Here is a 55,765-nt window from a genome sequence, read left to right as displayed (position 1 = left end):
TTCGGGTCCGGGTCCGGCATGTCCGGGTAGCCGTTCTTGCGCGCGCAGGCCACCCACTTGCGCCCCATCTCGACGAACTTGGCCTTGCTCGCCTGCTGCACCTGGTGGATGCCGGGCACCTTCTCGTCGCAGATCCGCGTGGCGTTCTCGTAGCCGGGCGGCAGGCCGGAGTCGGTGCGGGCGGCGGGGAAGCCGATGTTCCCGTCCTTGTCCTGCTCCACTCCGGTCTGTCCCTGCTTGTGCATGCAGTCCACCCAGGCGCGGCGCACCTGGTCGTCGTCCTGCGGCTTCGCCCGCCCCGAGCCGCCGGCCCCGGCGACCTCGGGCGCCGCGCTCCCGGACGAGCACCCGGCCGTCAGCAGCAGCGCCGCGGCGGCGGCGGCGATCCACCGCGCGCCCGTCCTCGAAGGGCTGTCCATGTCCACTCTCCCTGGCAGTACTCACGGATGACGTCCACCAGGTCTACGGAGTCCGCGGTGAGCCCCCCGTGACTGCGCGCCTAACCGGCGGCTAACGCCCCGCCCGGCAGGCTGGGGCAGGGAAGCCGGAAGCGGCAGGGCGAACGGAGCGGAGCGGGTCATGCGGGTGCTGATCGTCGAGGACGAGCGGGAGCTGGCCGCGATGCTCGCCGAGGGGCTGCGCGGCGAGGGCATGCTCTGCGACGTCGCCCACGACGGCCTGGAGGCGTTGCGGCGGACCGGCGAGGCCGACTACGACGTGGTGATCCTCGACCGGGACCTGCCCGTGCTGGGCGGCGACGCCGTCTGCCGGGCGCTGGCCGCCGCCGGGCACCCGGCCAGGATCCTGATGCTGACCGCCGCCGGCTCCCTCTCCGACCTGGTCGAGGGCCTGGGCCACGGCGCGGACGACTACATGGCCAAACCCTTCTCCTACCTCGAACTGGTCGCCCGGCTGCGCGCCCTGGGCCGCCGCACCGCCGGGAACCGCGCCCCGGTGGTGCTCAGCCGGCGCGGCGTCAGCCTCGACACCGTGCGCCGGGTCGCCGAACGCGACGGCCGCCCGCTCCAGCTGACGCCCCGTGAGCTGGGCGTACTGGAGGAGCTGCTGGCCGCCGACGGCGCCCCGGTCGCCACCGAGGAGCTGCGGGCCCGGCTCTGGGACACCGCCGTCGACCCGGCCACCACGGCCGTGCGGGTGACGGTGCACGCGCTGCGCCGCAAGCTCGGCGAGCCGCCGCTGATCGTCCACGACCCCGGCTTCGGGTACCGGCTGTGAAGCGCGCCGACCGCCCTTCCCGCGCCGGCCGCCTCCCGCTGCGCGGACGGCTGGCCCTGGTCACCACCGGGGTGTTCGCGGTGCTCGGCTGCGGGATGCTCGCGCTCAACTGGCTGAGCGCCCGTCAGCTCATCCAGGCCAACCGGGACCTGCTGCGGCCCCTGCCGGATCCCGTGCTCCCCGAGCCCCTCCCGTCGGGCGGCATCCCGGCCGCCGAGACCACCCCCGCCCAGGGCTTCGAGGACTTCCGCAGCACCATCCTCTCCGACCTGCTGAGCCGCTCCCTGCTCCTGCTCGCCGTCTTCACCGTGCTCGCCGCCCTGCTCGCCTGGTGGGCCGGGCGCCGCTCGCTGGCCCGGCTGCACCAGGTCACCGCGACCGCCCGCCGGATCAGCGCCGACCGCAGCCTGGACGAACGGCTCGCCCTGGACGGGCCGTACGACGAGATCCGGGAGCTCGGCGACACCTTCGACGCCATGCTCGACCGGCTGGGCCGGAGCTTCACCGCGCAGCGCCGGTTCACCGCCCACGCCTCGCACGAGCTGCGCACCCCGCTGACCGTGCAGCGCACCGCGCTGGAGATCCCGCTCGCCCAGGGCCGGGTGCCGGCCGACCTGCGGCCGGCCGTGGAGCGCGCGCTGGCCGCCAACGCCCGGACCGAGAGCCTCATCTCGTCCCTGCTGACGCTGGCCCGGGGCGAGAGCGGCACCCTCCGCCCGCGCCGCACCGATCTGGCGGAGGCCGCCTCGGCGGCGGTGCGCGAGCTGGCCGGGGAGGCCCGGGACGGCAGTGTCGCCCTCACCGTCTCCGCGGGGCCCGCGCCGCTGGACGGCGACCCCGAGCTGCTCCGGCAGCTGGCGCTCAACCTGCTGGCCAACGCCGTCCGCCACAACCACCGCGGCGGCACGGTGGAGCTCACCACCGGCTCCGCCGACGGCGCCGCCCTCCTGACGGTCACCAACACGGGCCCGGTGCTCGAACCGGAGGAGGTCCCGGCCCTGTTCACCGCGTTCCACCGGGGTCGCGGCCGGGCCGGCGGCGCGGCCGGCTCCGGGCTCGGCCTCGCCGTGGTCGAGGCCGTCGCCACCGCGCACGGGGGCACCGTGACCGCCTCCGCCCGGCCCGGCGGCGGCCTCACCGTCCGGGTCCGACTGCCCTCCTGACACGGCGACGGCCCTTGGGGGACCGCCGCCGGATCAGGGTCAGCGCCGGATCAGGGCCGGCGCCGGATCAGAACTGCTGGACGTAGTACGGCTCGACGGTCATCCAGCCGTTGCCCCGGGCACCATTGAGGCGGCCCGAGCTGCTCCGGGCCAGGGTGTACCAGGACTCCACGTAGTCCGGGTCGTCCACCCACCAGGAGGCGGGCATGGCGCCCAGCACCGCGTTCACCAGCGGGATGTACGCGCCCTGGTCGGCGATGGTGAGCAGCACGGCGGCGATCGCCTGGGCGAGGGCCAGGTAGTTGGTGTCGCCGTCGTCCTCCATCAGGACCACGTCGGCCAGGTTGTACTTGTAGTTCGACCAGTTCACCAGGATCTGGTTCGGGTAGTAGGTGGAGCCGTCGTACTGGAGGTACGGCATCGCCACCGAGTCGACCCGGACCTTGCCGTCCAGCCCGAAGCCGCTCACCAGCGCGAACATCTCGGCCGCGCCCTTGAACCAGGGCTCCTCGTCGTCCGACACCCGCACCGACGTGATCTTCGTGCCCCACCAGCCGGAGGCCAGGGACTGCGCGGTCTCCGCCGGGGCGATGCCGCGGCTGCCCAACTCCCGCTGCAGCACGGCGATCCCGGCCGTCAGGGTCTTGGCCGAGTCCAGGTCGACCAGGTACACCGGGCGGGTGGGCAGCCGGTCGGTGGCGAGCTCGTGGGCCCTCCCGGCGCTGTCGTAGGCGCGCACGGTGCGGGCGTGGTCGTCGGTGACGGCGGTCGCCACCAGCGGCGCGGTGCCGGCGGCCAGGGCCGGCCGCATCGAGGGGTCGGCCAGCTGGACCCGCAGCAGCGGGCCGAGGTCGGCGCCCAGGCCCTTGGCCGAGGCGATGCCCCGGTCCGCCGTGGCGGTGGCCTCGGCCAGTCCGCGGGCGGCCGGGCCGTCCGCGGCGGCCGCGAGCGGGGCCAGCGCGGCGGGGGTGTCGGTGGCGGCGGTCGCGGCGCGCAGCCGCTCCCGGACCGCCGGGTCGGCGAGGGCGGCGGCCAGGGTGCGGGCGACCCCGTCCTCGATCGCCGCGACCCGGGAGGCGGCGGCCTGGCCCGCCGGGGCGTGGGCGGGGAGCGGTGCGGGGGCGGCGAGCGCCTGGCCCGCGCCGAGGGCGAGCAGGGGCAGGGCCGCGAGGGTGGCGGCGGCGCGGCGCAGGCGGGTGTGACTGCGGGGCATGCGGGATCTCCAGACTCGTCGGGTGAGGGCGTCGGAGCGGAGGAGCAGCGCCGGGGATCAAGAACGTCGGCGACATGACAAGTGAAGGGCCAACCCCGCCCGGGTTCAAGCCCCAGGACGGCGAACGCCCGTTCCGTAACACGTGAACGCGCATAGACGCGCAGTCGACCGGGCGCCCGTCCGGGCCGGCCGGACAACCCTCCCGTTGTCCGGCGCGGAGCCCCCGCGACCGCCCAGAGCCTGTCTGACAATTCGCGTCGGATCAGGCCGGGTCGTCCGGTGCGTGCGATCGGCGTGCGGCCGGGACGCCCTCGTAGCGGAGCTACTTGGGCGTCCCGGCCGTGCGGCGAGCGTGCGTGCCGGACGGGCCGGACCCGGCGGGAATTGTCAGACAGGCTCTAGCATCCCCGCCATGAGCATCAACGGGTACTACGCGCGCCTGTCCCCCACCGACCTCGGCCGGGCCCTCGCCGACCCGGACGCGGCACGGGAGTTGACCGAACCGCAGGACTCGGCGCCCGACCGCCGGCACGGCGTCGGCCCGTACTGGGACGCCATCGCCTTCCTGCTCCGCCGCCGCGGCTTCCCGGTGGACCTGGTCCGCGGCGGCACCGAACTCCCCGGCGCCCCGGACCTCGGCTACGGCCCGCCCCGCTACCTGACGCCCGACCAGGTCCGCTGCATGGTCGAGGCCCTGGAGGCCGTCACCCCCGACACCCTCGCCACGGACGTCACCGCCGCCGACCTCACCGCCGCCGGCGTCCACCCCCTCGGCCACTGGTCCCGCGACGGCTCCCTGGACTCCGCCGCGGCCGCCTACCAGGACCTCCTCGCCTTCCTCCGCACCACCGCCCGCTACCGCCAGGCCGTACTCTTCTGGACGTCCTGACCACCCGTCACCCCGTCCCGGGAGGCTCCGTGGAAGACCCCGAGTTCACCGTCACGGTGGACCGCGCACCGCCCTCGGGCACCGCGCCGCTCCTGGCCGTCCGGGAGATCACCGACCTGTGCCTCTGGCAGGGCCGGCAACTCCTGGACGGCCCGCTGCCCGCTCCCCTGCTGCCCCCGGTCCCGCTGGACACCGCCCTCGACGCCGCCCGCCGCCTGCGCGCCACCGGCGTGGAGGTCTCCGTCGACTGCACCGCCTGCCACCGCACCGTCCCCGCCGACGGCGCCCTGCTCGACCCGGGCCCCTGCGCCGAGCAGCCGTGGCTCATCACCGCCCACTGCCGCGCCAACTCCCTGACCTCCTGCGACTGTTCGTTCTGCGCCGACTACGGCCCGCTGAGCGGCTACACCGCCTGACGCCCGCCCGGGCAGGCCCGCCGGGGCCGGAACCCTCCGCCGCCCTGGCGGGATCCGGAGGCCTGCTGGCGTCCACGGCCCTGGCCCGGTACGGCGGTGGCCCGCCATGATCGGTCCACCGCCACCCGCCAGGAGCCACCAGATGCCCGCCACCGCCGTCCCCCACGTCCGCCGCGCCCGCCCGGAGGACCTGCCCCGGATCGCCGAACTGGCCGCCGAGCACGCCGCCTACGAACGGGCCGCCCCGCCCCCGGCCGACCTCCCCGGCCGCCTCGCCCGCCTGCTCTTCGACGGCCCGTCACCCCGCCTGCGCTGCTTCGTCGCCGACCCGGGCGACGGCGACGCCCCGATCGGCTACGCCACCTGCGCGCCCGAGCTCTCCACCTGGGGCGGCACCGAGTACCTCCACCTCGACTGCCTCTTCCTCCGCGACGGCCACCGCGGCCACGGCCTCGGCGCCCGCCTGATGGAGGCCGTCCTCGCCGAGGCCCGCGCCCTCGGCCTCGCCCAGGTCCAGTGGCAGACCCCGCCCTGGAACACCGACGCCATCCGGTTCTACGACCGCCTCGGCGGCCGCGCCACCACCAAGCAGCGCTACGCCCTGCCGGTCACCTGACCCGGCGTCAGTCCGTCCGTCCACGGAACGCCGCAGGTCACCCCCCTCACGACCCCCGGAGGGCGGCCAGCTACCCTCTCCGCGTGACCGCACTGACGACCCTCTCCCGGGGCTACCTCCCGCCCGTCTCCTTCGACCGCGCCTTCGGCCGGGACGCCCTGCACGAGGCCGCCACCGCGCTGGCCGAGCGCGGCGACTGGCAGCCGGCCCGGGCCCTGCTGCGGGCCTCCGAGGGCGACTGGGCCCTGAAGGACCATCAGGTCCAGTACCTGGGCGACCGGACCGACGGCGCCGCCGCCCTGGAGGCCTGGGCCACGGCCGAGCCCGGCGACCCGGACCCGCTGAGCGTCCTGGCCCTGGTCGAGGTCGTCCGGGCCTGGGAGGTGCGGGGCAACGGCAGTGCGCAGCACGTCGAGCAGGACGCCTGGCCGGTCTTCCACGCACACCTCGGCCAGGCCGACCGCCTCACCGCGAAGGCCTCCGCGCTCGCGCCGCACGACCCCACCCCGCTGGCCGTGGCGATCCGCACGGCCCGCGGCCTCCAGGTCTCCCGCGGTGAGTTCGACCACCGGTGGGCCGCCCTGACCGCGGTCGACCCGCTCCACCTCTCCGGCCACCGGGACGCGCTGCAGTACCTGTGCGCCAAGTGGTACGGCTCCCAGGAGGAGATGTTCGCCTTCGCCCGCGACGCCGCCGACCGCGCGCCCGCCGGCCACAGCCTGGTCCTACTGCCGCTGCTCGCCCACCAGGAGCAGCTGCTGGAGGACCACACCTGGATCGAGTCCCCGCAGATCGGCATCGACATGGCCGCCGTCCGCAAGCGCTGGCGCGAGACCACCCCGCTCGCCCACTCCCGCCTGTCCGACGATCACTCCCTGCTCGCGGCGTTCCTGGGCATGACCCACCGTCATGCCCAGGCCGCCGTCCACTTCCGGGCCATGGGCCGGCACGCCTCCACCCTCGGGTGGAAGTACTCGCTGACCCCGCGGTTCTCCTTCCTGCGCGCCCGCGCCAAGGCCCTGCGGGCCTCCTGAGCGGTCACCCCGCAGGGCGCTCCAGGCGGCAGCTGCCACCGTCGCACTGCCGCTCCAGCCTGCCCCGCGAGACGGTCTGCACCAGGCCGAGCACCCAGCAGGCCGGGCACCCCCGGAGTGCCAGCAGCCCGGCCGGGAGGAGCAGCAGGGCGACCCATCCCACCACCGGCAGCAGCGCGAACGCCGCCGCCAACGCCCCGAACCCGACCGCCCCGCGGAGGAGGTGCGCCGGCACGGACCGGCTGGCGTACTCGGCTCCCGGACTTCCCTTCACCCGCACGTCGCCTCCTCCGGTGCCTGCTCCAGGCTCTCCCGCTCCAGGCTCTCCCGCACTGCGGCCCGGGCCCGGTGCAACCGGGACTTCATGGCCGCCGTGCTCAGGCCGAGCGCGTCGGCCACCGTCCGGCCCGGCAGGCCCTGCACGTCCCGCATGATCAGCACCCGGCGCTGGTCGTCCGGCAGCGCCGCGACCGCGGCGGCCACCCGCTCGACCTCCAGGCCCGCCAGCGCGTCCTCCTCCGCCGAGGGCACGAACGCCTCCGGCGCCGCGTCCGCGCTGTGGACCAGGTGGCGGGCCCGCCGCAGGCACTCGTTGCGCACGATCCGGAACATCCAGGAGGCCAGCGCCGCACTGGCCCGCAGCGTGCCCACCTTCCGGAAGAGCACGATCATCGCGTCCTGCGCCGCGTCCTCCGCGTCCTGGCTGCTGGCGCAGAGCGAGAAGGCGAACCGCCGCACGTGCGGGTAGGCCCCGGAGACCAGCACCGCGATCGACGCCTCGTCACCCTCCTGCGCCGCCACCACCAGCCGCTCCTCCGGCCACGCCCCGGCCCCGGCCCTAACCACGCCGCTTCCTCCGTGCCCGCAGCACCACCGTGCACGTGCACATCAGCACCGCCAGCACCGCCACACCCACCACGACTCCGGTCATCGGACCTCCCGCGTTCCGGCGGTCCCGGTCGGACCGCTCGACCATAAGAGGCCCACCGCGCGAAAAGGATTCGGGCCCACGACGACCGGTTTCACCGGCCGGGCCCCGTCAGTAGTAACCCTTCATCAGTTCCGTGGCCCAGCCGGGCTGCCGGGCCTGCTCCCCGCGCGGCCCGAACTCCGCCATCCAGGGCTTGATGTCCAGCACCGGCGTGCCGTCGACCGCGTCGAGCCCGGCGACGTGCACGTCCAGGCCGTCCACCCGCAGCAGCGTGCAGCGCGAGACCCCCAGCCGGTTGGGCCGGTTCTTGCCGCGCTGGGCGAAGATGCCCACCAGGGGCCAGTCCTGGTTGCCGCGCGGGTGCCGGGCCCCGGTCTCCACCCGCTCCGGCGGGACCCGGTCGAAGTGGAAGACCACCTCCAGGTGGGAGAAGCCGTCGAGCCCGTACAGCGCCTCGGGCCCGAACCGCTCGGCGTCCAGCCGGATCACCGCCTCCACCCCCGCCCAGTCGTCGTCCTCCACCGGCACCCGGCCCCCGACCACGTACCCGACCGGCTCGACTCCGATCACAGCCGCCTCCCCCGCTCTTCCCGAACACGATCACGATCACTTCCTGCGCCCCGCACCCTACGACGCACGGGCCCGGACCGCAGCCCCCGGCCGGAGCAGGCGGCCGGCGTCCAGCTCCAGCCGCTCCCCGCCGAAGCGCTCGCGGAAGCCCCGGTCGTGGGAGACGGCCACCACCGCTCCCGGGTAGGCGGCAAGGGCGGCCTGGAGGTCCTCGACCAGGTCGAGGGCGATGTGGTTGGTCGGCTCGTCGAGGACCAGGAGGTCGGCCGGGCTGGTCGCCAGGACGGCGATCTGCAGGCGCCGCTGCTGTCCGGCCGAGAGGGCGGACACCGGCACGTACAGGTCCTCCTCCCGGAACAGGCCCAGGGAGAGCAGCAGGTGGGCGTGCTCCTCCGGCAGGCCGGGCCGGCCGGCGGCGAAGGCGGCCAGCAGCGGGCGGCGGGTGAGGCGCACTGGCAGCTCCTGCGCGAGGTACCCGATCCGGGCCGGGCGGCGGACGGTGCCCCCGTCCGGCTCCAGGTCACCGGCCAGGACGCGCAGCAGGGTGCTCTTGCCCGCCCCGTTCTCACCGGTGACCAGCAGCCGGCCGCCCTGCGGGACGGTCAACTCGCCTTCCAGGTGGAGCCGTTGGCCGACCCGGACCTCGGCGAGCCCGACGACCGGACCCTCCCCTCCGGCCGTGCCCGCCTCCGGCCCCGGCCCCGACACCGGCACCGCCGCGAACCGCAGCGGCACCGGCGGCTCCGCCACCGGATGGCGCCGCAGCCAGGCCAGCCGCTCCCGCGCCGACCGCACCTGCCCGCCGAGCTTCGCCTCACTGGAGCGCCGGTGCTTGCCGAACCCCTGCTTGGGGTCCGGCGCCGTGGTGGCGAGCCGCCGGGCCGCCGCCGCCAACAGCTCTTCCGTGCAGGCGAGTTCCTCCACCCACTCCGCGTACCGCTGCTCGGCCCCACGCCGGGCGGCGGCCTTCGCGGCGCGGTAGCCGGCCCAGCCGTCGCCGTAGCGCCGCACGGTGCGCTCGTCGCGGTCGACCTCCAGGATCGTGGTGGCGATGCGCTCCAGGAAGCCCCGGTCGTGGGTGACCGCGACCACGGTGCCCCGGTGGGCCCGCAGGTGCTCCTCCAACCAGTGCACGGCCGCGGCGTCGAGGTGGTTGGTCGGCTCGTCCAGCAGCAGCAGTTCGGGGGCGGCGGCCAGCACGCAGGCCAGCGCGAGCCGGGACTGCTCCCCGCCGGAGAGCGAGCCGAGCCGCCGCTCCCGGGTGATCCGGGCCAGGCCGAGCCCGTGCAGCGCGGCCTCCACCCGGGCGTCGGCCGCGTACCCGCCGCACTCCTCGAAGGCGGTCAACAGCTCCCCGTACGCGGCGAGTTCGTCCTCGGAGGCGTCGGCGAGGTCCTCCTCCGCCGCGCGCAGCCGCCGCTCCATGGCGCGCAGCTCGGCCAGCGCGTGGTCGACGGCGTCCTGCACGGTGCAGGACGGATCGAGCGTGAGGGTCTGGGCGAGGTGGCCGGTGCCGCCGGGAAAGGCGACGGTCACCTCGCCGTCGTCCGGCGCCTCCGCCCCGGCGAGCAGCCGCAGCAGGGTGGACTTGCCGGAGCCGTTCTCCCCGACCACGGCCGCCTTCTCGCCCGGACGGACGCTGAAGGAGACCTGGTCGAGGACGGTACGGGCGCCGTAGGACTTGGTGACGTCCCGGACGGACAGCTGCGCGACGGCAGCGGACACGGGCGCGGTGGGCACGGCGGAACGGGCGCGAGGGCGCATGGGTGCTTTCCTCTGGGTCTGCGGAGGTACGACGGGCTGCGGAAGCGGCGGGATCGCCGTGCCCGGACTCAGACGAAGAAGAGGAAAGCCATGGCCTCACCGTAACAGGACGGACCGTCCCGCCTCGATCCGTTTTTTCCCGCCCGTTCCTCCCGTCGGCCCCTCAGGCCCGCAGCTCGTACCAGGGGCGGGTGTCGTGCTCGGCCGGGGTGCCGTCCAGCACGTGGGCGGTCCGTGCGGCCGGATCGAGCAGGACGGTGGCCAGGCTGGCCCAGCGGTGGCCGAGCGGACTGCCGGGGGCGGGCAGGCAGGTGACGGGCGGTTCGCCGGGGCCGGTGACCAGCAGGCGCAGCAGGTCCTGGCCGGTGGTGGCGGCTGCCTCGCGGGCGAGGCGTTCGCGCAGGAAGGCGTGCCGCTCCCCGGAGTCGGGCTGGTAGAGGTGGGTCTTCTCCTCGGCGGCGGGAGCGGGGGTGAGGAAGTGGTTGGTCCGCAGCCAGGTGCCGTCCGTGAGCGCCGGGGCCTCGAAGACGCCGACCGGGCTGAGGTCGAGCAGGACGGCCCGCTCGCGGTCGAAGAGCATGAACGAACCGGAGGAGGTGACCGGCGCCGCGCGCAGCAGCTCGACGGCGTGGCCGACGCTCTCGGCCTCCTCCAGCACCAGCGCGGCCAGCACGTGGACGGGGACGCCGCCGAGGCGGTCGGCGCGGTGGCCGAGGATGTTGAAGTGCAGGGCGAGACCGGCGCTGTTGACCCCGATCTTGGCGAGGATGCCGTGCTCGGTGAGCCCGGCGTAGTCGTGGGCGGCACCGGCGGAGTTGACGGTGTGCCAGTACGGGCTGAGCTCCACGTGCCAGTCCCAGGTCTGCACGCCGAGGTGGGTGCGGCCGGTGCCGCCCGGGCCTGCCGCCCGCCGGACCACGGTGGAGCACTCGCCCGGCGGGACGGTCCGCGAGCGGGCCAGGATCTCGGTGCGGGCGTTGAGCGCGCCGACCTGCCAGTCCGCCATCCCGGCGCCCTCCGCCACGCCCTCGATCTGCTCGCGCAGGCCGGGCCGGTGGGCGCCGACGGCGTCCAGGGCGCGCAGGCCGTCCTCGCGGATCTCGGCGGGCGTGATGCCGGAGGCGGCGAACAGGCGCCCGTACGCCTCGAAGGCGCCGGGGAGGGTGGTGGCGAGCCGACCTCCCCGGGCACGGCCGCGCTCGCGCGGGTCGGTGCCGGTGGCGGCGACGTGGGGACGGTGGTCGGGGCGGGCGAAGGGCTCGGTCATGCGGTCACTCCCGGGGTGGGGCGGAGGGTGTCGTGGTGCGGCGGGCCGCCGTGCGTCGGCGCGAGGCCGGCCGGCGGCACGGGGTCCGTGGGCAGCGCGAGGCCGACCGGCGGCACGGGGTCCGTGGGCAGCGCGAGGCCGGCCGGCGGCGCGGGGTCTGTGGACGGCACGGGGTCCGTGGACGGCACGGCGTGGAGCTCACCGTCCGCCACCGGCGCCGCGTGGAGCTGCGGGCGGCCGTCGACCAGGGTGGCGAGGACGGGGTTGACGGCCTGCTGAGCGGGCGTCAGGTCGAGCGGGTCGGCGGCGAGGACGGTGAGGTCGGCCAGGTACCCGGGGGCGATCCGGCCGAGGCGGTCCCCGGCTCCGGCCGCCAGTGCGGGGGCGCTGGTCATCCCGGCGTAGGCCTCGCGGGCGGTGACGGCCTGGCCGGGCTGGACGGGGGCGGTGTCCGGGCTGTCGACCGGGCGGCGCAGCTGGGCGTCGGCGAGGGCGGCCCGGGGGTCGCCCTCGCCGATCGGCCAGTCGGAGCCGAGGGCGACGACGGCGCCGTGGTCGAGCAGGTCGCGGGTGCGCCAGCCGCGGGCGGCGCGTTCGGCGCCGAGCCGGGTGGACCAGCCGTCGCTCCGGTCGGCCTTGGTCATCCGGGTGCCGTGGACGGGCTGGAGGCCGGCCACCACGCCGAGCTCGGCGAACCGGCCGAGCAGGTCGTCGGGGACGGACTCCAGGTGCTCGATCCGGTGCGGGCCGCCCTCGGCCGGGCCGGCCGCCTCGATGGCGTCGAGGGCGTAGCGGACGGCCCGGTCGCCGATCGCGTGGGTGGCGGTGGGGATGCCGAGGGAGGTGAAGTACGCGACGGCGCGGCGGTAGGCGGCGGGGTCCTTCCAGAGCGGGGCGTGGTTCTGGCCGTGCACGTCGGGGTGCTCGAACCAGGCGGAGCCGTTGTCCGCGGTGCCGTCGAGCATGAACTTCACGCCCTCCACCCGCCAGCGGCGCCCGCCCCGCCCGTGCAGGGCGGCCGTCCCGCGCCACACCTCGGGGGTGGAGTCGGCGGGGACCAGCGGGGAGCAGCGGATGCGCAGCGGCAGGTCGCCGGTGCGCTCGATCTCCCGGAAGACGGCCTCGGAGGGGTCGGCGAAGTCGAGGGCGTGCAGGCCGGTGAGGCCGTGGGCGGCCATCCGGTGCAGCTGCTCGGCGACGTACCGGGCGGCCTGTGCCGGGGCCACCTCGGGGTAGTGGGCGAAGACCAGGTCCATGGCCTGGAGTTCGACCACGTAGCCGGTGGGGCGTCCGTCCGGGCCGACGGCGATCCGGGAGGCGTCGTCGAAGGTCTCGGCGCCGGTGAGCCCGGCCCGCTCCACCGCGGCGGGGCTGATCACCAGGGCGTGGGCGTCACGGGTCATCAGGGAGACGGGCACGCCCGGGAACCGACGTCCCAGCACCGCGCCGTCCGGCTCGCCGTCGAAGACGTCGGGGTCGAGGTCGTAGCCGGTGACCCAGCTGCCGCCGGTCGTGACGGTGGCGATCCGTTCGGCGAGGGCGGCCAGCACCTGGTCCAGGGTGGTGAGGCCGGCCAGGCCGAGTCCGTTGCCGGTCTCGACGGCCCCCCAGACGGGGTGGGCGTGGGCGTCGGTGAGACCGGGGGTGACGGTGGCGCCGGGGAAGTCTAACAGCTCCGTGGCGGCGCCCAGGTGACGGGCCGACACCTCCTCGCCGCCGACGGCCAGGATGCGGCCGTCCCGGACGGCGACGACGTGGGCCCGGTCGGTGCCGGTGTCGAAGTTCTGGACCCGCCCGACCCGGAGGATCAGGTCGGCTTCGGTTTCGGGTTCCGTGTGCATGGGGGCCTTTCGGTGGTGGTGCGGTTCGGGCGACAGAGCAGTTCGGTGTGCGAATCGATTCACCGGGCAGAACGGTTCACCGTGCGGCGGCGGGCAGTGTCCCGAAGGCACGGGCCAGCAGCGCGTACGCGGCCGCGCCGCCCAGCACCCCCACCGGCACGGCGAGGTTGACCCCGCCGAGGGCCTCCGCCACCGGGCCGGACCACGTGCTGGCCCCGGCGCAGAGCACCGCCGCCCCGATCCCGGCCACCGTGGCGAGCACCCCGGCCGGGTTGATCCCGGCGCGGTACCAGTAGGGGCTTCCGGGCCGCTCGTCCAGCAGCGCCCGGCCGTCGTACCGGCCCCGCCGCAGCAGCACGTCGGCCGCGAAGACACCCATGCACGGCCCGGTGACCACGACCACCAGCTCCATCATGGTGTTGACGGCGGTCAGGAAGTCGAAGACCAGCACCGCGAAGAGGGTCAGACCCGCCCCGACCGCACCGACCACCAGCACCGCCGCCGCCCGGGGCAGCCGGATGCCGATGGACTGCACGGACAGGCCCGCGCTGTAGGCGGTCATCGCGTTGTTGGCCACCATGTTGCCGACCACCCCGAGCGCGAACACCGGCACGAACCACCCGGGCATCACGCCCTCCAGCGCCCGCTGAGGGTCCGTCATGTCGAGGCTGGTCGCGGCCAGCACCCCGACCACGGTGAACACCACACTGGGCAGGTACGCCCCGGCCGCCGTCCAGAGCGCCACCGCCCGGGGGCTGCTCTCCCGCGGCAGGTAACGCGCCAGATCGGGGCTGTTGGCGTAGGAGAGCGGCGCGGAGGCCACCAGCGTGAACCCGGCGGCGAGCGCCGCCAGGTGCGCCGTACCGCCGAGCGGCTCGGCGGGCGCGTACGACCAGTCTGCCCGCAGCACCACCAGCACCGAGACCACCACGAACACCAGCGTCAGCAGCACGGTGAGCGCCGGGTAGAGCCGGACGATGGTGGCGTGCCCGAACAGCGCGACCAGCACGGTGACCCCGGCGATCCCGCAGACCACCACCGCCTCCACGGCCGCCGAAGCGGGCAGCCCGACGAGTCCGGGCAGGCCGAGGGCGGCGACCGAGGCGGCCGACCAGTTGAGCGCCAGGTAGAGCGAGGAGATCAGCCACCCGGTGAGCGCGACCACCGCTCGGTTGGCCCGGATCCCGTACATGGCACGGGAGATCACCGACCCGGCCGTCCCGGCGGACGGTCCGCTGACGGCCACGTACCCGGTGAGCAGCCAGAGCAGGTTCCCGGCCAGCACGACGGCGACGGCCTCTCCGAGCGGCAGCCCGAGCAGCACCAGGGCCGCGCCGACCACGAAGCTCAGGTAGCTGACGTTGGGCGCGGCCCAGACGGCGAAGAGTTCGGACGGGCGGCCGTGCCGCTCGCCGTCCGGCACCTGGTCGATGCCGCGGGTCTCGACCCGGCCCGCGCGGTCACGGCCGGCGCTTGGCGCGGGGCCGGGGCCCGCTTCACGGGTGGCAGGGGTGTGCGCCATGGGGGTGGCTTCCTTCACTGGGAGGGGAAGACGGCGGTGTCTCCGGTGCCGCCGCGCCGCGCTGGGGGTGCGGCACGACGGCAGGGCCAGGCTTATTGGTCACAGCACCAATAGCCTGTTGGTGCGTCATCCAATAGGCTGCTCGCCATGACGTCAAGCCCCCGCGGCCGGCAGCCCTCCTCCGCCCCGCGCACCCGCAAGGCCCCCGCCGAACGCCGGGCCGAGATCCTCGACACCGCGGCCCGCCTGGCCCTGACCGAGGGCCTCGAACGCGTCACCATGCACCTGGTCGCCGACCACCTCGGCGTCCGGCCGGGCCTGATCAGCCACTACTTCCCCGCCGTCGAGACCCTGCTGTGCGAGGCCTTCACCCACGCCGCCACCCGCGAACGCACCGCCCTGCTCCCGCCCTCCGAGGCGGACCTCTCCCCCCTGCGCCGGATGGCCCTCTTCCTCCACCGCGTCAGCGGCCCGGCCTTCACCGACCTCGACCGCCTGTGGCTCAACGCCCGCCACCTCTCCCGCTACCGCCCCGCCCTCCGCGAAGCCGTCGCCACCCAGGAGGCCCGCACCCGCACCGACCTCACCCGCCTCATCCAAGAAGGCGTCACCACGGGCGAGTTCACCACCGACGACCCCGAAGCCGCCTGCCTGCTCATCCTGGTGGTCATCGACGGCCTCGGCTCCTACGCCAACGACCCCGCCGACTACACCCACCCCGCCCTCGGCACCCTCGTCCGCACCACCGCCGAACACCACCTGGGCCTCCCGCCCGGCGCCCTCGTCCCCTGACCGCGCTTCAACTCCCGGAGACCGGGCGGGGCGGCCGTAGAATTCCTGCGGGCCGAGGTCAGACCCGTTCCGAGAAGGAGTCGTGAGCCGATGCCAGCAGTCACACCGCCAGGTGAGCCGCCGGTGGTCCGTGCCGAGGTCATCGTCACCGGCGAGGTGGCGGAGGCCATCACCGCCCTGGCCAGACTCCTCGACCGGACACCCGAGGAGCTCGCGATCGAGCACGCCGCCGGGATCTTCCCGATCCCGGACGGCCCCAACAACCTGGACTGGGGCCTGTTCGACAGCGGCGAACTCACCGCACAGGAGCGCTCCACACCCCTGCTCGGCCTCCAGGCCACCGCCCGCGACCAGATCGACGGGGATGCCGAGTGAGCGGTCACCTGTTGGCCGTCGCCGACACCTCGGTCCTGTATGCGGCCTTCGACCGGCGTGACCCCGACCATCCGGCCGCCAACTCCGCGATGGCGGCAGCGCGGATCCTGCTGATCTCGCCCATGGTCCTGGCGGAGCTCGACTACCTCCTCACCACGAAGGTGAGCGAGCGGATCGCGATCGAGGCGACCAAGCGGATCAACGCCCTGTCCCGCCTGGGCATCGTGCGCGTCCCCGTCATCACCACCGACCTGCAACGCCAGGCGGAGGAACTGATGGTCCGGTACGAAGGCCACGCGATCGGCCTGACCGACATGACGAACGCCGCCCTCTGCTGGCAGCTCCCGACGCCGGTCATCCTCTCCCTGGACCGGCACTACCGCGACGTGATCGCCCCGCGGAAACCAGGAGAGAAACCGCTGGAGGTCCTCCCCGCCCGCTGACCCGCGCCACCGCCGAGGTCGGCACCGAGGACACCGCGACCCGCCCGGCCGCCGAGAAGCCACCAGCGGCGGGGTCAACCGACCGGTCCTGCTCCGGTGGCCGCCTGCGCGGCTCGGCGGGCCAATGGCCCCGCCTCGCACGTGCTGGCATGCTCCACACCGTGAACACGCGCGAATGGACCCCGGAGCACACCACCGGCGGCCCTCTGGACGAGGCCTTCCGACTCGTCCGTGCCCGGATGGCGGACGTGGTGATCGAGCGCCGGGTGGAGCAGGACGGTGCGGACGACGACCTGTTCTTCATCCGCATCGTGACCAACCCGGACATGCTCGAACTGGAATGCCGCCCCGGAGGCCGGCCGCCGTTCGTCGTGTCGGACGAGCACTCCCAGATCGACGCGCTGGACTCCGCCGCGGCCGCCGCGGCCGTCCACGAACTCCTGCGCGCGTAGGACCACGTGCCCCTACCACCGTGGGCCGTTGCGGAGGCGGGCGGTGCCGAGGCGGCCCTTGGGATGCGGGCATGACGGAGCATCAGGGTTTCGGCACGATGCTGGCGTGGCTGCTGGAGCACCGGCACCTCGGCGTGCGGGAGCTGGCCGGCCGCGCGGGATCGGCCACCGGCGAGGTCCGGGCGGTGCTCGCGGGGGCGGCCCCGGGCGAGGGGCTGCTGCGGCGGCTGGCTCCCGCGCTGGGCTTCCGCGCCGTCGACCTGTTCGTCCTCGCGGGGGTGGCGGTCCCGGAGGACCTGGCGCCGACGGACGTCGCCGCCCAGCAGTGGGTGCCGTACGTCGTGATGGACGGGCTGCACCTCCCGGCAGCCGGACGGCGCGAACTCCTGCGGCTCGCCCGCTCGCTCCCGCAGGCGGAGCGGAACTCCCCCTTCGCCCCGAAGCTCCTCGCGCCCCTCGACGGGGGCCCAGGCTCCCGCGTCATCCGCATGCTCCAGTACCGCAACCTCACCTGGCCGGGGATCGCGAAGACGCTGGGGGTCGCGACCCCCACGTACCTGTCGGCACCCACCTACGGTGTGATCGGCAAGGACCTCAAGGAGCTGACGCCCCGTCTGGTCACCGACTTCGCCACCCTGTTGGGGATCGACGCCCGTGAACTGGCGGGACTCACGGGCGTCACGCTCCAGGAAGCGCCGCCTCCCCCGGCCCCCGAGGCCGCCGATGCCGCCGAGCTGCTGTGGGCGGCGCGGCGCCTGTCCGCCGCCCAGGCGCGGCAACTCGCCGAACTGGCGCGCTCGATGCGCGAGGAGCCCCGCAACGGGTACACCCTCAACCTGCCCGGTGCGTGACCGGGCGCCGGACCGCCTCAGGGCAGGTCGAGCAGCACGATGCCGTCCGGCTGCGCCACCGCGAGCCGCGAACCGTCGGGGCTGAGCGCGGCGGTCGGGGTCGGCAGCGAGCCCTCGAACGGCCGGTCCTTGGCCGGGACCTCGATCCCGGGCCATTCGGCGAGCACCGCGCCCGTCGCCGCGTCCAGCAGCCTCGGGTGCCCGCAGAGCGCGACCAGCTGCTCGCCCCGGGGGATCAGCAGACCGGGGGCGAGCGGCAGCCGGCTCCGGTGCAGCCAGCCCGCCCCGGCCATCGACCAGACGCCCAACCGCTCGGTGCCCAGCTGGTCCTCCCCGTCGTCCCCGGTGCTGTCCCGGCTGGTGGCGAGCACCAGCCGGTCCGCGTCCAGCCAACAGGCCGAGATGACGTCGGCCACGTCCCACATCTCCAGCGGCAGCACTCCCGGGCCGCCCAGCAGCGACGGATCCGCCAGCACCGCCGCCGTGTCGTACACCTGCACCAGCCCGTACGGGCCCCAGACGCAGGCGTGTGACAGCAGGTACCGCCCGTCCGGCGAGAACGACAGCCGCGAGTGGAACAGCCCGCTCTGCTTCCGCTCCCCCGGGGTCAGCTGCTCCCCGGTCGCCAGGTCCACCAGCCGCAGCTCGTCCCGGCGCTCCGGACAGTGCGCCAGCAGCTCCCGCCCGTCGGCCGTGCAGCCCACCGCGACCGGATGGTCGAACGAAGTCGCCTCGTAGTAGCTCCGGTTGAACTCCCGCAGCGGAAGCCCGTCCTCCAGCACCAGCCCCTTGGTGCCCCGCTCCGCGTACAGCACCCGGAACCGCCCCGACGGCGACACCACCGCCCGGTCGAACAGCGGCCCGTACGCGATCCCGCTCGGCCGCTCCACCCCGTCCACCGACCACCGCCGCCCACCCGCGACGGCGTCCGACAGCCCGTCCCCGTCCCAGTGCAGCGATCTGACCCCGCCCTTGACCGCGAGGAACTCCGTACCCACCATCGACTCCCCTCCGAGCACACCGTGCCGCCCCGCCAACGATCAAGGCGCCGCCGGGGTGCCCGGCTGACAGCGCATCAGCACCGACCGGAACCACCGCGACCCGTGGCCGACAGCGGTCTGCCCACCCTCATCGTCTGCGCGAAGGACCGGGCCGCAGCAGTCCGGTCGCGTCGCCCGAGGTACTAGAGGTAGTCAAAGTACCGGTTCCACCAGGTCTCGAGGCCCGGGACCACACCGTCGTACCGCCGCCAGAGCAGCCTCTCCGGCAGGACGACGTAGCCCAACTCGGCCAGGACCTCCTCCACCCGGGCCAGGTCCGCCGGATCCAGCGCACCCGCCTCGACCGCTTCGCCGGTGTCGAGGTGGATGCCCGGGTTCTCCGCCGCGATCACCGCCATCGACCCGAAGTTGCTCACCTTGACGACGATCCGTTCACCGGCGACGGTCGCCTCCCCCGGCACGTCCAGCCGCCCGTGGAAGGCGGCGTCCTGCACCTGCCGGTCCACCTCGCAGCGGGAGCCGAACGAGCTCTCCAGACCGGCCACCAGGCGCTCGAACAGCGCCCTGGTCCTCGCGTGGTGGTACCCCGACGGGACCTCCAGGTGCTCCGGCTCGTCGTACTGCCCGAGCAGTGCGGTCAGGTCGTCGTCCATCCTCATCCCCCGTCGTCGACGAAACGATCCGAAGCGTACCGACAGCAGCTCCCTGCCACGGACCGCCGCGGAGCCGCGTTCCGTCAGGCCGCCCGGGCACTCAGCGCGTCCCGTACACCGACCTGGTCCGCAGCAGGCCGAGCGCCAGGGAGAGCCCCAGGACGGACAGGCCCAGGAGCATCCCCACGAGCGCGGGCCGACCGACGAGCGGACCCAGGACCACCGAGGCGACGACGAGCCCGCCGCCGGTCTTGAGCCCGCGGTTGTCGAACAGCAGGACGTCGACGGCCCGGCTGTGAAGCACCCGGAGCCACGGCGAGTCGTGTTCGGGCGAGTCGTGCGCATCAGTGGTCGGCATGGCCGGATTGTAGGCGGAACGAAGATCGCCCGGTGGCCGGCCCCGTCCCCGACCTGGGCGCGGGCCGCGTCGATCAGCCGGAGCCGGACGTCCGCGACCAGCGGTGGAGTGCGGTGCCGTCGGCGGCGGCCGTGACCCAACTGCCGTCGCCGAGGCCGACCGGATGGCCCGCGACCGGGACGGGGTAGTCGATCCGGCCGAGCGGACGGAGCGTCAGCGCGTCCAGCAGCCAGTGCCGTCGGGTGTCGTCGTGCCGCGGGAGGTCGTAGGTGCCCGCGACGACGGTGTGGGGGTCGACGAAGCCGGCCACGTAGTCCCAGCGGGGCCGGTGCCCCGGCCCGGTGGAGAGGTCGTCGGCGTGACGCCCCGTCAGGGCGGTGCCGTCCGGGAGGCGGTGCAGGTGCAGCGGCCCGCCGGAGTGCGGGGTGCTGAGGAAGGCGCGCCCGCTGGGGTGCACAGAGGTGGGGATGCGGAAGCCGTCCCCCAGCTCCCGCACGGTGAGCGCCGTACCGTCCCAGTGGCCGAGGTACGCGGGGGAACCGTCCTGGCCCTGGCCGGTCGCGAGCAGCATCAGGCCGTCGTCGGGGTGCGGGAGGTGGTGGGAGCCCTGCGAACCGCCCTCGATGCGGGCCCGGCCCAGGACGGCGCCGTCGGTCGCGTCGAGGACGAGCCACTCCTCGTGGGAGTCGGCGTCCGGGTCGGAGTGGTCGAGGTCGGGGAGGACGTGGGCCCAGACCACGGTGCCGTCCGGGCTCATGCCGCAGGAGCCGTGCCAGGAGCGGCCCGAGCAGGGTTCCTCGCCCTCGTGCCGGTGCGGGCCGTCGGCCCGGCAACCGTGCCGGTGCTCCCACCGGGTACGCCCGTCCGCTTCGAGCGCGCGCACCGACCGGTGACCGGGGAGGACGACGAGGTCACCGCCCTCGGTGGCGGCGCCGGCCGGGAGGCGGTGGCCGGGCCACGGGTTCGGCACGCGCGCCAGGACGGCCTCCCGCCCGCCGAACGCCTCGACGAGGTCGAGCAGCACGAGGGCGTCCCCGTCCCGGAGGAGGGCGTGGCGGGCACCGGACGGGTGGGCGAGCAGCGCGTGGCCGCCGGTGACCGACGCCGCGTCGGGCAGGACGGCGGTGCCGGCCGCGTGAGGACGGATCATGACTCGGGACCGTAGCCGACGGACACGACAGCGGACGAGGAGCGGCCGTGCCGCCCCGGCTATTGAGGTGCGCCCCCACGGCACCGGCCCCGATGATGGGCGGATGTCCGACGACCCGTGGCCGCTCTACGGCCTGACCATCCGCACACCGCGCCTGGAGCTCCGCCTTCCCCGGGAGGCGGAGCTGTTCGCCCTCGCCCGGCTGGCGGGCGAGGGCGTCCACCACCCCACCGAACGCCCCTTCCTCACACCGTGGACCGAGGGCTCCCCCACCGACCGGGAGCGGAGCGTGCTGCGGGGCCACTGGGCCGACCTGGCCGCGTGGGAGCCGACCGCCTGGGGCCTCCGGCTCGCGGTCCTCCTCGACGGACAGCCCCTGGGCCTGGTCGCGCTCAACGGCCGCGCCTTCCCCGTGACCCGCGAGGTCACCACCTGGTCCTGGCTGGGCCTCCGGCACCACGGCAGGGGCTACGGCACCGAGGCCCGCACCGGCCTGCTCGCCCTGGCCTTCGACCACCTCGGCGCCCACGCCGCCCTCACCAACGTGTTCCAGGACAACCACGCCTCCCAGGGCGTCTCCCGCAAGCTCGGCTACCAGCCCGACGGCATCTCGGTCGACGCCCGCGACGGCGAGGCCGTGGTCTCCGACCGCCTGCGCCTCACCCGCACGCGGTGGGCCGCCCTGGACCACCCGGCGGTGCCGGTGACGGTGACCGGCCTGACCGCCGAGTGCCGGACGATGTTCGGCATCTGACGGGGCGTTCGGCGCCGCGGCGGGCGCTCCCCCGCACCGGACTACTCCGGCCGGACGCCCCGCAGGTCCACCAGCGGCTCCCGGTCGATCACCTCGACGTACATGATCCGCCCGTCCACCACGTCCAGGACGAGGTCGCCGTTCGAGGACCGGAGCGACACACAACGGTGCCCCGGGCCGAAGGGCCGCCCGGCCGGATACGGCTCCGCCTTGAAGCTCTGGCAGAAGTCGTCACCGCAGCCGCACTCCGCCACCAGGCGGAGATCCCGGGCACGGACGGCCAGTTCTCCCTCACCCTCCTCCTCCAGAAGGGCCGTCAGCTCGCTGACCAGCTCGGGAAACACATCACGCACGAGGGGGTAGTCCGATTCCACGGACCGAAACGGTACGCGACGCCTTCACACCGTCCGAACCGGACGGGGCCGACCGACCTGTGCCGCGAACAGGTGGGGCCGCGGCGGTCCTGTGCGCCGGCGGTGCCTGCCCGGGTGCCTCGGCTCGGCGGCCCCGGCTACAGCTGCGGCAGCCGGTCCCCCGCCACGGGGGACCGCCGCTCGTGGAGCCGGAAGAGGTAGACCCGCAGATGGTCGGCCAACTCGCCGTCCAGGTACGCCGCGTAGGCCTCGGCGGCGGCCGCCACCCCCTGCCCGGCCTTGGCGTCGTCGGCCTCCCAGTCCGTCCGGTGCGCCGACAGGTACTCCTTGACGCGGCCGCGGTCGCGCCACCACTCCCGGACGGCGGCCGGCGTCCAGTGGGTGTCGCCGTCGCAGGCGTAACTGGAGAAGACCTCCGCCCCGGCGGCGTCGACCAGGTCCTGGAGTTCCCGGGGCGTACGGGGCTGGCGGTACACGTACTCGGTGAAGCAGTCGGCCTCGTAGAGCACGAGGTCGGGTGCGTGGATGCGGCCCGTGCCGCAGGTGTCCGTGGTGGCGCCGTAGAACGGACCGGGCACGTTGAGCCAGTGCCGGTCCGCCCACGCGCCCTGGAAGAAGGCGCGCGCGTCGTCACCGATCAGCGGCACCGGATCGAAGTAGAGGTCCATGGCCGCAGGGTAACGACCACCCTCCGAGGAGGGGCTACCAGGCCGGGCGGCGGTCCTGACGCTCCGTCGAGTAGCCGCGCGGCACCGCCGCCCCCGACCGCCAGAGCAGGCCGGGCGCGGGGGCGTACTCCTCCGTCTCGGGTGCCGGTGGGTGGAGGCGGTGGTGACCGGGGACGGGGAGTTCGACGAGGGTGCCGTCGCGGAGCATCCACAGGCCGAAGCAGTCGTCCTCCTCGTCGTGGATCAGGACCTGGACGCTCTCCGGGTGCGGCCACTCCAGCGACTCCAGGTGCCGGAGCAGGCCCGTCCTCGTGTGGACCCGGTGGAACTCGGTCAGCCAGCCGTCCGCGAACATGGGGAGCGGCCTGAACTCGCCCTTCCAGCTGCGCGAGTCGTCCGGGCGGGTCAGCGGCTCCATCACCTCCTCCGCGGACTGGGCCAGTACGATCACCTGCGCGATTCTGCTCATGCGGAAGTATCGGCGCACGGCGGGGGCGGGCGGCAAACCATTTCGAGAACGGCGGGGCGGCGGAGGCCCCGCGGGCCGTGGCTGCACGCGCCCGCCGCCGCCATCCCGTAGGGTCGGCCAATGGCGAAGTACTTCGACGTGCACCCAGAGTCCCCCCAGCCGCGCACCATCGGCACCGTGGCGGACAGCCTCCGCTCGGGGGCCCTCATCGCGTACCCGACCGACTCCTGTTTCGCCCTCGGCTGCCAACTCGGCAACCACGAGGGGCTGGAGCGGATCCGGACGATCCGGCGGCTCGACGAGCGGCACCACTTCACCCTGATGTGCGAGGACTTCGCGCAGCTGGGGCAGTTCGTGCAGCTCGACAACAACGTCTTCCGCGCCGTCAAGGCCGCCACCCCGGGCAGCTACACCTTCATCCTCCCGGCCACCAAGGAGGTCCCGCGGCGCCTGCTCCACCCGAAGAAGAAGACGGTCGGCGTCCGGATCCCCGACCACGCCGTCACCCGCGCCCTGCTGGCCGAGCTGGGTGAGCCGCTGGTGTCCAGCACCCTGATCCTCCCGGGCGAGGAGGAGCCGATGACGCAGGGCTGGGAGATCAAGGAGCGGCTCGACCACGTCCTGGACGCGGTGCTCGATTCCGGGGACTGCGGCACGGAGCCGACCACCGTCATCGACTTCTCGGACGGCGAGGCGACGATCGTCCGGCGCGGGGCCGGTGACACCTCGCGGTTCGAGTAGGGGGAACCACAGGAGAATCAACAGGCCTGCACCGGAAGGGACTTGAGCCCGTTCTGGAAGTTGGAGACCAGCCGGACCGGCTCTCCCGCCACCTCCAGTTCCGGCAGGGCGGTGGCGACCTCCCGCACCAGGGCGCGCATCTGGACCCGGGCCAGTTGCGCGCCCAGGCAGAAGTGCGGGCCGTCGCCGAAGCTGACGTGGTCGTTCCCGTCCCGGTCCGGGTGGAAGCGGTCGGGGTCCGGGAAGACGGCCGGGTCGCGGTTGGCGGCGGCGTGGTAGACGACGACCTTGTCGCCGCGCCGCAGCAACTGCCCGCCCAGTTCCGCCTCCTGTGTGACGGTGCGCCGGAAGTCGATCACCGGCGGCCAGTACCGCAGCATCTCCTCGACCACGGCGGGGGTCCGCGAGGGATCGGCCCGCAGGCGCCGGTACTCCTCCGGGTGGGAGAGCAGGGAGAGCAGCCCGCCCGGCACCCCGTTGCGCAGCGTCTCGTTCCCGGCCACCGCGAAGAGGAAGAAGGTGGTCTCGAACTCCTCCTCCGTCAGCCCGCCCTCCACCATCCGCGCCAGGATGCTCCCGGCGGCCGGCCGCCGTGCCAGGCCGTGCGCGTACGCGAACATGTCGGCGAGCGCCGCCCGCGAGCGCGGGTTGACGGGCCGTCCGTCCGGGCGGACCAGGTCCTCCGCGCGCGGACGGACGGCCAGCGCGGCGCGCCCCAGTCCGCTCAGACCTGACGGAGCCGGGGCCGCTTCGGACTGGTCGGAGTCCTGGTAGCCGATCACCCGGTCGGCCCAGCCGGCCAGCAGCCCGCGGTCCTCCTCGGGCACGCCCATGATCCGGGCCAGCGTCCAGACCGGCAGGTCCGCCGCCAGTCGGACGAGGTCGAGGGAGCCCTCGGCGAGGAGCGGCCGGGCCGCGCGCACCACCGCCGCCGCGCGCTCCTCGATGCCGGCCGTCAACTCCCGTACCGCGCGCGGGGTGAAGGCGGCGGCGACGATGCGGCGCAGCCGGGAGTGGTCGGGCGGGTCCTGGTTGAGCATCATCGTGCGGGCGAAGGCCAGCTCGGCGGCGGTGTCGGGGTCGCGGATCTGGGTGGCGCCCAGGTGCGAGGAGTACGTCGCGGGGGTGCGCAGGACGTGCCGGACGTCGGCGTGGCGGAGCACCGCCCAGTAGCCGGGGCCGGCCGGCCAGTCCCCCACCGCCGGTTCCTCGACCCGGCGGACGGGGGTGGTCTCCCGGAGTTCGCGCAGGAGCGCGTAGGGCACTCCTTCGGCGTAGGTGGCGGGGAGGAAGATCCGGTTCACCTGTTCCTGGTCCAGGGGCACGGGGCCTGACGCTACGGCAGATCCGTCGATTGGTGAAGCACGTCACGGCTGTGCCCGGTCCCCAACACGGGCCCGGACGTGTAGGTTCCTGCCTCCAAGGGACACTCCGCGGACCACTCCGCCGGCGTGCCCCGTCGACTGCTGCGCCCGCGTCGAACACCGTCGAACACCCTTGTGCACCACTCCCCTTTCAGCGGCTCCATCCGACGAGAGAGAACACGAGAGATGTCTGCAGACGACTCCGCGCACCACCCTCCCCAGAGCATCGGCGTGGTAGCCGAGTCGACCTCCGGGGAGACCCGGGTCGCGGCGACCCCGTCCACGGTGCGCGGCCTGCTCGCGCTCGGCTACCAGGTCGTCGTCGAGTCCGGCGCCGGCACGGCCTCCGGGTTCACCGACGACGCGTACGCCGAGGCGGGTGCGGCCGTCGGCGACGCCTGGGCGGCCGAGGTGGTGCTGAAGGTGAACGCCCCCTCCGACGTGGAGATCGCCCGGCTGCGCAAGGGGGCCACCCTGGTCGGGATGCTGGCCCCGGCCCAGCGGCCGGAGCTGCTGGAGGCGCTGGCGGAGCGTCAGGTGACCGCGCTGGCGCTGGAGGCGGTGCCCCGGATCTCCCGGGCGCAGTCGATGGACGTGCTCAGCTCGATGGCGAACATCGCCGGCTACCGGGCGGTGATCGAGGCCGCGCACGTCTTCGGGCGGTTCTTCACCGGCCAGGTGACGGCGGCGGGCAAGGTGCCGCCGGCCAAGGTGCTGGTGGCGGGGGCGGGCGTGGCCGGGCTGGCCGCGATCGGTGCCGCCTCCAGCCTGGGCGCCATCGTCCGGGCGACCGACCCGCGGCCGGAGGTGGCCGACCAGGTGAAGTCGCTGGGCGGCGAGTACCTGCCGGTGGAGGTGGAGCAGGAGGCGAGCACCGACGGCTACGCCAAGGCGACCTCGGCCGACTACGACCGGGCCGCCGCCGAGCTGTACCACGCGCAGGCCCAGGACGTGGACATCGTGGTGACCACCGCGCTGATCCCCGGGCGCCCGGCGCCGCGGCTGCTGACGGCCCGTGACGTGGCGGCGATGAAGCCGGGCAGCGTCATCGTGGACATGGCCGCCTCGCAGGGCGGGAACGTCGAGGGCACGGTGGCCGGCCGCACGGTGGTGACGGAGAACGGCGTCACCATCATCGGCTACACCGACCTGGCCTCCCGGCTGCCCGCGCAGGCCTCGCAGTTGTACGGCACCAACCTGGTCAACCTGCTGAAGCTGCTCACCCCCGGCAAGGACGGCCGCCTGGCGGTCGACTTCGAGGACGTGGTCCAGCGGGCCGTCACCGTGGTCCGCGAGGGCGAGATCACCTGGCCGCCGCCGCCCGTCGCGGTCTCGGCCGCCCCGGCCGCCCAGGCCAAGGCCGCGCCGGTGGCGGCCGCGGAGCCGAAGGCGTCGAAGCTGACCCCGGCGGTGCGCTTCGGGCTGATCGGCCTCGGGATGGCCGCGGTGTTCGCCCTGGTGGCCTTCGCCCCGGCCCAACTGGGCCGGAACTTCACGGTGTTCTCGCTCGCCGTGGTGATCGGCTACTACGTCATCGGCAAGGTGCACCACGCGCTGCACACCCCGCTGATGTCGGTGACCAACGCGATCTCCGGGATCGTGGTGGTCGGCGCCCTGCTCCAGGTCGGGCACGAGAGCGTGCTGGTCACCGTGCTCTCGGCGGTGGCGATCCTGCTCACCAGCATCAACGTCTTCGGCGGTTTCGCCGTGACCCGTCGCATGCTCGGCATGTTCTCCTCCTCCCCCGAAAGGCGTTGAGCCCGATGACCTCCTTGACGGCCGCGAACGCCGCGGACCTGGTCGCCGCCCTGCTGTTCATCCTCAGCCTGGCGGGGCTCTCGCAGCACCGCACCGCCCGGGCCGGCGTCGCGTACGGCATCGCCGGCATGGCCCTCGCCCTGGCCGCCACCGTGATCGTGGCCTCCCGTTCGATCAACGCCGGGGCCGTGACCCTGATCGTGGTCGCGATGGCGGTCGGCGGGGCGATCGGCCTCTGGCGGGCCAAGCGGGTCGAGATGACCGAGATGCCCGAACTCATCGCCGTGCTGCACAGCTTCGTCGGCCTGGCCGCGGTGCTGGTCGGCTGGAACAGCTACCTGGAGGTGGAGGCGCACGGCGCGGCGCAGACCGCCGTCGGCGCGGACCTGCTGGGCATCCACCACGCCGAGGTGTTCATCGGCATCTTCATCGGCGCCGTCACCTTCACCGGTTCGATCGTCGCCTTCCTCAAGCTCTCCGCCCGGATCAACTCCCGCCCGCTGATGCTGCCGGGCAAGAACGTGCTCAACCTCGGCGCGCTCGGCGCCTTCGTCGGCCTCACGGTCTGGTTCACCGTCAGCCCGGGCCTGGGCCTGATGATCGCGGTCACCGTGCTGGCGCTGGCGCTCGGCTGGCACCTGGTGGCCTCGATCGGCGGCGGCGACATGCCGGTGGTCGTCTCGATGCTCAACAGCTACTCCGGCTGGGCGGCCGCGGCGGCGGGCTTCCTGCTCGACAACAACCTGCTGATCGTGACCGGGGCACTGGTCGGCTCCTCCGGTGCCTACCTCTCCTACATCATGTGCAAGGCCATGAACCGCTCCTTCGTCTCCGTCATCGCGGGCGGCTTCGGCGTCGAGGCGGCGGCCTCCGGCGGCGGCGAGGAGGAGGGCGAGCACCGCGAGGTGCAGGCCGCCGAGGCGGCCGAACTCCTCGCCGACGCCCGCTCGGTGATCATCACCCCCGGCTACGGCATGGCCGTCGCCCAGGCCCAGCACCCGGTGGCGGAGCTGACCCGCCGGCTGCGCGAGCGCGGCATCGAGGTCCGCTTCGGCGTCCACCCGGTGGCCGGCCGCCTGCCCGGGCACATGAACGTGCTGCTGGCCGAGGCCAAGGTGCCGTACGACATCGTCCTGGAGATGGACGAGATCAACGAGGACTTCGCGCAGACCGACGTCGTCCTGGTCATCGGCGCCAACGACACCGTCAACCCGGCCGCCGAGGAGGACCCCACCAGCCCGATCGCGGGCATGCCGGTGCTCCGGGTCTGGGAGGCGGGCGAGGTCATCGTCTTCAAGCGCTCGATGGCCTCCGGCTACGCGGGCGTGCAGAACCCGCTGTTCTTCCGCGAGAACAGCAGCATGCTCTTCGGCGACGCCAAGCAGAGCGTCGACCAGATCCTGGTCGCCCTCGACGCCCTCACCCCGGCCGGTGCCGGCCGCTGACCGCGCGTTCCCCCGTCCGCCCCTGCCGGGTCCCGGCAGGGGCGGACTGCATTCCGATTGTTCATGCGCAAGTCCTTTTCCCTTCGATACAGAGTCACATACGGCACCCGGGCTGATAATTGAAGGCAGCACGGCCCAGGATGGTGTAGAATCAGAAGCACAGCAGGCGATCCGGGGGAACCGGCATCGAGGTGATGCCAACGGACGCCGCTGGTCCTTGGGGGACGACATGACCTACAACCTCGCCACCGCTCAGGCCACCATCGACATGCGCCTGCAGGAGGCCCGCAGCTTCCGGCTCGCCCGCGCGCTCAAGCTCCGTGAACGCGCCAAGCGCACCAACGAGCGCGCCCGTCAGGCACTGACCAGCGTGAACGCATGAGCACCCCGATCCACGACGGGCCGTCACCAGCACCAAGGTGACGGCCCGTCCGCCGTTTCCGGCACCCGCACCTGGCAAGTGACCTGACGAAGCGCCACTAGCCGTGGCCGCGGTGCACGCAGTACAGCCGGCCGTCGAGCTCGGCCAGCGCCGGGTGGGAGCCACTGTGGTGCGCGGTGAACTTCCTGTCCGTGCTCCAGCCCTTCTCGGGCTCGAAGACCGTCCACCACAGACTGCTGTCCCCCGTCGGGCCCAGCGGGATCGGGATGAGCATCCCCGGAGCGATCCACGGCGAGACCAGCTTGCACCCGCTCGGGGTTCCGGCGGCCTTGATCCACAGCGCCCTGATCTTGCAGTAGATCTTGATGAAGGAGGAGATCGGCGCCAGTGGCGGGAACTTGGAGACCACCGTGCCGGTCAGGTCGGTGATCTGCGCGGCGAGCTTGGCGGCCTCCGCGTTCAGGTACACCTCGAAGCCCCACCAGGGGGTGACCGCGTAGACCTCCACCCCCTGCGCGGCCAGCCGCACCCGCTCACCGACTGACCACAGAGTGATCGCCCACCCGTGACGGGGAGACGGGCGAGGAGGACGTACGAACGGTCGGCGCCGCGGACCGCACCGACCGGCGCCCGCCCCTGACGGCGGATCAGGCCACGTCACACCCCGTCCGCCCCGATCACCCGAAAACAGTTCGGTTAGGCTAACCTAACTGCTGCGCCCGACCAGTGGACCGGCTTGCCCCGCCCTGCCCGTGCGCCGAAGCACCACCACCGGGAGAGGGACAGCGGCATGGCCGAGGACATACGTGAACTGGACGGCAGGATCGCCCTGGTGACGGGGGCCGCGCGGGGGATCGGCGCGGCCGTCGCCCGGGCGCTCGCCGACCGGGGCGCCCGGGTGGTGGCCACCGACATCCGCACCCCGCACGACGACGTGACCTACCTGGACGTCACCGACGGCGCCGCCGTCGAGGCGATGGTCGACCGGGTCGAGCGGGAGACCGGGCCGATCTCCATCCTGGTGAACGTGGCCGGCATCCTGCGCCCCGCCCCGGTGGTCGAACTCACCGACGAGGACTGGGCGGAGACCTTCGCGGTCAACACCACCGGCGTCTTCCACACCTGCCGGGCCGTCGGCCGCCGGATGGCCGCCCGCGGCTCCGGCTCGGTGGTCACCGTCGGGTCCAACGCGGCCGGGGTGCCCCGTACCAGGATGGCCGCCTACGCCGCCTCCAAGGCCGCCGCCGCGATGTTCACCAAGGTGCTCGGGCTGGAGCTGGGCCGGGACGGCGTGCGGTGCAACCTGGTCTCCCCCGGCTCCACCTACACCGAGATGCAGCGCCAGTTCTGGACCGACGAGCAGAGCGAGCGCCGCGTGCTCGACGGCGACCCGGACAACTACCGGGTCGGCATCCCGCTCGGCCGGATCGGCGCCGCCGAGGACGTCGCGGAGGCCGTCGCCTTCCTGGTCAGCGACCGCGCCCGGCAGATCACCATGCACGACCTGTACGTCGACGGCGGCGCCACGCTGCGGGCCTGACACGGCGTCACCCCACCGCACGTCCCATCCCCTCCCCGCCTCCGGCACCGAAGCCGCGCCGGACGAAGAACGGAGCAGCATGACCACGGCCTACCAGGCCCCCGCCGCCACCGAGCCCGCCGCCGCCCCCTCCCCGAGCGGCCTGCTGGCCGGTTACCGCCCGGGCCCGGAGCAGGCGTTCCTCGCCGGCCCGCACTCCACCCTGCTGGCCCGCGGCGCGCTGCGCCACGTGACCGATCCGGCCGAGGCCCCCGAGGCGCTGCGGGAGGCCCGCCGCGCCCTGGGCGGCACCCCGCTGCTGGTCGGCGCGATCCCCTTCGCCCCCGGCCGCCCGGCCCGTCTGTTCGTACCCGCCGAGGTGCACCGGGGCGGCCCGGCCGCCGAGGACCCGGCCTTCCTGCTCCCGGCCCGGCGCGGTACCGCCGCCACCGGCCCGGCCTGGGCCCAACGCCCGGTCCCCGAGGGGCCGTTGTACGCGGAGGCGGTGGCCGAGGCGGTCCGCCGGATGCGGGCCGGGACCGGTCCGTCCAAGGTGGTGCTGGCCCGGACGCTGGAGCTGACCGCGCCCGGCGGGGCCGACCTGCCCGCGATGCTGGCCCGGCTGATCCACCGCGACCCGGGCGGCCACACCTTCGCCGTCCCGGCCGGGGGCTCCGCGACGCTGGTCGGCGCCAGCCCGGAGCTGCTGGTCTCCCGCCGGGGCCGCACCGTGGTCTCCAACCCGCTGGCCGGCTCCGCCGCCCGCAGCACCGACCTGGCCGAGGACATCCGCCGGGCCGCCGCCCTGCTGGACTCGCCCAAGGACCTGGCCGAGCACGCCTTCGTCACCGACGCGATCCGCCGGGTGCTGGAGCCGTACTGCGAGGAGCTGACCGTCCCTCAGCAGCCCACCCTGGTGCGGACGGCCGCGATGTGGCACCTGTCCACCACCATCACCGCCACTCTGCGCGACCCGTCCGTCTCCGCCCTGGAGCTGGCGCTCGCACTGCACCCCACCCCGGCGATCTGCGGCACCCCGACCGACCGGGCGCGGGAGCTGATCTCCGAGCTGGAGCCCTTCGACCGCGGCCTGTACACCGGCGCGGTCGGCTGGGGCGACGCGGACGGGGACGGCGAGTGGGTGGTGACCCTGCGGTGCGCCGAGGCCGAGGGGGACCGGCTGCGCCTGTTCGCGGGGGCCGGTGTGGTGGAGGCCTCCGACCCGGCGGCCGAACTCGCCGAGACCACCGCCAAGTTCGGCACCTTCCTGCACGCCGTCGGCCTGGGGGACGCCACGTGACCGGCACCGGGGACGACACCGACCTGCTCGGCTCCTGGCCGGCCGACACCACCGCCCGCTACCGGGCGGCCGGGTACTGGACCGGCGAGCGGCTGGACGGGATGATCCGCCGCCACGCCGGCAACCGCCCCGGCCGGATCGCCCTCACCGACGGCGAACGGCACTGGAGCTACGCGGAGTTGGACCGCCGGGCGGACCGGATCGCCAGCGGCCTGCTCGCCCGCGGCTTCCGTCCGGGTGACCGGGTGGTGCTCCAGCTCCCCAACACCGCCGAGTTCTTCGAGGTCTTCTTCGGCCTGCTGCGGGCCGGGGTGGTGCCGGTGATGGCGCTGCCCGCGCACCGCCGCGCCGAGCTGACCTACTTCTGCGAGTTCGCCGGGGCCAGGGCGCTCTTCGTGCCGGAGCGTCACGCCGGGTACGACCACCGGCAGTTGGCCTCCGAGGTGCTGGCCGCCCTGGCCGAGCCGATCGAGGTCTTCGTGGTCGGCGAGCCCGGCCCGCACCTGCCCCTGGACGAGCTGCGCGCCGAGCGGCCACGGCCGGTGGCCGACCCGCCCGCCGCCACCGCGCTCGCCTTCCTCCAGCTCTCCGGCGGCTCCACCGGCCTGCCCAAGCTGATCCCCCGGGCCCACGACGACTACCTCTACAGCGTCCGCGAGTCGGCCCGGATCTGCGGGCTGGGCCCCTCCTCGGTCTACCTGTGCGCCCTGCCCGCCGCGCACAACTTCCCGCTCAGCTCGCCGGGTTCGCTCGGCACCTTCTTCGCCGGGGGCCGGGTGGTGCTCGCCCCTGACCCGAGCCCGGGCACCGCGCTGGCCCTGATCGCGCGCGAGCGGGTCACCCTCACGGGCGTGGTGCCGCCGGTCGCGCTGGCCTGGGCGGACGCCGCCCCGCAGGCCGGGCACGACCTCTCCAGCCTGGAGCTGCTCCAGGTCGGCGGGGCCAAGCTCAGCGAGGAGGCCGCCCGCCGCCTCGGCCCGGCGCTCGGCTGCCGGCTCCAGCAGGTCTTCGGCATGGCCGAGGGGCTGGTCAACTACACCCGCCCCGAGGACGACGAGCTCACCGTCCTGACCACCCAGGGCCGCCCGATCAGCGACCTCGACGACGAGGTGCGGATCGTCGACGACCAGGACCGCGACCTGCCCGACGGCAGCACCGGCCACCTGCTCACCCGCGGGCCGTACACCATCCGCGGCTACTGGCGGGCGCCCGAGCACAACGCCCGCTCCTTCACCGCCGACGGCTTCTACCGCACCGGCGACCTGGTCCGCCGCACCCCCACCGGCCACCTGGTGGTGGAGGGCCGGGCCAAGGACCAGATCAACCGGGGCGGCGAGAAGGTCGCCGCCGAGGAGGTGGAGAACGTGCTGCTCGGCCACCCGGCCGTGCACGACGCCTCGGTGGTCGCGGTGCCCGACGAGTACCTGGGCGAGCGGACCCTGGCGTACGTGATCCTGCGTCAGGGGGCGGACGCCCCCCGCCCGGCCCTGCTGCGCGCCTTCGTCCGGGCGGCCGGGCTGGCCGACTACAAGGTGCCGGACCGGATCGAGTTCGTCGACGCCTTCCCGCAGACCGGGATCGGCAAGGTCAGCAAGAAGGACCTGCGCTCCACCGCCGCCCCGTGGTCTCCGGCCGACGCCCCCGAGTGAGGACCCTCCCCGCCATGGCACTTCCCACCATCGCCCCCTACCCGCTGCCCGGCCCGCGGGACGTCCCGGCACCCCGGGTGCCCTGGACCGTCGACCCGGCCCGGGCCGCCGTGCTGGTCCACGACCTCCAGCACCACTTCCTCTCCCGCTTCGCCCCGGAGGCCGAGCCGCTCGCCCCGGCCCTGGCCAACACCGCCCGGCTGCTCGGCCTCGCCCGGGCGGCCGGGGTGCCGGTGCTCCACTCGCACCAGCGCGGCGGCCAGAGCCGCGAACAGCGCGGCCTGCAGTACGACTTCTGGGGCCCCGGCATGCCGGACGACCCGGTCGCGCTCGCCTCGCCCGAGGCCGTCGCGCCGCGGCCCGGGGACGGGCACGTGACCAAGTGGAAGTACAGCGCCTTCGCCCGCACGGACCTGGCCGAGCAGCTGGCCGCGGCCGGACGGGACCAGCTGGTGATCGTCGGCGTCTACGCCCACATCGGCGTCCAGATGACCGCGGCCGACGCCTGGAGCCACGACCTCCAGGCCTTCGTGGTGGCCGACGCCACCGCCGACTTCGGCCGGGAGCAGCACCTGGGCGCGCTCGCCTGGATCGCCGGCCGGTGCGGCGTGGTCACCACCACCGAGCAGCTCGCGGCGGCCCTGCGATGACCGCCCTCGCCGCCCCGGTCCGGCCTGCCGCCCCCGCCGCCCTGCGGCCGCGTCCCCGGCGCGCCGTCCCGGCCGACGCGGGCCAGCTCTACGCCCTCTCCCGGCCCTTCATGCGGACCGGCGAGCTGCGCCTGCGCACCCCGCGCGAGTACCGGCTGACGGCAGCTCAGTTCCTGCTGCTGACCGGCCCCGACGGCTCCACCGTGGACGGCTGCGCGGCGCTGCGGACGCTCCCGCCCGAGCCGGGCCGGCCGGCCACCGGTGTCCTGCACAACCTCTGCGTGCGGCCCGGCCGCCAGGGCGCGGGCCTGGGCAGCGCCCTGGTCGCCGCCGTCCTCGCCGAGGCCCGGCGGATCGGCCTGCACACGGTCTGCACCGCCACCACCGGCTCCGGCCTGCTCTTCGAGCGGCACGGCTTCACCGAGGTCCCGCCCGCGCTCGCCCCCTCCGCCTGGACCGGCACGCTGGACCCGGCCCGGGGTTCCCGCACCTACCTGCACGCCCCGCGCTGACGGAACCGACGCTGGACGGGGGATGACGTCCGTCATCCCCCGTCCGTCAACTCCCCTACGGCCCTACCGTGAACGCCATGACGAACACGGGGAACTGGGGCCTGGTCAGCGTCGACCGCGGCTGACCGCCCATCAGGCGCCCGCCCCGTCCACGTCCAGGGGAAATGCGCTCGTGGGACACCACGGGGTCTGGAAGGATTCCGCCATGAACGACACCCGCGCGCCCATCGTCCTCGGCATCGACGACCTGCGGCCGCTCCCCCGGGCCACCCGGATCGCCCGCACCAGCCGCGAGGGCGTCCGGCTGCTGGAGGAGCACCGCGAGGTGTACGTGGACGAGCTCTGGCTGGACCACGACCTCGGCGGCGAGGACGACATCATGCCGGTGGTGACGCTGCTGGAGGAGGCCGCCTTCCACGGCCGTCCGTTCCGGATCGGCACGGTCCACGTCCACAGCGCCAACCCGATCGGCGCGCAGACCGTGGTCCGCTCGTTGGAGCGCTGGGGCTATCCCGTACGCCGCTCCACCGCCTGAGCGGTCGTCGGACGAGGCGCCACCGCAGGGCGAAAGCGTTCGCCCTGTCCCGGGCCGCCGCGCTAGCCTGCGGCGCATGCCGCTGACCCAACTCGTCCTCAACTCCGGCCGCACCGTGGAGCTCCACTCCGTCACGCTCTCCTCCACCTACGGCGGGTTCCTGGAGGGCTACCCCTGTGGCCGCGTCAACGACCTGAAGCTGGCCGGGCTGCGCAGGCAGGCCGTGACCGGCGGGCGCCCCGGGTACCTGGTCGAGCCGCCGCGCGAGCTCACGGGCGATCCGGGCCGCGCGTTCGGGCCGGTGGAGCTGCTGCCCGCCGTCACCTGCGTCGGCCGCTTCACCTCCGAGCCGGTCGACCCGGAGCTGCCCCGGTACCTGCACGAGTCCGGACTGACCGTGATCTGGTTCCAGCCCACCCCTGAGCTCCCGTCAGGAACGGCGGCCGTCCCGGGTCTGCTGGACGTCCCGTGGGACGAGTTCGCCCGGGACGAGGAGCTCTAGCGGTCCCGGGACCAAGCCGGGACTCCGGCCTCATGTGCGGTGTTTATCCCGCTCATACCTTGGAGGAGGCAGTCGGGGGGACGGCCGAAGAGCCTCCCCCCGGCTGCCGGTCAAGGAAGCACGCGCGACGAAACGTTGTGAGGCACAGATGACCAGACTCCGGATCGGCCTCGGCATCGCGGCCGGCTTGAGCTCCCTCTCCATCGCCATGGTGGGCGGCACCACCGCGGAGGCGGCGGTCGCCCCGGCGCCCCCGGTCGTGGGCAGTTCCGCCCCGTCGGGCCTGGCCGCCACCCAGTACCGCACCACGGCCCTGACCAGCGGCTACAACAACCGGTGCCTGGACGCCGACCTCAACACCATCAACTACAACGGCACCAAGGTCCAGCTCTGGGACTGCAACGGCTGGTCGAACCAGACCTGGATCTGGACCCCGGTCTCCGGCCAGCCGGTCGGCTACTACTGGATCCAGACCGAGAAGAACTACAAGTGCCTGGACGCCGACCTCGGCACCATCGGGGGCAACGGCACCAAGGTCCAGCTCTGGGACTGCAACGGCTGGGACAACCAGATCTGGATCTGGGACGGTCAGACGCTGCAGACCAAGAAGAACGCCCGCGTCCTCGACGCGGACCTCAACACCATCCAGTACAACGGCACCAAGGTCCAGCTCTGGGACCGCAACGGCTGGTCCAACCAGCGGTGGATCTGGCACTGACACCAGGCCGGCACCACGCGGCGGCGGACTCCTCCTCACCGGGGCGTCCGCCGCCTTCGGCACGGGTTCACCTGACCAGCTTGCGCCCCGACTGCTGGGCGAGCTGGTCGGCCGCCTTGCGCAGCACCTCGGCCGGGTCGGCACCCTTGAGCAGCACCTTGGTCTGGGCGTCCGTCACCACCTTGAGGGCGCGGGCGTAGTCGGAGGTGTAGTTGAAGGCCGGGGAGGGGGCCTTGAGCGCCTCCAGGAAGACCTCGCCCTTGCGCTGCTCGCGGAAGAAGGGGGAGGTGGTGTGGAACACCGGGTCCTCGTAGGCCTTGAGCAGGGCGGGGGCGATGCCCTTGCCGCGGTAGATGGCGACCTGGGACTCGGGGCGGGTGAGCACGTACTCGATGAAGGTCCAGGCGGCGGCCTGCTGCTTGCTGCTCCCGTTGATCGCCAGGTGGGTGGAGTTGACGGTGGCGGCGGTGGAGCCGCCGCGCCGCATGGCCGGGGGCAGCCGGACCGCCCACTTGCCGGCCTCCTCGGGGACGGTCTCCTCGATCACGCCGCCGAACCAGGTGGGCCAGGGCAGCACGGCGGCGGTGCCCTGCTTGATGGAGCCGATCAGGGCGGTCCAGCCGCCGGCCAGGTCGGAGACCAGCCCGGCGTCGTTCATCCTCTTGATGACGGTCATCGCCTTGACGGCCTCGGGCGAGTCCAGCGTGATGGCGCCGTCGAGGTTGAAGTAGAAGGCGCCCTGGAGCTGGAGCAGCAGCTGGAAGAAGTTGGCGGCGTCGGCCTGCGAGGCGGGCTTGTCGATGCCCAGCAGGTACTTGCCGGTCCTGGACTTGATCTTCTTGCCGGCCTCGATCGCGTCGTCCCAGGTGTCCAGCGCGTTCGGGTCCACCCCGGCCTGCTCGAAGACGTCCGCGCGGTACCAGAAGCCGCCCGAATTCGCCTCCCAGGGAAGGGCGTTGACGCGCCCCTGGGGGGCGACGGTGGCCCACAGGCCCTGGGCGAACGCCTCCTTGTGGCGGGAGGCGCCGAGCGGGCCGAGGTCGGCCAGGCCGATCGGGAACTTCTCCACGTAGCTCGGCAGGTAGTCCACGCCGATGTGCAGGACGTCGGCCAGGCCGGCGCCGCCGGCCGCCATGCCGGTGTTGATCTTCTCCCAGATGGCCGGGTTGCCGATGTCCTGGACGGTGACCTTGATGTCCGGGTAGACCGCGTTGAACGCCGGCACCAGCGCCTTGAGTTGGGCGGCGGGGCCCTGCCAGCTCCAGACCGAGATGTCGCCCTTGGTGGCGGAGCCGGGATCGTCCGCGCTCGCGGCGGGCTTCGGGGTACCGGTGCCGGCACAGGCCGCCACACCGGACAGACCGAGGCCCACGGCGAGCGTTCCCCCGGCCCGCAGCACTTCGCGACGGCTTATGTCCATGTCAGAACCCCTTGACCACTTGCTCGGAGCCGGCTCCGTTGCCGACGGGGCAGGAGGCTAGCAACCTTGCAAAGTTGCTTGCAAGGTATTCATGGAAGCTTTCTGACGTATATGGCATCGCAATGTTGCAAAACTAGGGGAAGTCCTATCCGGACTGCTAGCGTCCGCCCATCGCCTTCCGCCCCCTCAGACCGGAGCTCCCGCATGCGCCCCACCCGGCCCGCGCGCCTGACCGTGCTCACCGCGCTCTCCCTGCTGGCGACCCTCGCGCCGCTGACCGCGACCGCCCCCACCGCGGCCGCCGCCACCCCGCCGCCCGCCCTGGCCAACCCCGGCTTCGAACAGGGCGCCACCGCCTGGAACTTCACCGCCGGCACCGGCACCGCCACCAACAACCCGCGCACCGGCGCCCGGCTCGCCTACCTGGACGCGGGCACGGGCAAGAAGATCTGGCAGACCGTCACCCCCAGCACGGCCGGCACCCTGGACTTCACCGCCTGGATCGCCACCGGCGGCGCGGGCGGCAGCTTCACCGTCCGGGTGAACGGGGCCACGGCCGGCACCGTGGCCCTGCCCGGCAACGCCGCCTACACCCGTTACACCGTGCCCCGGGTGGCCGTGAAGGCCGGCGACAGCGTGGAGGTCGCCTTCGGGTCCGGCACCGCCTGGGTCAACGTCGACGACGTCGCCGCCCACCGCAGCGCCCCGCTCACGGTCACCAACCCCGGCTTCGAACTCGGCACCACCGCCTGGAACTTCACCGCCGGCACCGGCACCGCCACCAACAACCCGCACTTCGGCACCCGGCTCGCCTACCTGGACGCGGGCGCGGGCAAGAAGATCTGGCAGACCGTCACCCCGATAGCCGACGGCAGCTTCGACGTCACCGCCTGGATCGCCACCGGCGGCACCGGTGCCTCCTTCACCGTCCGGGTGAACGGCGCCACCGCCGGCACCGTCGCCCTGCCCAGCCGCTCCACCTACGCCCGCTACACCGTCAGCCGGGTGCCCGTGAAGGCCGGGGACAGCGTGGAGATCGCCTTCGAGTCCGGCACCGCCTGGGTCAACGTCGACGACCTGATGCTCTCCCCCGCCGCCCCGGCCGACCCGGTGGTCACCTCCTCCGACCCCAAGGCGGCCGCCCTCTTCGACTGGGCCAAGCGCAAGGCCAACAGCTGGGTCCAGGTGCCCGGCACCAACGGCCCGCTCAACGTGGACGAGAACCACCCCTCCGGCGCGGGCAGTGCCACCTACGAGGCCTCCTACTGGGCCGGCTACGCCCACCGCAGCGCCTACTACTCCCGCGACATGGCCCACCAGGTGGCCGGCGCCTCGGTCCTCGGCCTCAACGACGAGAACCTCACCATGCTCCGCGCCTTCGCCGCCTCGGCCACCCCGGAGCACAAGTACTACCCGGTCTGGGCGCTCAACTTCGACAACCGGACCTACCTGTCCATCGACTACACCAACCCGGACTCCTTCGTCCGCGAGGTCCCCGCCGCCTTCGAACTGGTCGAGAAGGCCGACAAGGCCTACCGCTGGAGCGGCGACCCCTCCTACGTCGACGACACGGCCCTGTGGGACTTCTACCGGCACGCCACCAAGGAGTTCGTCGAGCTGCACGACTCCGCCAAGCCGAACGGCGTGGCCGAGGGCACCGGGCTCGGCATCTTCTCCGGCTCCGCCAGCTACGAGGAGCTCGGCGACGACCACTTCGCCGAGGCCGGCGACTCCATCGGCTCCCAGTACCAGGCCTTCCTGGCGATGGCCGCGCTGGCCGGGAGCAAGGGCGACTCCGCGCTCGCCGCGCAGTACGCCCAGAAGGCCGCCGACCTCAAGGGCTACTTCAACTCCACCTGGAGCGGCGCGGGTTCGGGCGCGGCGATGGTCCGCGGCTACTCCACCTCCGGCACGGCCTCGACCGGCTGGGGCAAGGAGAACAGCTGGTTCATGCCGATGAAGAGGATCACCGCGCCGGGCACCCGCAACGACGCCTACCTCGACTACGTCGACCAGCAGGCGAGCGGCGCCGGCAAGCCCGCCAACATCGAGGCGATCACCTACCTGCCCGACACCTACTTCGCCTACAACCGCAACGACACCGCATGGAAGTGGATGCAGTACGTCTACGACCGCCGCGACGACAAGCACCCCGTCGCCGCCCAGGGCAACAACGGCGACTACCCCGAGGTCTCCTTCACCTTGGTCAGCCAGACCGTCGAGGGCCTGATGGGCGTCGAGCCCAACGCCCCCGCCCGCACCCTGGCCACCGCCTCCCACCTGCCCACCGGCATGGGCTGGCTGCAGGTCTCCGACCTGTGCCTGGGCGCCAACTCCCTGACCCTGCGCCACGACGGCGCCACGAAGTCCACCCTCACCAACACCGCCGGCCCCGACACCTACACCTGGGAGGCCCGCTTCCCCGGCACCGTCTCCACCATCACCGTGAACGGCGTCGCCAAGCCCGTCTCCACCAGGACCGTCGACGGCACCACCTACAGCTACGCCACGGTCACCGTCGCCCCCGGCACCACCGCGACCGCCCAGGCCTCCTGACGCCCCCTCACCAACGAGGCCGGTGACGCCCCCCGACGAACGGAGGGGGCGCACCGGCCTCCCCGGTGACGGACCGACCCTCAACGGCCGCCACCAGCACGCCGCCCACGGCACCCCGACCGGCCGACACTCCCATGTGACGGCCGGGTGCGGCGGGGCCCGCGACGACAATCGAACGCTATCAAACTCAAACCACCAGACTCAAACATCCGGCGGAAGACGGGCCGCCCCCGGACGCTGCCGCCGCCGCTGCCGCGAGGTCCTCCGCCCGCAGCAGCCGGTGCCGCGCCCCACCCGATCTGACGCCCCATCACGCCGTCATCCCCACGGACGCCTGCGGGCCTCCGGCCCGTCATGTGGCGGCCATCCGCGCGGGCTAGTTTCGCGCGCTGTGGACGTGCCGGGCACCCGGCGGTGCGCCCGGTGCCCACGCTGCCGACGGAGGAACACCATGAGCAACGACGAGCCGGTCCGGCGGGACGCGGTCCAGGCGGCGAGACGCACCGCCGTGGCGTCCGAGAGCGGCGGGAGCGGTGCCGGTCAGGGATTCCAGGTCAATCCGGAGCAGTACCGCGCGGCGGTCTCCCCCCTCCTCGCCGCCGCCGAGCAAGTCCGGGCGCTGTACGCCGGGTTGAGCGCCTTCCTGCCGCCGGCCGAGGCGACCAACCCCTGGGGCAACGACGACTCCGGGAAGAAGTTCGCCGAGGGCGACGAGGGCTACCTCAAGTTCAGCAAGGACACCCTCGAGGTCGTCAAGAGCCTGCCCGACGCACTCAAGGGCATCGCCGAGGGCATGAAGGCGATGGCCGAGGGCTACGACGGAGCGGAGGAGGGGATCGTCTCCACCTTGGAGACCCTGGACGCGACCGAAATCGCGATACCCGCGGCACCGGCCCTGCAGGACGCCCCGGTGAACAACCCCGTGCACATCCCGGCGACCGCGCGGACCTCGCAGAGCGGAAGGCACTGACCCGATGGCCGTCGAACTCCCCGAGCCCCTCCAGTGGGTGCTCCTGCTGCTGGCCGGCTGCCGCTGGCCCGAAGCGGACGAGGACCTGCTCCGCGACATGGCCGAACGCTGCCGCGACGCCGCCGCGGACCTGACGGACGCCACGGGGAGTTCCGACGCCGCGGTCAAACGCGCGCTCGACGGACAGCAGGGCCCCGCCGCCGAGGCCCTGGCCGCGTACTGGGCCCAGTACGCCACCGGGAAGGGCACCCCCGAGGAGCCCGGCTTCCTGCCCGGCGCGGTCAACTCGCTCAACGGCATGGGCGACATGCTGGAGCAGATCGCCAACTCGGCCGAGACCGCGAAGATCCAGATCATCGCCCAACTCGGCATCCTCGCCTTCGAGATCGCCACTGCCGAGGCCGAGGCCCCGTTCACGGCGGGCGCCTCACTGCTCCAGGTGCCCGTGATGGTGGCGGCCAGCCGCACGGTGGTCAGCACCATCCTCAAGACCCTGCTCAAGGAAATGATCGAGATGGCGGCCAAGCAGGCCGCCCAGATGGCCGCGATCAACCTGCTCGCCCAGACCATCCAGATCGCCGAGGGCCACCGCAAGGGCCTCGACATGAAGGAGCTCGGCCAGAACGCGCTCGGCGGCGCGGTCGGCGGGGCCTCCGCCCACCTCATCGGCAAGGGCATCGGCGGAGCCGGCGCCAAGCTCGGCGCGGAACGCGCGCTCAACTCCACCGTCGGGAAGGTGGCCACCGGCGCGGCGGTCGGCGTCGGCGCGGACGTCTCCACCCAGCTCATCACCACCGGCAAGGTGGACAGCGAGTCCCTGCTCGGCTCCGGCCTCTCCGGCGGTGCGGGCGCGGGCCTGCACGCCGGCTCCTCGGCGATCAAGGGCCACCTCAACGCCCCCAAGGCCGGCGACCTCCCGCACGTGGACACGGCGGGCACCCGCTCCCTCGACGGCGACGACGGCCGGCCCACCTTCGCCAAGCCCACGCCCCGCTCGGTGGAGGGCAGTTACCACGGCCCGAGCGGCGAGGGCGGCGGTGGTAGCGGCGGCGGTTCGACCAGCCGATCGCTGGACGGCGGCAACGGCTCCACCTCGGGGACAGGTACGGGCACGGGCACGCACGGCACGATCGAGGGCCGGCCGAGCAGCAGCCCCGGCACCACCTCGGGCGAGTCGCGGGTGAACGGCCTGACGCCGTTCGGATCGAGCCGCTCCCTGAGTGAACCCTCGTCACCGACGTTCTCCCGCACGGAGGTCGGCCGGCACACGCCCGCCGCCGAACACACGGTGAGCGGCACGACGCGCTCCCTCGACCCCACGGCCCAGCACTCGGTGCCCGCGGAGCCCACCCAGATGCACGCGGCCGTGCCGCGCCAGGAGTCGGTGACCACCCGCTCGGACTCCCCCGTCACGACCCCGCGCGAGCAGGTCCAGGCGCACGAGCCGACCCTCCAGCGCAGCCACTCGGAGCCGACCCTCCGTCAGGACCAGCCCACCACCGTCCACGAGCCACAGCTCACCCGCACCGACAGCACCCCGGTCACGGCCCACGAGCCCGCCCTCCAGCGCAGCCCCGTCGAACCGACGGTCCGCCAGGAACCCCTGCTCACCCGCACCGACAGCACCCCCGTGACACCCCAGGAGCCCGTCCTCCAGCGCAGCCACTCGGAGCCGACCCTCCGTCAGGACCAGCCCACCACCGTCCACGAGGCACAGCTCACCCGTACCGACAGCGCCCCCGTGACGTCCCAGGAGCCCGCCCTCCAGCGCAGCCCCGTCGAACCGACGGTCTCTCACGACCCGGGCCCTCGCCCGTCCGTGCAGGAGAGCACGCCCCAACCGGTCCACCAGCCCGTCGCGGAACGCGGCAGCTCCGAGACCACCGTGCAGCGGCAGGAGCAGCCGGCCGAGCCGACCGTCTCCCGGCCCGCCTCGCCCGTGCACGAGCAGTCCGTCCCCACCCCCGCGCCCGTCGCACACACGGCCACCCCCGTACGCGAGTCCCTGACCGAGTCCTCGGACCTGTCGTCGCAGCAGCGCGTCGGCTCCCCCTCGGTCCCCAACCTCGCGGGGGCCCTCGGCGGTGGTCACACCACCCTCGACGGCGGCACCCGGATCTCCGGGGGCCAGTCGCCCACCCGCAACGAACCGGAGCCGGTGGTGACCGGCCGGGTCACCCCCGAACCCTCGCCGTCCACCACCTCCCAGAACCCCGCCGTCACCCCGCCGGCCCCGGGCGGCTTCGTCACCGGACCGGTCGGCGGCCACGGCACCGGAACGACCGGCAACCGGGGCGGCGGTAACACCCGCCCCGCCGAACCGACCCCGGCCCCCTCCCGGCCCACCACGCCCACGACCACCCCCACCACCACGCCCTCCGGCGGCTCCCTCAAGCCGGGCCCCGAGCGCACGCCGCGCCGCCCCGCGCCGACGGACGATCAGGTGTACGACGGCTTCCGGGAGTTCATGGGCCGGGTCGATTCCGAGGCCCCCGCCACCCCGGCACCGACCCATGCCCCGGCCCAGGAGCACCAGCCGGCGAAGACCGCCGAGGAGACCCCGGCGACGACCACGACCACCAACTCGACCGCCACCCCCGAGACCACCCACGTCCCCCCGGCCGCCCCGCCCGCCACCTCCGACGCCACCTTCCCGCCGCCCGGCCCCCGGGTGCCGGTGACCGGCGACGGCCTCTGCCTGCTCAACTCCCTGGCCGTGAGCGCCCCCGGGCTGCCGGGCACGCACGGCACGGGCGCGGTGAGCCCGTCGCGGCGGCTGCAGTCGGCGGTCGACCGGCACTTCACCGACCTGCCCCGGGACCAGTGGCCCCCGGAGGTGGTCGCCAACTACCGCAACCACCAGCTCGGCCGCCCGGACCTGACAGCGAACGAGTTGCTCGACTACCTCCCCCGGGACGTCCGGGACGGCTACGTCGGGATGCCGCTCGACGACCTGCGGCAGATCGTCGGCGACCACCTCGCCGAGAACACCCCGCCGCCCACCCCCGAGGAGCGGGACGCGCTGCTGCGGACCGTCCGCGACTGGCGCAACCGCTGGCTGACCACCGAGGGCGAGATGCTGCCCGCTGCGGCGGCCCATGCACTCGACCTCCGGATGCGGGTGCTCGACCACGACGGCATCCCGCTGGCGATCTTCGGCCCGCCCGACGGGCAGCAGGTGACGGTGTACCACCGGGGCAACCACTACGACGGCAGCGAGCCGCCGCCCGTCCACGCACCGGCGGTCCCCCCGACTCCCAACCCCACCCCCGAGGTCAAGGCCGAGGACCCCACCGCCGAGCAGAAGAAGGACGAGCCCACTCCCCCGAAGGACCCCGCCCCCGAGGTCAAGGAACCCGAGACCAAGGAGCCGGAGGCCAAGGAGCCGGAGGTCAAGCCCGAGGAGCCCGGCGAGAAGCCCGCCACGCCCCCCGAGGCCGAGCCGAAGACGCCCGCCGCCGAAACCCCCGGCCCCCGGCCGATCGCGGGCAACGACCTGGTGGTCGGCCTCACCGGCAACGAGGCGGCCGTCCGGCAGAAGGTGATCGACGTCCTCACCGGCGTCGTGCCCGGTGACCGCGCCGCCGCCCGGGCGTTCGCCGACGCCCACTTCGGCCCGGCGACCCTGCGGCCGATGCTCAGCGCCCTCTCCCGGGGCGAGACCTGGACGGTCCCGCTCGACGGCAACGGCTGGAGCGGCAGCATCAAGCTCCGCGGGGAGGTCACCGAGTCGACCCACCTGCGCACCGAGAAGATCGAGTTCGAGAACGGCGCCGACCGCACCGTCGCCCTCGGCGGCGGCCGGGACTCGCAGTGGCAGTTCAACATCGGCGTCCAGACCCGCCAGGCCGGTGCGGGCGCCGAGGGTGCGGAGCTGGCCTCGTACTTCCACGACCGCGGCCAGGGCGAGGTCAACCTCGACCTCGGCGGCATGGTGGCGCGCTCCAAGACCTCCGAGCCCGCCGACGTGTTCGAGACCAAGATGGCACTGGAGCTCGACTTCGGCTCGCTGCGCCACGACCACCAGCCCGTCACCACCGACTCCTCCGGCAGGCACACCGAGAAGGTGGACCTCAGCCTGAACGTCGCGGTGCCGCAGCGGCCCGACGGCGACGCGGTCGGCGAGCTGCGCACGCCCCCGCAGCGCCTGCTCGACGGCCGGGTCGGCGGCCAGGAGATCGTGCTCGACCTCTCCCCGCACGGTGGCGGCCCCAGCGGCAAGCAACCGGTCGAGGCGCTGCTCGACCAGGTGGAGAAGGCGGCGCAGCAGGAGTTCGGCAAGAACTGGCCCGCGATGCGGGAGAAGGTCCTCTCCGAGGTCGACTTCCCCCGGCTCCAGCGGGACTTGAAGAGCATGACGGCCGGTGAGCCCAGCACCGTGACCCTCAAGGACCGGCACGGCAGGACCATCGGCTCGGTCGAGATCAGCGCGAAGGTCGGCGACCTGCGCCAGACCGGCACCACCAAGGAGACCGAGTTCAACATCGGCACCTCCGTCCAGCAGGTCCGCAGCACCGCGAGCAACCGCGGCAACGCCGGCCAGTTCGGGCTCGCGGGTGCGCTGCGGCCGGGGCCGGCCCTGTTCGGCGGAGGCGGCGCCGGGCGGCTCGGGCGGGACCACGTCGAGATCTCCGGTGACAGCCGGACCTCCCAGCTGACCAGCAAGTCCAAGGTGCCGGGCGTCCGTTACGAGGGCCCGGTGCAGTTCGAGATGACCTTCAACGGCAAGCCCGAGACCCACACGGCGGGCACGGCGGACGTCAAGCTCCTGGTCGACCGCGCCGACACCACCACCCCCGCCCCCAAGACCGAGGACACCACCCCCGCACCCAGGACCGACGAGAGCACCCCCGCGCCCACCCACGAGGTCACCAGCCCGCCCGACTCGGTCTGGCGCGGCGGCAACGGCCGCGGCGGCCTCGGCGAGACCGTGGTGGTCCGCGACCTGGAGAGCACCGCCGCGCTGCGCCAGGCGGTGGACGCCCAGGGCCGGGAGCGGTTCGGCAAGGACTGGGACTCCGTCAGGGAGCAGGTCCTGCAAGGGTTCAGCCAGCCCAACCTCGCCGCCAAGCTCACCGGCATGACCCGGGGCGAGCCGCTGGAGATCAAGATCCCGGGCAAGGAGGACCTGGTCGTCACCGCGACCGCCCGGGTCGACTCGATGACCTACCGCCGTGAGGACGGCAAGGCCGAGCTCAACACCGTGAACGAGACCGGCAGTTTCCACGTCGACCGCCAACTGCTCTCCCGCACCGCCCTCGTCAACGGCCAGTTCGGCGGCACCGTCGCCCGCCCCACGCCCGGCGCCCCCGGCGCCGACCTGATCGGCGGCGTCAACGGCCAGCAGCGCGACCGGGCCGGTGCGCAGGGGCGGCAGGCCGACCGGGTGTACGCCAACGGCAAGTACTCGGCGCCGCAGGTGATCTACGGCGCCGGGCTGACGGTGGACGTGCACTTCGGCCGGCCCGGCGAGATCTCCGGCGGCAAGTCCGACACCTCGGCCCCGCTCAAGGTCGAGGTCGGCCTGGACGCCCGGGACACCGTCAAGGTCCAGGCGCCGCGCACCGAGGACGGCACGGTCGACTTCAAGCGCCCGGCCGAGCCCGCCGGGGGGAGCAAGCCGCCGGCCGAAGGGGTCAAGCCGGCACCGCCGGAGGCGACCCACCTCGCGCCCCGCCGGATGCGCGAGCAGCACGAGCTGAACGCCTCGTACGTGGTGCACAGCCTCAACGGCGCCGACAAGGTGCGCAGTTCGGTCGAGGACGCGGTCCGGAACAAGTACGGCGAGCCCTCGGACGAGGTGAAGCAGAAGCTCGACGCGTCCCTCGACCGGGTCGCGCTCAAGACCAAGCTCTCCCAGCTCACCCGCGGCGGGCAGATCACCGAGACCGTCTCCGGCACCACCTGGAAGGCCGAAGTCACCGTCGCCGCACGGCTGCAGGACTCGACCTACCACTCCAAGGCGGACAAGTACGAGTTCGAGTCGGGCAGCCGCTCCTCGCGCGGACAGGGCAACCTGCGGGACGGCCGCGAGCGCCTCGACGGCGGCGGCCTGCTCCGGATGCGGGCCCCGATCGTGGACGTCACCGGTGGCTACACCTACCGGATGGACCGCACCTACGGCCACGGCTCCGAGACCGTCGGCTCGGCCTCCAACCGCGGCAAGCACGTCGAGCCGGCCGTCTTCTTCGACGTCAACACCGCCTACGACGTGAAGGTGGAGTTCACCCGGCTCGGGGTGAACGACGGCACGCACGTCCAACAGGTCGACACGGTGGCCCGGGTGGCCGTCCCGACCCGCGACGCCGAGCCGGTCTCCGGCCCGGTCGACCGGCCCACCACCACCCAGCCCAAGGGCTTCGTGGAGGGACGGCGCCTCGACTCCTCCGCGATCGTCACCGACGTCCACGCCCTCCCGGACCCGACCCCCGCCAAGGCCGACACCACCACGGACGGCAAGGCCCCGGCCACCCCCGCCCCCCGGCCGACGCTGGGCGAATCGCTCCTCACCCAGGTGGAGTCCGGCTGGAAGCCGAACTCGCTGCTCCCCTCCTTCGGGAGGTCCGACGGCGGGCCGAAGGTGGGGAGCAACCCGTTCGGCAGCGACTGGCCGGGCCTGCGCACCAAGCTGGACGCCGAGCTCACCCCCGACAAGCTCCAGGCCCGGCTCAAGGGCATGACCGCCGGCGACGAGATCGTGGTGCACCACGGCCGCACCACCGTCCGGGTCGGCGCCGTGCTCCGCGACCGGATGGAGCACCTCGGCGACTCCGGCACCACCGAGTTCAACACCGGCACCGACGTCCAGCGGACCTTCGCGGACAGCAAGGGCACCGCCCACGGGCACCAGGGCCTGCTCGGCGTCACGGCCGCGGTCCCGGTCCCGAACACGCCCGTCTCGGTGACGGCCGGTCTGACCGGCACCGGCGGCCGCGGCCAGGAGCACACGGACGGCAGCACCACCAGCACCTCGGCCGGTTCCGCCACCAAGGCCAAGCTGCCCGGCAGCGCCTACCGGGGCGAGGCGGAGCTCCAGTTCACCATGACCAGGCGGCCGTTGATCGGTCCCTCGGTGCACCAGCAGCGCACGGCGGCGATCGGCTTCGAGACCATCGTGGAGACGGGCGAGACCGTACCGGTCGGCAAGCCCGCCACCGAGGACGCGACGACCGCCCCCGCGAAGCCGCCCCGGACGCTGTCACCCGACGCGCCCGCGACCACCGAGGTCCGCGTCCCGCCGGAGCGGGTCTGGGAGGGCGGCCTGAAGGACGGTGACGTGCTGCGGTTCCTCGGCGACGTCGGCGGGGTGCAGGACCTGGCACGGCTGCGCGGCCCGGAGTTCTTCGGCAGGAAGACCTGGGACGAGATGGCACCGCTGGTCGGCGGGGCCACCTCGCACAGCCAGCTCTCCGCGCTGTTCACCACCGCGACCCAGGGCACCGAGGTCTCCGCCACCGTCCCGACCAAGCGGATCACGCTCGGCGGCGGCAAGGGGGTCGAGGTCGGCATGAAGATCGTCTCCCTCGAACACCTGGACACCGACAAGGCCTCGGAGTCCAGCCCGGCCAACTCCCTCTCCTCCGGCACCGTCCACTCGGACCCGTCCGCCAAGAACGCCGGCGCCCAGGGCCTGGTCGGCGCCCGGATCACCGGGGACGTCACCCACAACCCGGCCCTCACCGGCGGGGCCCAGCGGTTCTGGCGCGAGGGCGGCACCCACGGCGACGCCGGCCAGGTGATCGCCAACGGCAAGTACCCCGTCCCGATGGCCCGTTACCAGGGCCACGCCGAGGTCGAGCTGACCCTCTTCGACGGCAAGCAGAACCCGGTCAAGGAGACCGGCATCATCCCCTTCACCGTCGACGTCCCGCTGGCCGACACCACCAAGGTCGACCTGCCGTCCGACTCCTACCTCGCCTTCACCCCGGACCACCACGGCGGCGAACTCCGCTCCACCGGCGACTCCGGCCTGCTCGACGACGTGCACCGGACCCTGTCCGGGGGTGACGGACCGTTCGACCACACCACCGCCACGCCCGCCGAGCGCGAGCGGCTGCTGGGCACCCTCCGGGTCGGACAGGCCGCCTACGGCGGGGAGTTCACCACCGCCACCGAGAGCGGCACCGCGCACGTACGGGCCGCCGACCGGCTGGTCCAACTCTCCGGCGGCTCCTCGACCGCCACCTCCGCCCTCCTCGGCGACCTGCTCGGCAAGCCGTCCGGCACGCCGCTCAAGGGCGAGGAGCTCCGCCAGGTCCTCGACTACGTCGAGCGGAAGTCCGCCCAGGGCCCCGTCACCCTGGACGACCTGGTCGCCGGGGCCCAGGACGGCTGGCCCGCCCAGGACCCGTACGACGTCCACCGGGAGACCTGGACCGACACCGGCCCGGCCAACGAACTGGTCACCGCCGCCATGGCGGAGGCCGCGGCCGCGGCCCGCCCCCTCCTCCAGGAGGGGCTCCCGCCGGTCGGCAAGCTGCACCTCACCGTCTCCGGCGAGGGCCCGGGCCTGCCGCTGCGTCAGTCCTTCGACCTCACCGGCGACCCCGAGCAGCAGCTGCGCACCATCGAGGAGTCCACCTACCTGGGGCCGGGCAACCGCCCCACCGAGGTCGGCGTCCGCCTGGCCGCCTCCCCCGAATCCGGCCGGGCCTGGGACTACCGCATCACCGCCCGCCCCGAGGGCAGCCGCGAACTGACCGTCCGCCGCCCCCTCCCCGCCGCGGAGGAGCCCCAGGAGTGACCCGGAACCGGCCCGCGCGGCGACCGGCACCCGAGGGAGCCGGAAACGATCAAGCCACTCTCGGACTCGGCCCCGTGTGCGCCGCGTGATCGCGATCGGCCACCGGCGGCGGGGGCCGATCGGCACACCACTCCTTCACCGGCCCTCCACTGAAGCTTCGTCAGCACCCGTCCCATGGCCGACCGCCGCCCCGGCGCCGGAGCCGCCCGGAGCGACCCGACACGGACCGTGACACTCCTCGCACCCCGCCAGCGAGGATGCAGACGCGGTGGCTGAAATTCATTCTGGCTAACATCGGGCGCCTCTGCCAGTGTTTCCGCCGCACCCCCGGACAGCCTGGCGAACCCGGCGGTGGACGGCCCGTGGGGCGAGAACGCCTCCTGGCTCCAGGACCCGTGCTGACGCCCCGTCACGCCCCGGTCGCAACCTCCGTCGTCCCGACACCTCACCCGGGGGGAAGAAGACCATGCACGTGACGCAGACCCTCGGCGTGCACTCCACCGCGTACGTGAACGCCACCGAGCCCACCGGCGCCGTGCCGTCCACCTCCTGCTGATGGACGACCGCTCCACCACGACGGCCGTGCGGTGGGTCCTCCCCGTCGCACCGCCGCTCGACGCCGCCGCCGTCCCGCCCGCCGACCGCCGGGCCGCGCTCGACGCCCTGGCCGAACTGACCACCGCCGTCCGCGCCCACCTGACCAACCCCGACCTCTTCCACCGACCCCGGCTGCGGCCCAAGCTCCACCTCCAACGCACCGCCGGCATCGCCCCGGAACGGCTGGCCGAACTCCTCGCCGCCGCGGCCGAGACCCGCACCGCGGCCGGCCTGGCCGCCGTCCACTCGGTCCGCGCCGAGCTGCACGAACACCCCGGCCGCCGCCCCTGCTTCACGCCGGAGTCGCTCGCCGAGCTGCACGACATGCTGATCCAGGGGGACCCCAACATCACCCACCCGGGCGGCTTCCGCCAGGGCACCTCCACGGTCACCTGGCCCGACGGCGAGAAGTTCACCATCGCCACCGCGGCCGGCCCGCAGCTGCGGCAGCGGATCGCGCACTGGTACCACTGGGGCACCCGCACCACCGCGCACCCGCTCGACGCGGCCGCGCTGGCCATGGCCGGACTGCTGACGATCCATCCGTTCCCCGACGGCAACGGCCGGATGGCCCGCCTGCTCGCCCAGTGCGACCTGGTCGGCGCCAACCTGCTGCCGGGCCTGCTGCTCGACCTGGAGGCCTGGTCCGAGCAGCACCACGCCGCGCACGACACCGCGCTGGTCGCCGCCGCCGACGGCGACCTCACCCGCTGGGGCTCGCTCTTCGCCCGCGCCGTCACCGAGACCGCCCGCCACCGCACCACCACCGTCACCGCCTACGGCGCGGTCCTGGACGCCGCCCTCGCCCGGGTCACCGACGACCCCGCCGCCATGGCCGTCCTCACCCACCTCCGCGCCGCCCCCGCGGTCTCGGCCGCCTCCCTCCGCGGCCACCTCCCGTTCGACCCCCGGCCGGCCCTGGGCCGCCTCCGCACGGCCGGCATCCTCGCCGACCACCCCCGCCTCCCCGGAGCCCTCCACCACCCCCGGCTCCTCGAACTCCTCGACACCCCGTACAGCCCCACCACCCCCGAGACCGGCTGATCCCCCGTCAGCCGCCGGAGGCCGTCGCCCCCCAGGCGACGGCCTCCACCCCTCCGACACGGCCCGGCACGAGCCGAGCCCACCCGGGCCCGGGCCGACCGTTCACGGCTGCCCCGACCTCACTGATCCGGCCGATGATCAAGCCACTTCTCGCCCCCGGGTCCGTGTACGCCGTGTGATCGCGACCGGTCACCGGCGACCGGCGCCCCGCCTTCACCGGCCCTCCACCGAAGCTTCGTCAGCACCCGTCCCGTGACCGGCGATCGCCCTCCCCCCGGGAGGCCCGGCACGGACCGTGACACCGGCCGTGCCGCATGAGCGGAAATGTGGGAGCGGTGTCCGAAATTCATCCTGGTTAACGTCGCACGGCTCTGCCAGTCTCCTGGGTCGAGGACCGGTGCTGACGACCCGTCATGCCCCGGTCGCGACCTCCGTCGTCCCGACACCTCATCCAGAGGAGAACACCATGGAACTCAGGAAGTTCGCGGCGGCTGCCGCACTCGGCACCACCGTGCTCACCGTCGTACCGGCCCTCGTCGTCCCGCAGGAGGCCGCCGCCGGCTGCTGGGGCCCGTCCTACTCCGACTGCACCCCCGACGACCCGGGCCCCGGCGACTCGTTCGGCGGTGACGGCTACGCCAGCATCAGCTTCGGAGACGTCGGCGACTGGCTCTCGGGCGGCCAGTCGGTCGTCATCACCGGGCGCAGGGAGCAGGCCGTCGACTACCCCGGCGACCCGTACCGCCCGGCCGAGTACTGGGGCAGCGGCAGTGGAGGCGGTGGAGGCGGCGGCGAAAGCGTCTTCGGCGGCCACGGTCTGACCGTGGGTGCCGTCGTCCTGGGTGCGGGCCAGACCTGGAACGAGCGCCAGAACTGCTACAAGAACCCCAACGACGTGCCCACCAAGATCAACCAGAGCGTCAGCTACCAGGTGTCCTACAAGGGCAGTGCGAGCATCTCGGCCAAGGCGCACGAGATGCTCACCGTCCACATCGGTGCCGAGATCAACACCTCGAAGACCCTCACCTACGCCCTGGAGATGACGCTCAACCCGGGGCAGACCTGGGCGCTGAACGTCGAGTACCAGACCGTCGCCTACGCGGTCAGGACGGCGAGCTTCGGCGTGTACACCACCGAGTACCTGAACGTCACCAAGCCCACCGGCACCGTGTCGTTCACCTCCTGCTGACACGGGCCCGCACCGCCGCCCGACGTGCCGGTCGGACCGGTCGGGCCGGCCGCCCTCAGTCCCGGCCCGCCGGCCCGCTCCCGCCGGGGCGGAGGTGCTGCTGCCGGTAGTCCCGGGGCGCGCAGCCGTAGGCCGCGCGGAAGGCGCGGCTGAAGTCGGCCTGGTGCCGGAATCCCCAGCGGACGGCGACGGCGCGGATCGGCAGGGCGGCGGCGCTGTGGTGGGCGAGGTCCCGGCGGGCGTGTTCGAGGCGGCGGCTCCGGATCCAGGCCGCCACGCTGGTCCCGTCCCGGTGGAACAGCCGGTGCAGGTAGCTCCGCGAGATGTGGTGGGCGGCGGCGACGGCCGTCGGCGTCAGTTCGGGGTCGTGGAGGTTGTCCCGGATGAAGGCCTTGGCCTGGAGCAGCAGCACGTCCGGGCCCGCCCCGGCGGCCGGACCGTCCTCGAGCGAGGCCGTGAGGAGCGCGGAGACCACCTCGGTGATGATCGTCGAGAGCCGGGGGCCGTCCGGGCTCCGGTAGCCGTCCGCCTCCCGGACCACCTGATGGAGCATCCGGGCCAGGATGGCTCCGTATCCGTCGCCGGCCGGCAGCGGACGTGCCGCCAGCCTGGTGACCCCCTCGACGGACAGCGGCAGGCGGTCGCGGGGGATCTCCAGGCTGATGCCGGAGTGGGTCACGCCGGCCCGGACCGGCCGCACCTCGAAGGGCCGTGAGGTGCTCAGCACGTACAGGCTGCCCGGCGGACAGGTGAGTCCGGTACCGGCGTGCGTGATGTCCACCGGCCCGGTGAGCGGGAGCGCGAGGTGGACGGCCTCCGGGTCGGAGAGGCGGATCAGCCTCGGGGTGCGGCGGATCCGCGCCGGTTGGAAGGCCGCCGGCCAGACGGTCACCCCGCCGAGCGGGATGAGGCGGTGCGAGGCCTCGAAGACCCCCGGTTGGCAGGCCGTCACCTCCATCGGAGCGTGCGCCCGCCGCACCAGGTCCCGCCAGCGTTCGAACTGCTCCTCCGGAGCGAGGTTGTGCCGCCGGTGCACGGTCTGCTCAAGCACGGTCCCCCCAGACCCTCGCCGCGTCGTGCGTGCCGAACCACCGTGGCAGCAGTTCAACGAATCGTCAACGTCCCTTCGGTGGAAGCCCGTTGGGGTCGGTGGACGCTGGGGAAAATGCAGTGCACGGTACGCCAACGACACCCGGGCGACGGGGCGGCAGGGTGGTGGCCACCTGCCAGTCCCCGACCCGGGAGGACCGAATGTCCCTCAGCAAGGTGCACAAGTTCCTGGCCACCGCGGCCGCCACGGCCGCGCTCGCCGGTGCCGCCGTCGTCGCCGCGCCGGCCGCCCAGGCCGCCGGCTACGGCTGCTCCGGCAGCCATGTCTGGTCGGGCACCGTCTACGCCCTGAACGGCAGCGCGGCCGGCACCGTCCACACGTACTACGACGGCACCTACAACTGCTCGTCGTTCGTGAAGTCCGCCTACTACGGCACCCCGACCTACACCAACATCGCGATCCAGAACGGCAACGACCAGTACTGGAACTGGTCGGACGCCTCGATCCAGCAGTACAAGTACTGGGCCGGACCGGCCAAGGTCTACGCCCCGGGCCAGTGCGTGCGCGAGCGCGTCGTGGAGTACGACCCCTCGGTCAACCTCTTCGTGGACTACTACTCCCCCTGGCACTCCTGCTCCTGACGCCGCGTCACCCGCTCGGCCGATGCGCGTATCCGATGGCCCGGCGGACGCGTTGGCAGTGCACCCGTTCGGCGGGGCGGCACGCAGCCGCCCCGCCGGCACCGACAGCAGCAGAAGAGGGCGGCATGCTCCAGATCTCCGTCGACGACTCCGAGATCGGCCCGGGTGAGGCCCACCGCTGGCACCTGGTCCCGCTGACCGGTGCCGACGGCCCCGCCCCCCGCCGGATGACCGGTTACAACCAGGCGAAACATTTCACCGTCGCCCAGTACGCGCAGAGCGTCGACGCACCGGTCCGGTCCTACGTCGCGGCGAGCTTCGAGCTCCCCGGCCGGGTGGACCTGGACGCCCTGGCCGCCGCGCTGCTCACCCTGGTGCACCGTCACGAGGTGCTGCGGGCGGTGTACCAGCCCCTCGCCGGGGACCTGGGCTGCGAGGTCCTCACCCCCGACGAGGTGGCCCTCAAGCACGTCTACGAGGGCCCGTTGGAGACGCCCGAGGAGGTCACCCGCCACCTCCACGAGGCGTTCCGGGAGGTGGACACCCTCTCCTGGCCGCTGATCACGACGGGCGCGGTGGTGCGGCCGGAGTCGACCACCGTCTGGTTCTCCTGCGACCACCTGGTCACCGACGGCCTCTCCACCGCGATCGCCGTCAACGACGTCACCACGGCCTACCGGAGCCTCACCCGCGACGGGGCCGCGCTGCCGGACGCCCCTGCCGCCACCGACGCCACCGACGACGGGGGTCCGCGGCCGGGAAGCTACCTCGAGTTCGGCCGCGGCGAGCGCCGGGCCAACCGGGCCATGCGGGCCGACGACCCGCGGCTGGACTACTGGCGGGCGTTCCACGAGCGCAACGGCAGCCTCTTCCCGCCCTTCCCCCTCGACCTCGGGGTCGAGCCCGGGCGGCTGTACGCGCCGGTGACCAGCACCGAACGGCTGCTGACCGCCCGGCAGATCGAGGAGTTCGGCGCCGCCTGCCGCGCCTCGGGCGGACGGCTGTCCATGGGGCTGCTCGCGGGTCTCGCGGTCGCCCTGCGGCAGCTGGGCGGCCCGGCGGACCACCGCGCGCTGATGCCGGTCAACGAACGCGGCCGGGGGGTCTACGCGGAGTCGATGGGATGGTTCATCAACACCCTGCCGATCGAGTTCGCCGTCGGGCCGCGGGCCGGCCTCGCCGACGTGCTCCCCGCCGCCGAGGACGCCTACGGGCGGGCGCAGGCCCATGCCGCGGTGCACTTCGTCAAGGCGTGGAAGCTGCTCTCCCCCGCCCAGTACGCGAGCCTGCGCTACTGGCCCTACGCGGTGAACTTCTTCTCCTACATGGACTGCCGCCGGCTGCCCGGCGCCGACCGGCACGCCGCCCAGCGGGCCAGGATGCACGTCTGGGTCTCCGGCTGCAACGGCATCCTGCACTGGCTGCACCGCACGGACGAGGGCCTGTTCGTCAACACCATCCATGCCGACACTCCGGTGGCCCGCACCACCAACCGGGCACTGCTGGACCGTTTCACCCGGGTGCTCACCGACCTGCCGCCCGCGTGACGCCGGCCCCCGGCGGCTGGTCGCCCGTCAGCTGGTCGCCCGTCAGCGGCGGCGCCACTGACGGGCGATCAGCCAGACCAGGTAGAGGCCGCCGACCACGCCGGTGAGGACGCCGACGGGGAGTTGGGTG

52 protein-coding genes (2 of these 52 running past the window's edge) are annotated in these 55,765 nt (G+C 73.8%); 31 read left to right on the top strand and 21 right to left on the bottom strand.

All coding sequences use genetic code 11. The features are described from left to right. On the bottom strand, positions 1–419 hold the 5' portion of the coding sequence (locus ACIA8O_RS31330; RefSeq protein WP_396297366.1) for a hypothetical protein. It extends 112 nt beyond the left edge of the window; the window shows 419 of its 531 coding nt (coding positions 1–419); the start codon lies at positions 417–419; its stop codon lies off the left edge, out of view. A 160-nt stretch (positions 420–579) separates the two neighbouring features. Here ACIA8O_RS31330 and ACIA8O_RS31325 point away from each other — a divergent pair, with 160 nt between their 5' ends. Then, entirely contained in the window at positions 580–1,236 is a 657-nt protein-coding gene (locus ACIA8O_RS31325) for a response regulator transcription factor (protein ID WP_396297365.1), read from the top strand. Next, positions 1,233–2,399 carry an ATP-binding protein gene (locus tag ACIA8O_RS31320; RefSeq protein WP_396297364.1) on the top strand — a complete coding sequence of 389 codons (1,167 nt, stop codon included), beginning with the start codon at positions 1,233–1,235 and terminating at the stop codon, positions 2,397–2,399. Before ACIA8O_RS31325 ends, ACIA8O_RS31320 begins: the two co-directional genes overlap by 4 nt. A gap of 67 nt (positions 2,400–2,466) precedes the next feature. Here the strand turns inward: ACIA8O_RS31320 and ACIA8O_RS31315 are convergent, their stop codons facing one another. Next, entirely contained in the window at positions 2,467–3,612 is a 1,146-nt protein-coding gene (locus tag ACIA8O_RS31315; RefSeq protein WP_396297363.1) for a DUF3103 family protein, read from the bottom strand. A gap of 412 nt (positions 3,613–4,024) precedes the next feature. On the opposite strand from ACIA8O_RS31315, the gene ACIA8O_RS31310 reads away from it, so the two are divergent. The 4 genes from ACIA8O_RS31310 to ACIA8O_RS31295 all read left to right on the top strand — a co-directional run bounded on the left by ACIA8O_RS31310 (position 4,025) and on the right by ACIA8O_RS31295 (position 6,567). After that, positions 4,025–4,501 (top strand): YfbM family protein, encoded by a 477-nt coding sequence (locus ACIA8O_RS31310; RefSeq protein ID WP_396297362.1) that lies wholly within the window; start codon positions 4,025–4,027, stop codon positions 4,499–4,501. A 29-nt stretch (positions 4,502–4,530) separates the two neighbouring features. Beyond that, entirely contained in the window at positions 4,531–4,917 is a 387-nt protein-coding gene (locus tag ACIA8O_RS31305) for a hypothetical protein (RefSeq protein ID WP_396297361.1), read from the top strand. A 142-nt stretch (positions 4,918–5,059) separates the two neighbouring features. Continuing rightward, positions 5,060–5,533: a GNAT family N-acetyltransferase gene (locus ACIA8O_RS31300; protein WP_396297360.1), complete on the top strand. Its 474-nt coding sequence runs from the start codon at positions 5,060–5,062 to the stop codon at positions 5,531–5,533. Positions 5,534–5,616: 83 nt separating this feature from the next. Beyond that, positions 5,617–6,567, top strand: a complete 951-nt coding sequence (locus ACIA8O_RS31295; RefSeq protein WP_396297359.1) for a hypothetical protein — start codon at positions 5,617–5,619, stop codon at positions 6,565–6,567. Positions 6,568–6,571: 4 nt separating this feature from the next. Here ACIA8O_RS31295 and ACIA8O_RS31290 read toward each other — a convergent pair whose 3' ends face one another. The 7 genes from ACIA8O_RS31290 to ACIA8O_RS31260 form a co-directional block, all read right to left on the bottom strand. Beyond that, on the bottom strand, positions 6,572–6,841 hold the full coding sequence (locus ACIA8O_RS31290; RefSeq protein WP_396297358.1) for a hypothetical protein: 270 nt from the start codon (positions 6,839–6,841) through the stop codon (positions 6,572–6,574). Then, positions 6,838–7,413, bottom strand: a complete 576-nt coding sequence (locus ACIA8O_RS31285; protein WP_396297357.1) for an RNA polymerase sigma factor — start codon at positions 7,411–7,413, stop codon at positions 6,838–6,840. The genes ACIA8O_RS31290 and ACIA8O_RS31285 overlap by 4 nt, the downstream gene beginning before the upstream one ends. Positions 7,414–7,606: 193 nt before the next feature. Next, entirely contained in the window at positions 7,607–8,065 is a 459-nt protein-coding gene (locus ACIA8O_RS31280) for an SAM-dependent methyltransferase (RefSeq protein ID WP_396297437.1), read from the bottom strand. A 60-nt stretch (positions 8,066–8,125) separates the two neighbouring features. Next, positions 8,126–9,832 (bottom strand): ribosomal protection-like ABC-F family protein, encoded by a 1,707-nt coding sequence (gene abc-f / locus ACIA8O_RS31275; protein ID WP_396297356.1) that lies wholly within the window; start codon positions 9,830–9,832, stop codon positions 8,126–8,128. A 163-nt stretch (positions 9,833–9,995) separates the two neighbouring features. Continuing rightward, complete coding sequence (locus ACIA8O_RS31270) at positions 9,996–11,099, bottom strand: C45 family autoproteolytic acyltransferase/hydolase (protein ID WP_396297355.1); 1,104 nt, start codon at positions 11,097–11,099, stop codon at positions 9,996–9,998. Then, a complete protein-coding gene (locus ACIA8O_RS31265; protein WP_396297354.1) occupies positions 11,096–12,940 on the bottom strand; it encodes an amidohydrolase family protein in 1,845 nt (614 codons plus the stop codon). The genes ACIA8O_RS31270 and ACIA8O_RS31265 overlap by 4 nt, the downstream gene beginning before the upstream one ends. Positions 12,941–13,016: 76 nt before the next feature. Next, complete coding sequence (locus ACIA8O_RS31260) at positions 13,017–14,462, bottom strand: purine-cytosine permease family protein (RefSeq protein ID WP_396297353.1); 1,446 nt, start codon at positions 14,460–14,462, stop codon at positions 13,017–13,019. A 147-nt stretch (positions 14,463–14,609) separates the two neighbouring features. Here ACIA8O_RS31260 and ACIA8O_RS31255 point away from each other — a divergent pair, with 147 nt between their 5' ends. The 5 genes from ACIA8O_RS31255 (at position 14,610) to ACIA8O_RS31235 (ending at position 17,375) form a co-directional block, all read left to right on the top strand. Further along, on the top strand, positions 14,610–15,254 hold the full coding sequence (locus ACIA8O_RS31255) for a TetR/AcrR family transcriptional regulator (RefSeq protein WP_396297352.1): 645 nt from the start codon (positions 14,610–14,612) through the stop codon (positions 15,252–15,254). Positions 15,255–15,344: 90 nt separating this feature from the next. Then, positions 15,345–15,629 carry a hypothetical protein gene (locus ACIA8O_RS31250; protein ID WP_396297351.1) on the top strand — a complete coding sequence of 95 codons (285 nt, stop codon included), beginning with the start codon at positions 15,345–15,347 and terminating at the stop codon, positions 15,627–15,629. Further along, positions 15,626–16,072, top strand: a complete 447-nt coding sequence (locus ACIA8O_RS31245) for a type II toxin-antitoxin system VapC family toxin (RefSeq protein WP_396297350.1) — start codon at positions 15,626–15,628, stop codon at positions 16,070–16,072. Before ACIA8O_RS31250 ends, ACIA8O_RS31245 begins: the two co-directional genes overlap by 4 nt. Positions 16,073–16,233: 161 nt before the next feature. After that, positions 16,234–16,524, top strand: a complete 291-nt coding sequence (locus tag ACIA8O_RS31240) for a hypothetical protein (protein WP_396297349.1) — start codon at positions 16,234–16,236, stop codon at positions 16,522–16,524. Positions 16,525–16,595: 71 nt separating this feature from the next. After that, positions 16,596–17,375 carry a hypothetical protein gene (locus tag ACIA8O_RS31235; RefSeq protein WP_396297348.1) on the top strand — a complete coding sequence of 260 codons (780 nt, stop codon included), beginning with the start codon at positions 16,596–16,598 and terminating at the stop codon, positions 17,373–17,375. Between the two features lie 17 nt (positions 17,376–17,392). Here the strand turns inward: ACIA8O_RS31235 and ACIA8O_RS31230 are convergent, their stop codons facing one another. The 4 genes from ACIA8O_RS31230 to ACIA8O_RS31215 all read right to left on the bottom strand — a co-directional run bounded on the left by ACIA8O_RS31230 (position 17,393) and on the right by ACIA8O_RS31215 (position 20,537). Then, a complete protein-coding gene (locus tag ACIA8O_RS31230) occupies positions 17,393–18,373 on the bottom strand; it encodes a hypothetical protein (RefSeq protein WP_396297347.1) in 981 nt (326 codons plus the stop codon). A gap of 185 nt (positions 18,374–18,558) precedes the next feature. Next, a complete protein-coding gene (locus tag ACIA8O_RS31225; protein WP_396297346.1) occupies positions 18,559–19,029 on the bottom strand; it encodes a hypothetical protein in 471 nt (156 codons plus the stop codon). Between the two features lie 100 nt (positions 19,030–19,129). Next, entirely contained in the window at positions 19,130–19,387 is a 258-nt protein-coding gene (locus ACIA8O_RS31220; protein WP_396297345.1) for a hypothetical protein, read from the bottom strand. A 73-nt stretch (positions 19,388–19,460) separates the two neighbouring features. Continuing rightward, the gene (locus ACIA8O_RS31215; protein ID WP_396297344.1) at positions 19,461–20,537 is read right to left on the bottom strand and encodes a hypothetical protein; all 1,077 of its coding nucleotides are present in this window, start codon (positions 20,535–20,537) and stop codon (positions 19,461–19,463) included. 103 nt (positions 20,538–20,640) lie between these two features. Here ACIA8O_RS31215 and ACIA8O_RS31210 point away from each other — a divergent pair, with 103 nt between their 5' ends. After that, positions 20,641–21,291 (top strand): GNAT family N-acetyltransferase, encoded by a 651-nt coding sequence (locus ACIA8O_RS31210; RefSeq protein WP_396297343.1) that lies wholly within the window; start codon positions 20,641–20,643, stop codon positions 21,289–21,291. Positions 21,292–21,332: 41 nt separating this feature from the next. Here ACIA8O_RS31210 and ACIA8O_RS31205 read toward each other — a convergent pair whose 3' ends face one another. The 3 genes from ACIA8O_RS31205 to ACIA8O_RS31195 all read right to left on the bottom strand — a co-directional run bounded on the left by ACIA8O_RS31205 (position 21,333) and on the right by ACIA8O_RS31195 (position 22,802). Next, positions 21,333–21,644 (bottom strand): hypothetical protein, encoded by a 312-nt coding sequence (locus ACIA8O_RS31205; protein ID WP_396297342.1) that lies wholly within the window; start codon positions 21,642–21,644, stop codon positions 21,333–21,335. A gap of 158 nt (positions 21,645–21,802) precedes the next feature. Continuing rightward, positions 21,803–22,333 (bottom strand): ferredoxin, encoded by a 531-nt coding sequence (locus ACIA8O_RS31200; RefSeq protein ID WP_396297341.1) that lies wholly within the window; start codon positions 22,331–22,333, stop codon positions 21,803–21,805. A gap of 34 nt (positions 22,334–22,367) precedes the next feature. Then, positions 22,368–22,802, bottom strand: coding sequence for a hypothetical protein (locus ACIA8O_RS31195; protein ID WP_396297340.1), 435 nt, complete (start codon positions 22,800–22,802; stop codon positions 22,368–22,370). 120 nt (positions 22,803–22,922) lie between these two features. Between ACIA8O_RS31195 and ACIA8O_RS31190 the strand changes: the two genes are divergently transcribed. Beyond that, positions 22,923–23,543, top strand: a complete 621-nt coding sequence (locus ACIA8O_RS31190; protein ID WP_396297339.1) for an L-threonylcarbamoyladenylate synthase — start codon at positions 22,923–22,925, stop codon at positions 23,541–23,543. A gap of 17 nt (positions 23,544–23,560) precedes the next feature. Here the strand turns inward: ACIA8O_RS31190 and ACIA8O_RS31185 are convergent, their stop codons facing one another. Continuing rightward, positions 23,561–24,868, bottom strand: coding sequence for a cytochrome P450 (locus ACIA8O_RS31185; RefSeq protein ID WP_396297338.1), 1,308 nt, complete (start codon positions 24,866–24,868; stop codon positions 23,561–23,563). A 225-nt stretch (positions 24,869–25,093) separates the two neighbouring features. Here ACIA8O_RS31185 and ACIA8O_RS31180 point away from each other — a divergent pair, with 225 nt between their 5' ends. The 3 genes from ACIA8O_RS31180 (at position 25,094) to ACIA8O_RS31170 (ending at position 28,492) form a co-directional block, all read left to right on the top strand. Continuing rightward, positions 25,094–26,665, top strand: a complete 1,572-nt coding sequence (locus ACIA8O_RS31180; RefSeq protein WP_396297337.1) for a Re/Si-specific NAD(P)(+) transhydrogenase subunit alpha — start codon at positions 25,094–25,096, stop codon at positions 26,663–26,665. 5 nt (positions 26,666–26,670) lie between these two features. Next, entirely contained in the window at positions 26,671–28,110 is a 1,440-nt protein-coding gene (pntB, locus tag ACIA8O_RS31175; RefSeq protein WP_396297336.1) for a Re/Si-specific NAD(P)(+) transhydrogenase subunit beta, read from the top strand. A 229-nt stretch (positions 28,111–28,339) separates the two neighbouring features. Beyond that, positions 28,340–28,492 (top strand): hypothetical protein, encoded by a 153-nt coding sequence (locus ACIA8O_RS31170; RefSeq protein ID WP_396297335.1) that lies wholly within the window; start codon positions 28,340–28,342, stop codon positions 28,490–28,492. Positions 28,493–28,589: 97 nt separating this feature from the next. Here ACIA8O_RS31170 and ACIA8O_RS31165 read toward each other — a convergent pair whose 3' ends face one another. Continuing rightward, positions 28,590–29,021, bottom strand: coding sequence for a hypothetical protein (locus tag ACIA8O_RS31165; RefSeq protein ID WP_396297334.1), 432 nt, complete (start codon positions 29,019–29,021; stop codon positions 28,590–28,592). Positions 29,022–29,282: 261 nt separating this feature from the next. On the opposite strand from ACIA8O_RS31165, the gene ACIA8O_RS31160 reads away from it, so the two are divergent. The 8 genes from ACIA8O_RS31160 to ACIA8O_RS31125 all read left to right on the top strand — a co-directional run bounded on the left by ACIA8O_RS31160 (position 29,283) and on the right by ACIA8O_RS31125 (position 35,877). Then, positions 29,283–30,032: a 2,3-dihydro-2,3-dihydroxybenzoate dehydrogenase gene (locus tag ACIA8O_RS31160; protein WP_396297333.1), complete on the top strand. Its 750-nt coding sequence runs from the start codon at positions 29,283–29,285 to the stop codon at positions 30,030–30,032. 79 nt (positions 30,033–30,111) lie between these two features. Next, the gene (locus tag ACIA8O_RS31155; RefSeq protein WP_396297332.1) at positions 30,112–31,311 is read left to right on the top strand and encodes an isochorismate synthase; all 1,200 of its coding nucleotides are present in this window, start codon (positions 30,112–30,114) and stop codon (positions 31,309–31,311) included. After that, positions 31,308–32,960 (top strand): (2,3-dihydroxybenzoyl)adenylate synthase, encoded by a 1,653-nt coding sequence (locus ACIA8O_RS31150; RefSeq protein ID WP_396297331.1) that lies wholly within the window; start codon positions 31,308–31,310, stop codon positions 32,958–32,960. The genes ACIA8O_RS31155 and ACIA8O_RS31150 overlap by 4 nt, the downstream gene beginning before the upstream one ends. Before the next feature lie 14 nt (positions 32,961–32,974). Beyond that, complete coding sequence (locus tag ACIA8O_RS31145) at positions 32,975–33,610, top strand: isochorismatase family protein (protein ID WP_396297330.1); 636 nt, start codon at positions 32,975–32,977, stop codon at positions 33,608–33,610. Next, positions 33,607–34,122, top strand: coding sequence for a GNAT family N-acetyltransferase (locus ACIA8O_RS31140; protein ID WP_396297329.1), 516 nt, complete (start codon positions 33,607–33,609; stop codon positions 34,120–34,122). The genes ACIA8O_RS31145 and ACIA8O_RS31140 overlap by 4 nt, the downstream gene beginning before the upstream one ends. Before the next feature lie 205 nt (positions 34,123–34,327). Beyond that, complete coding sequence (locus ACIA8O_RS31135) at positions 34,328–34,657, top strand: cyclic-phosphate processing receiver domain-containing protein (RefSeq protein ID WP_396297328.1); 330 nt, start codon at positions 34,328–34,330, stop codon at positions 34,655–34,657. Positions 34,658–34,733: 76 nt separating this feature from the next. Next, positions 34,734–35,159 carry a hypothetical protein gene (locus ACIA8O_RS31130; RefSeq protein WP_396297327.1) on the top strand — a complete coding sequence of 142 codons (426 nt, stop codon included), beginning with the start codon at positions 34,734–34,736 and terminating at the stop codon, positions 35,157–35,159. Positions 35,160–35,307: 148 nt separating this feature from the next. Next, positions 35,308–35,877: an RICIN domain-containing protein gene (locus ACIA8O_RS31125; RefSeq protein WP_396297326.1), complete on the top strand. Its 570-nt coding sequence runs from the start codon at positions 35,308–35,310 to the stop codon at positions 35,875–35,877. A 67-nt stretch (positions 35,878–35,944) separates the two neighbouring features. Here ACIA8O_RS31125 and ACIA8O_RS31120 read toward each other — a convergent pair whose 3' ends face one another. Next, complete coding sequence (locus tag ACIA8O_RS31120; protein ID WP_396297325.1) at positions 35,945–37,297, bottom strand: ABC transporter substrate-binding protein; 1,353 nt, start codon at positions 37,295–37,297, stop codon at positions 35,945–35,947. A 204-nt stretch (positions 37,298–37,501) separates the two neighbouring features. On the opposite strand from ACIA8O_RS31120, the gene ACIA8O_RS31115 reads away from it, so the two are divergent. The 5 genes from ACIA8O_RS31115 (at position 37,502) to ACIA8O_RS31095 (ending at position 52,396) form a co-directional block, all read left to right on the top strand. Next, positions 37,502–39,853: a hypothetical protein gene (locus tag ACIA8O_RS31115; RefSeq protein WP_396297324.1), complete on the top strand. Its 2,352-nt coding sequence runs from the start codon at positions 37,502–37,504 to the stop codon at positions 39,851–39,853. 451 nt (positions 39,854–40,304) lie between these two features. Beyond that, entirely contained in the window at positions 40,305–40,823 is a 519-nt protein-coding gene (locus tag ACIA8O_RS31110; protein WP_396297323.1) for a hypothetical protein, read from the top strand. A gap of 4 nt (positions 40,824–40,827) precedes the next feature. Beyond that, the gene (locus ACIA8O_RS31105; protein ID WP_396297322.1) at positions 40,828–49,566 is read left to right on the top strand and encodes a hypothetical protein; all 8,739 of its coding nucleotides are present in this window, start codon (positions 40,828–40,830) and stop codon (positions 49,564–49,566) included. A gap of 555 nt (positions 49,567–50,121) precedes the next feature. Continuing rightward, positions 50,122–51,207, top strand: coding sequence for a Fic family protein (locus ACIA8O_RS31100; RefSeq protein ID WP_396297321.1), 1,086 nt, complete (start codon positions 50,122–50,124; stop codon positions 51,205–51,207). 466 nt (positions 51,208–51,673) lie between these two features. Beyond that, positions 51,674–52,396 carry a DUF6426 family protein gene (locus ACIA8O_RS31095; RefSeq protein ID WP_396297320.1) on the top strand — a complete coding sequence of 241 codons (723 nt, stop codon included), beginning with the start codon at positions 51,674–51,676 and terminating at the stop codon, positions 52,394–52,396. A gap of 55 nt (positions 52,397–52,451) precedes the next feature. On the opposite strand, the gene ACIA8O_RS31090 is transcribed toward ACIA8O_RS31095, so the two are convergent. After that, positions 52,452–53,447, bottom strand: coding sequence for a helix-turn-helix domain-containing protein (locus ACIA8O_RS31090; protein ID WP_396297319.1), 996 nt, complete (start codon positions 53,445–53,447; stop codon positions 52,452–52,454). A gap of 200 nt (positions 53,448–53,647) precedes the next feature. Between ACIA8O_RS31090 and ACIA8O_RS31085 the strand changes: the two genes are divergently transcribed. Together ACIA8O_RS31085 and ACIA8O_RS31080 are read left to right on the top strand one after the other, a co-directional pair. After that, entirely contained in the window at positions 53,648–54,088 is a 441-nt protein-coding gene (locus tag ACIA8O_RS31085) for a hypothetical protein (protein WP_396297318.1), read from the top strand. 125 nt (positions 54,089–54,213) lie between these two features. Further along, positions 54,214–55,635 carry a condensation domain-containing protein gene (locus ACIA8O_RS31080; RefSeq protein WP_396297317.1) on the top strand — a complete coding sequence of 474 codons (1,422 nt, stop codon included), beginning with the start codon at positions 54,214–54,216 and terminating at the stop codon, positions 55,633–55,635. Positions 55,636–55,677: 42 nt separating this feature from the next. Here ACIA8O_RS31080 and ACIA8O_RS31075 read toward each other — a convergent pair whose 3' ends face one another. After that, a protein-coding gene (locus ACIA8O_RS31075) for a FecCD family ABC transporter permease (RefSeq protein WP_396297316.1) crosses the window boundary here: on the bottom strand, positions 55,678–55,765 show its 3' portion. 944 nt of this gene lie beyond the right edge of the window; 88 of the gene's 1,032 nt are visible here — the last part of the coding sequence; its start codon lies beyond the right edge, outside the window; it ends in the stop codon at positions 55,678–55,680.

Origin of the sequence: Kitasatospora sp. NPDC051853 (genome assembly GCF_044452665.1) — a bacterium.
GTDB lineage: Bacteria > Actinomycetota > Actinomycetes > Streptomycetales > Streptomycetaceae > Kitasatospora.
The sequence above is the reverse complement of the archived record's forward strand: the minus strand, read 5'-3'. Positions and strand labels throughout refer to the sequence as shown.

What these genes read in the sequence shown, in the direction of transcription:
- ACIA8O_RS31180 (WP_396297337.1), top strand. Translation starts at nt 25,094, where the DNA reads ATGTCTGCAGACGACTCCGCGCACCACCCTCCCCAGAGCATCGGCGTG.
- ACIA8O_RS31080 (WP_396297317.1), top strand. Translation starts at nt 54,214, where the DNA reads ATGCTCCAGATCTCCGTCGACGACTCCGAGATCGGCCCGGGTGAGGCC.
- ACIA8O_RS31145 (WP_396297330.1), top strand. Translation starts at nt 32,975, where the DNA reads ATGGCACTTCCCACCATCGCCCCCTACCCGCTGCCCGGCCCGCGGGAC.
- ACIA8O_RS31310 (WP_396297362.1), top strand. Translation starts at nt 4,025, where the DNA reads ATGAGCATCAACGGGTACTACGCGCGCCTGTCCCCCACCGACCTCGGC.
- ACIA8O_RS31255 (WP_396297352.1), top strand. Translation starts at nt 14,610, where the DNA reads ATGACGTCAAGCCCCCGCGGCCGGCAGCCCTCCTCCGCCCCGCGCACC.
- ACIA8O_RS31100 (WP_396297321.1), top strand. Translation starts at nt 50,122, where the DNA reads ATGGACGACCGCTCCACCACGACGGCCGTGCGGTGGGTCCTCCCCGTC.
- ACIA8O_RS31265 (WP_396297354.1), bottom strand. Translation starts at nt 12,940, where the DNA reads ATGCACACGGAACCCGAAACCGAAGCCGACCTGATCCTCCGGGTCGGG.
- ACIA8O_RS31125 (WP_396297326.1), top strand. Translation starts at nt 35,308, where the DNA reads ATGACCAGACTCCGGATCGGCCTCGGCATCGCGGCCGGCTTGAGCTCC.
- ACIA8O_RS31105 (WP_396297322.1), top strand. Translation starts at nt 40,828, where the DNA reads ATGGCCGTCGAACTCCCCGAGCCCCTCCAGTGGGTGCTCCTGCTGCTG.
- ACIA8O_RS31110 (WP_396297323.1), top strand. Translation starts at nt 40,305, where the DNA reads ATGAGCAACGACGAGCCGGTCCGGCGGGACGCGGTCCAGGCGGCGAGA.
- ACIA8O_RS31225 (WP_396297346.1), bottom strand. Translation starts at nt 19,029, where the DNA reads ATGGACGACGACCTGACCGCACTGCTCGGGCAGTACGACGAGCCGGAG.
- ACIA8O_RS31250 (WP_396297351.1), top strand. Translation starts at nt 15,345, where the DNA reads ATGCCAGCAGTCACACCGCCAGGTGAGCCGCCGGTGGTCCGTGCCGAG.
- ACIA8O_RS31325 (WP_396297365.1), top strand. Translation starts at nt 580, where the DNA reads ATGCGGGTGCTGATCGTCGAGGACGAGCGGGAGCTGGCCGCGATGCTC.
- ACIA8O_RS31200 (WP_396297341.1), bottom strand. Translation starts at nt 22,333, where the DNA reads ATGGACCTCTACTTCGATCCGGTGCCGCTGATCGGTGACGACGCGCGC.
- ACIA8O_RS31300 (WP_396297360.1), top strand. Translation starts at nt 5,060, where the DNA reads ATGCCCGCCACCGCCGTCCCCCACGTCCGCCGCGCCCGCCCGGAGGAC.
- ACIA8O_RS31270 (WP_396297355.1), bottom strand. Translation starts at nt 11,099, where the DNA reads ATGACCGAGCCCTTCGCCCGCCCCGACCACCGTCCCCACGTCGCCGCC.
- ACIA8O_RS31135 (WP_396297328.1), top strand. Translation starts at nt 34,328, where the DNA reads ATGAACGACACCCGCGCGCCCATCGTCCTCGGCATCGACGACCTGCGG.
- ACIA8O_RS31120 (WP_396297325.1), bottom strand. Translation starts at nt 37,297, where the DNA reads ATGGACATAAGCCGTCGCGAAGTGCTGCGGGCCGGGGGAACGCTCGCC.
- ACIA8O_RS31260 (WP_396297353.1), bottom strand. Translation starts at nt 14,462, where the DNA reads ATGGCGCACACCCCTGCCACCCGTGAAGCGGGCCCCGGCCCCGCGCCA.
- ACIA8O_RS31235 (WP_396297348.1), top strand. Translation starts at nt 16,596, where the DNA reads ATGACGGAGCATCAGGGTTTCGGCACGATGCTGGCGTGGCTGCTGGAG.
- ACIA8O_RS31085 (WP_396297318.1), top strand. Translation starts at nt 53,648, where the DNA reads ATGTCCCTCAGCAAGGTGCACAAGTTCCTGGCCACCGCGGCCGCCACG.
- ACIA8O_RS31115 (WP_396297324.1), top strand. Translation starts at nt 37,502, where the DNA reads ATGCGCCCCACCCGGCCCGCGCGCCTGACCGTGCTCACCGCGCTCTCC.
- ACIA8O_RS31220 (WP_396297345.1), bottom strand. Translation starts at nt 19,387, where the DNA reads ATGCCGACCACTGATGCGCACGACTCGCCCGAACACGACTCGCCGTGG.
- ACIA8O_RS31315 (WP_396297363.1), bottom strand. Translation starts at nt 3,612, where the DNA reads ATGCCCCGCAGTCACACCCGCCTGCGCCGCGCCGCCGCCACCCTCGCG.
- ACIA8O_RS31095 (WP_396297320.1), top strand. Translation starts at nt 51,674, where the DNA reads ATGGAACTCAGGAAGTTCGCGGCGGCTGCCGCACTCGGCACCACCGTG.
- ACIA8O_RS31130 (WP_396297327.1), top strand. Translation starts at nt 34,734, where the DNA reads ATGCCGCTGACCCAACTCGTCCTCAACTCCGGCCGCACCGTGGAGCTC.
- ACIA8O_RS31160 (WP_396297333.1), top strand. Translation starts at nt 29,283, where the DNA reads ATGGCCGAGGACATACGTGAACTGGACGGCAGGATCGCCCTGGTGACG.
- ACIA8O_RS31155 (WP_396297332.1), top strand. Translation starts at nt 30,112, where the DNA reads ATGACCACGGCCTACCAGGCCCCCGCCGCCACCGAGCCCGCCGCCGCC.
- ACIA8O_RS31210 (WP_396297343.1), top strand. Translation starts at nt 20,641, where the DNA reads ATGTCCGACGACCCGTGGCCGCTCTACGGCCTGACCATCCGCACACCG.
- ACIA8O_RS31190 (WP_396297339.1), top strand. Translation starts at nt 22,923, where the DNA reads ATGGCGAAGTACTTCGACGTGCACCCAGAGTCCCCCCAGCCGCGCACC.
- abc-f (WP_396297356.1), bottom strand. Translation starts at nt 9,832, where the DNA reads ATGCGCCCTCGCGCCCGTTCCGCCGTGCCCACCGCGCCCGTGTCCGCT.
- ACIA8O_RS31195 (WP_396297340.1), bottom strand. Translation starts at nt 22,802, where the DNA reads ATGAGCAGAATCGCGCAGGTGATCGTACTGGCCCAGTCCGCGGAGGAG.
- ACIA8O_RS31140 (WP_396297329.1), top strand. Translation starts at nt 33,607, where the DNA reads ATGACCGCCCTCGCCGCCCCGGTCCGGCCTGCCGCCCCCGCCGCCCTG.
- ACIA8O_RS31170 (WP_396297335.1), top strand. Translation starts at nt 28,340, where the DNA reads ATGACCTACAACCTCGCCACCGCTCAGGCCACCATCGACATGCGCCTG.
- pntB (WP_396297336.1), top strand. Translation starts at nt 26,671, where the DNA reads ATGACCTCCTTGACGGCCGCGAACGCCGCGGACCTGGTCGCCGCCCTG.
- ACIA8O_RS31215 (WP_396297344.1), bottom strand. Translation starts at nt 20,537, where the DNA reads ATGATCCGTCCTCACGCGGCCGGCACCGCCGTCCTGCCCGACGCGGCG.